The following is a 56,790-nucleotide window of genomic DNA, read 5'->3' as shown; positions in this document are numbered from 1 at the left end:
GCACCTGCACCGTGTAACGCCCGTCGACGAAGATCGCGGCCGAATCCTGCAATACAACAGCGCTGCCGGCGCTGCCGCCAAAGCCGGTCAGCCAATTGAGCCGCTGGGCATAGTCGCCGACATATTCGCTCATGTGTTCGTCGGATATGGGCACTATGAAGCCGTCCAGCTCGCGGCGCTTCAATTCTTTGCGCAAGGCGTTCAGGCGGGCTTCGTGGGTTTGCATGAGCATTTGGCTGATCCTGATTTGTGGCGCTTAGTGCTTGCGGCACACACGCCATCCTCTAAATATACCCGTCATAGTCTTCCGGTGCGCATGTTTCCAGCCGCACCGGGTCGCAAGGAAGGATGCCCGTTCTCATGACGTTTTCTCGCATCGCATCGAGCGCGATCGCAGCCTGCATGGCCATTGTGCCGCTTGCTGCAGCCAGCGCCGCCACAGACAAGGATAATGCACCAGTGACAGCCAAGGCTCCGGCCGCTCCGCCCATTGCCGAGAAGCGCGAGCACAATTACACTCATCACGGCATCACGATCAGCGACCCGTATCACTGGCTGAAAGATCAATCCTATCCCACGGTCGATGACGAGGACGTGCTCGATTACGTCAAGGCCGAGAATGCCTGGTTCGAAACGCGCATGGCGCCGCAACAGGCGCTGACGGACACATTGTTCGAAGAGATGAAGGCGCGGATCAAGGAAGACGACAGCACCGTGCCGCAAAAGGATGGCGACTGGGTCTACTGGTCCGAATTCGAGGAAGGCGCGCAATATCGCAAGCACTATCGCCGTCCAGTCACAAGCGCTGTGGATGGTGCAAGCGAACTGATGCTCGATGAGAACCAGTTGGCGGAAGGGCATGAATATTTTCGCCTCGGAGCAGCCTCGGTCAGCAAGAACGGGCGCTTTCTCGCCTATTCGACCGACACCAATGGTTCGGAACGTTACACCGCGCGGATCAAGGATCTCGAAACCGGCGAATTGCTGCCCGATGAGCTGACCAATTTGCGCGGGGGCCTGACCTGGGTCGCAAATGATACCGCGCTGGTTTACGGCCCGTCGACCGAGGAATGGCGCACGCTTGAGGCAAAGCTGCACGTGATCGGCACACCGGTTGATGCAGACGTCACGCTCTACAAGGAAGATGACGAGAGCTTCGGCGTGGGCACCGGCCTGTCGGCGCAGGAAGACTGGCTGATCATCGCCACCGGCGACAATGAGACGAGCGAAGTGCGGCTGGTGCCAGCCGCCAATCCCACTGCCGAGCCGATTCTGGTCAAACCCCGCAGCAAGGGCGTCGAATACGCGGTCGATGTGCGCGACGGTGTTCTCTATGTCCACACCAATGACGATCACATCAATTTCCGCCTCGCCAAGGCCTCGCTCGACAAGCCGGGCGAATGGCAAACGGCGATCGCCGGGTCCGACGAGTTCTACCTGACCGGATTCGAGCTGTTCAAGGGCTTCTATGTCACCGAAGGGCGCCTGAATGGCCTCGATCAGATCCAGATCCGTTCCTATGCAGATCCATCGAAACTGACGCCGATTGCTTTCCCCGAAGCCAGCTACAGCACCGGCCTGTCGAACAACCCGGAATATGACGTGAGGAAGCTGCGGCTGTCCTACCAGAGTATGGTCACGCCAGCTTCGGTCTATGATTACGATATCGGATCGGGACAGCTTGAACTGCTTAAACAGCAGGAAATTCCCAGCGGCTATGATCCCTCGCTTTACACTACCGCGCGTTTCGAAATCGAAGCGCGCGATGGCACCATGGTTCCGGTCAGTGTGGTAATGCGCAAGGATCGCGCGCCGGATAAGGATGGGGGCGCCGGCCCGCTGCACCTTTATGCTTATGGCGCTTATGGCTATGCCGTGCCGCCGGGCTTTTCGACCAGCCGCCTAAGCCTGATCGACCGCGGTTTCGCCTATGCCATCGCGCATATCCGTGGCGGCGATGATCTCGGCCGTCGCTGGTACCTGCAGGGCAAGATGCTCGAGCGGCGCAACACCTTCAATGACTTTGTCGACGTGGCGAAAGGCCTGGTCGAGAAAGGCTACACCGAAAAGGGCAAGATCACGGCCAGCGGTGGCTCGGCTGGCGGCGAGCTGATGGGGGCGGTGATCAACCAGGCGCCCCAACTGTTCGGGGCGGTGGTGGCGCATGTGCCCTTCGTCGATGTGGTCAATACGATGCTTGATGAAAGCCTGCCGCTAACGCCGGGCGAATGGCAGGAATGGGGCAACCCCATTACCGACAAGGAAGCCTTCGCCTATATGCTCAGCTATTCGCCTTACGATCAGGTGGTGGCGAAGGACTATCCGCCGCTGCTGGTGACCGCCGGGCTCAACGATCCGCGCGTGACCTATTGGGAACCGGCCAAATGGGTCGCCAAGCTGCGTGATGTGAAGACCGACAGCAACGAGCTGCTGCTCAAGACCAATATGGGCGCAGGGCATGGCGGCAAGTCAGGCCGCTGGAATTCGCTTTACGAAGTGGCAGAGGAATACGCCTTCATCCTGTGGCAGATGGGGCTGGCCGGGAAAGCGGACAAGGATTGACCGCGCGCTTCACCCGCACCTTCACCGCTGAGCCCCAGCACATCGACGAGCTGGGGCATGTCAACAATGCGGTGTGGGTCAGCTGGGTGCAGGATATTGCCACCGCGCATTGGGACGCAGTGGCGCGCCCTCAGGATCGCGCCGCCTTCTTCTGGGTCGTGGTGCGGCACGAGATCGACTATCGCGGCAATATCGCGGAAGGCGAAAGCGTGACCGGCGAAACCTGGATTGACGGGGCGGCGCAGGGGGCGACCTCGATCCGGCGGGTCGATTTCTACGGCGCAGCGGGCAAGGTGATCATTTCAGCGCGGACAAACTGGGCAATGCTCGATCGGGAAACACAGCGCCTGGTGCGCGTGCGACCTGAAGTGATCGCGCCGTTCATAGGGCCGAACACGGACTGAATCAGGCCGCCGTTGCCTTTCTCTGCTGCGCCCTGCGGCGATCGCCTGTCCGGCGTTCGAACCCGCGCAACTTCTCGCACGCGATCCGGTTTCGCCCGCGCGATTTCGCGTCATAGAGCAGCCGGTCGGCATGGTTGTATAGCAACGAGAATTCAGCCTTGGGTAAGGCGCGGCGGGGCGCAACGATCATGCCCACACTGGCAGTCACGAGTCCTTCAAGCTGGGGCACGGCATGGGCCACTCTGATGGGGATCTGCTTGCGCAATTGCTCCAGCCGTAGCTCGGCATCGTCTCCACGCATTAGCAGCAGAAACTCCTCGCCTCCCATGCGGATCGCGATACTCGCTTTGTCATCGTTAAGGACTTCGGCAACGATCTGCAGCACCCTGTCACCCGTGCTGTGGCCGGCGGTATCATTGACCCGCTTGAAATGGTCGAGATCGATCAGCGCGAAGGTATCATAACCGGCAGCATGCAGATCGGCGAACCGCGCATCGATGGCGCGCCGGTTGAGCAGGCCGGTGAGCGGATCGCGCTCGGTCAGTTCGCCCAACGCGTCTGCCCGCGACAGGGCAATGTCCCGCTCGCGTTTGATCACAAAGAAACGCTCAGCCACTGCCAGGGAGATGACGATCACCTCGAACCCGATGGCAATGAAAAGCAGCAGTTCGAGCGAGGGCGACCCGACATGGCTGCCCAACCCGCGCATCAGCCTTTCGATTGATGCGACCATGATCGGCAACCAGGCCAGCGTGACGAAACGCGCACCCCTGCTGCCACGCAAGAGCGCTTCGGCGAGCGCGATTGCGATAAAGACGAGCGTGGCTGTGATGCTGTAGAAATACCCCTGATCGTCGAATGCCTGGGTTGAGTGGAGCTGCAAGGCGAAAAACCCGGGCACCAGCAGCGTCCATATTACGAACGCCTTGCTCAAAAAGTGCATAAGCGGCGATTGCGCGCTCTTTTCCAGATAGGTGAGGAGAAATAGGATCGAGCAGCACACGCCCAAAATCCAGGCAAAGATTCCAGCAACCGAAATCACCGCCACTGGCAGTTGCACAAAGGCAGAAATCAGCCCGCCTGCAAACAGCACGTAGTTGATCATGGCAACGACCATGGCCGCGTGCACCAGCACAAATTTCTCGCGCAGGACGATGTAGAAATTGACGTCGAAGAATAACGGCAGGATCAGCATCCCGCACAAGATTGCCAGGATTATGACATCTCGCTGCGACCAATGGCTCTGCCCGGCAGTTGCGGTGAGCCGCGCTTTGGTCAGCAGCGGAAGGCTATGCGGCAGTTCGATCCGCACCAGGATATGTCGAGTATCGGGCCTGATTTCGGGCAGGGCGAGTTCGAACACCGGCCCATTGGCCAGCGCTCGACCATCTGCTTCGTTCCAGTGCTTTTCGCGAATTGTCCCGTCAGTATCTATCGCCGCGATGGCAATGCTTTTATGGCGCGATATCCGTGTGAAAAAGTTCTGCGGCAGTTGGTCTGCCCGCCACCCGGTTGCATCGAAGCGCAGCCATGAAACAGGCTGGTTTGCCTGCCAGTTGCTGTTGCTGCAATTCCACCCCGCATCACGAGCAGCCATGTCCGCAAAATTGCGCGCGAGATCTGAATTGGCATGACAGGCAGGCTTGATGGCCGCGCCTTCCGTTTGGGCGTTGCCCGGCGCAATGAGCAGCAGGGCTGCAAGTGCAGCCAGGGCAGCCAGCAGCGCCGCTGCGATGTAAATCACCCTTCCCATCAACCGGCCTATGGCAGGAAGCGATTGATGGACGGTTAAATCTACCGAAGACTTTCCTAGGTATTAACCCTAAGTATTAACCACTATTCTCAATCAAAGCCAGCTCGGCGCGGCCCACAAGATAGCGGCCTTTTTCTTCCGTCAAGGACTCAGCACAGCTGTGCATGCAGGCATATTTTCATGCTTATATTCAGCATATTATATGGATCTTTCGGCTCCGCCGCTGTGGACGGAAAATGTCATCAAACTGTCGCATCAGCGCCGTAATCACGCCATCAAACCTCAACCAAACGGAAACCAATGAGTAACATTGTGAAGCACACGGCCCCCCTTCTCGCGCTTGGCCTTGGCCTTGGCCTTTCTACACCCGCGCTGGCGCAGCCGGATGACCCGCAACTGCGCGCCGAACTGGCTGAAATGCGCGCGGCCATGGCCGCGATGGCGCAGCGCATCGACACGCTCGAGGCCGAGCTTGCCCAGGCAGAGGCCAAGTCTGACGCGGCCAGCGCTGAAGCGAGCGCTGCGAATGAAGCCGCGGCAACCGCCGTTGCAAAGGCAGAGAAAGCCGATGATGGAGTCAGGATCGCCTTCAAGGGCGCACCAGAGATCAAGGGCGAGGGCGGCTGGAGCTTCAAGCCGCGCGGTCGCCTTCAGTATGATGCAGGCTTTACCTCGGTACCTTCCACGACCGGCCGCAGCGATGGCTTCGGCAGCGAAGCACGCCGCGCGCGGCTGGGCGTTTCGGGCGATATGCCGGGCGGCCTTGGCTACAAGTTCGAAGTCGACTTCGCCGGAAATTCTGTCGCTGTGACCGACGCTCTCATTTCCTATGACGCTGGCGGAGCCGAGATCAGCGTCGGCCAGTTCAACAATTTCCAGTCGCTGGAAGAACTGACCAGCTCGCTGCACACCAGTTTCATCGAACGCGCCGCCTTCACAGATGCCTTTGGCTTTGAGCGCCGTGTCGGTGCGGCGGCTGAATTTGGCGGCAAGGACGTGCTGGTCCAGGGCGGCCTGTTCACCGACAATATGGAAGACCTCTCCAACAAGAAATGGGGCGCAGACGGCCGCGTGGTGTTCATGCCCCGGCTTGGCAATGCGCAGCTCCATTTCGGCGGTTCGCTGCATTACACCGATCTCGAGGCGGGCGAGACGGTCCGCTATCGCCAGCGTCCACTGGTCCACTTCACCTCGGAACGTTTTATAAATACCGGCAACCTCGGTGGAGGCAGTGAATTCGGCCTCGGGCTCGAAGGTGCGGTTATCTCTGGCCCGTTCCACGCGGCGGCAGAAGGCTTCTGGCAGAACGTCAACATGCCCACCGGGATGGCCGATCCGACCTTCTTCGGTGGCTATGCCGAAGTCGGCTACTTCCTGACCAAGGGCGATACGCGCGGTTACAAGGGCGGCAAGTTTGACCGTACCAAGCCCGCCAATCCTGTTGGCGAAGGCGGCATGGGATCAGTGCAGCTCAATTTGCGTTATGATCGCCTTGACCTCAGCGATGCCGGCATCCTTGGCGGTACGCAGGACGGCTTTTTCCTCTCGCTGGTGTGGAAGCCGACCGATTACACCATGCTGCTCGCCAATTATGGCAGGCTCGATTATTCGCGCGCAGTCCATCCGGCGGCGGGCGGTGACACCGCTTATGGTGTCGATGTTGTGGGTGTGCGTGCGCAGGTCGATTTCTGACCGGCACCACCTCAAATTATTGTCACACTCTTGTCACGGTTGACGCCTAGTCGGGCGTCTAATCCAACCGGGAGCAAATCAAGGATAATTCCATGCGTCACTTCAAGACCACCTGCCTGATCGCCCTTTCAACCCTTGCGCTTGCTGCCTGCGGTGAAAGCGGCAATTCGGGCACACGCGATTCAATCCGTGCCGTCGGCTCTTCGACCGTATTCCCCTTCGCCAAGGCGGTGGCGGAGAGCTTCCAGAACACCAATCCGAATTTGAAGTCGCCGCTGATCGAATCGACCGGCACCGGCGGCGGCATGAAACTGTTCTGTTCGGGCATTGGCGCCAGCACGCCTGATGTGACCAATGCATCGCGCCGGATGAAACTTTCCGAATTCGAGACTTGCCAGAAGAACGGCGTAACCGAAATCATCGAAATGCAGATCGGGCTCGACGGGCTGGTGTTTGCCTCGAAAGCGGGCGGGCTCACCATGAACCTGTCACCCAAGATCGTTTATGAAGCGCTCGCGGCCAATCCCTACGGCGAGCCGCAGGCTGCCAAGACATGGGCGGATGTAGATCCTTCGCTGCCGAATGAACCGATCCTTGTTTACGGCCCGCCGTCCACTTCGGGCACACGCGATTCGCTCAAGGAACTGATTCTCGAAAAGGGATGCCAAAGCGATCCCGCGATGAAGACGCTCAAGGAAACCGACGAAGACAAGTATGATCAGGTCTGCACCGAGGTCCGCTCCGATGGCAGTTATGTCGATCAGGGCGAGCAGGACAATCTGATTGTCCAGAAGCTGACCGGCAACTCCAAGGCTGTCGGGGTGTTTGGCTACTCCTTCCTTGAAGAGAACCTGGGCAAGGTGCAGGGATTGCCGATGAACGGCGTTGCGCCAACCTACGAAAATGTCGTGAGCGGGGCCTATCCGGGCGCCCGTGAAATGTTCATCTACACCAAGAAGGCGCATCTTGGAGTAATTCCCGGGCTGAATGAATTCCTGGTGGAATGGACCCAGTCATGGGGGCAGGGCGGTCGGCTGGCGAAGATCGGATTGATCATTTCGCCCGAGGACAAACTCACCAAGTATGAAAAGGTTGCGAAAGAAGCCATCGTTATGACGGCTGACGAGCTGAAGTAAGTTTCTCACTCGCTACTTCATCGAGAAGCGCCGCTCCGTCACGCAGACGGGGCGGCGTTTCGCGTTTTGGCGAGAGTTTTCCGCAGCATCGCTTGCCACGCCACCACAATAGGTTAGTTTGCGCCGCGATGGGTGTGCGCAAGCTCAACGGCTGGATCGAAGCGGGCCTGATCGACGCGGCCACGGCGGAGCGTATCCGTGCGCACGAGGCCCAGCATGCGCGCCCGCTGGCGCTGTGGGCGGCGTTCGGAATCGGCGCACTGGCGATCGGGCTGGGCGTGATCTCGGTCATCGCCGCCAATTGGGAAGACGTGCCGGGGCAGGTGCGCCTCGCAATCCACCTGGCGCTGATCGGAGCGCTTGCGGGTTTCATCCTGCTGCGCGGCGAGCGGATCGGGCGCGACCAGCCCTGGGCGGCGGAGGTGACGCTGTTCCTGCTTGGCGTGCTGGGCCTGGCCTTTTTCGGGCATCTGGGACAGGTCTATCAGACCGGTTCACCTTTGTGGCAACCGCTCGCCGTCTGGCTGGTGCTGTTTGCACCGCTCATGCTCTCGCGCGGGCAAAGCTGGCTGCTGGCCGTGCTGGTCATGGGCGTGCTCGTCTATGCATGCTGGGATTATGCCTTCGCATACGATCGATATTTCGGCGCGGATCAGCAGCTTCCCGACAGTTGGCTGGCGCTGGTCACCGCGGTGCCGGTGCTGGCCGCCCCGCTGGGCGCATGGATGCGGGGACGCAGCCCGCGGGAAGTGTTCTGGAAGCGGATCGAGCAGCTTGCCTTTGTCTATGCAGTAGGCGGCGCATCGCTGGTCGCGATTGCGGCAGGGATCGAGAAATTCGACGAAAACGTGATGGCGCTCGATGCGCAAACGGTGCGTACGGTTCTGGCGCTGGCGGCGGCGGCTCTCGTCTATCTGGTGCGGCGCAATCCTTCGGACGAGGCGAGCGCGGCGGTCATTGCCGGAACGGGCATCGTGTGCCTGATCGCCTATCCCCTGTCGGGCGAGGAGTTGGCGGGTGGATTGCTGCTGATGGCGCTGTGGTTCGGCATCGCGGCAGCGGCGCTGCACGCGGGGTGGCGCGGGGTGTTCCAGGCCTCGGTGGCGGTGGTGGCGCTGCGGCTGATCGTCCTGAGCTTCGAACTGGCGAGCGACCTGCTCACCAGCGGCTTCGGCCTGATCCTCGCCGGGCTGCTGATCCTGGGCATTGCCTGGGCCGCGCTGCGGATTTCCAGGCATTATGCGCCCGCCTCGGGAGAGGCGAAATGACGGGCAAGCCATGGCACATCGCAGCGCTTGCCTTGCCGGTTGCCGGCCTCGCGGCCCTGTGGGGCTGGAGCGATTACAAGAGCCGTCAGGGCACCGATTGGGACGTGCCGGTTGCGGGGTACGATCCGCGCGACCTGCTGCGCGGGCACTATGTCGAATTCGCCTACGAATGGCCGGGCGAAACGCGCGATGACAATTTCTATCTGACACAGTTCTGCATCGAGGGCGAAGCGCCCGTGATCGACCGGATCGTGCCTGTAGACGATCTTGCCGTCTGCGCCCATCCGGCGCGCATCAGCACCGGTTCGATCTATGGAGACACAGGGCTGCGGAACGGCCGACTGTACATCGCGCAGACGCGCTCAGGCGAACTGCAGGAAAAGCTGGCCGATCGCGACCTGCGCGGCATTGTCCGCATCCGCCAGCGCGATGACGGGCTGATCACGCCGCGGGAGATCAGCTTCCGCCCGTTGACGGACGAGGAGCGCGCGGCCCGCGATCCGCAGCGCGTAGACGATGCGCTGCCTCCGCCGCCGGTGGTAGTCACGCCTGAGAATTAGAGTGGGCTGCGGTGACGGGCTGCGGTGACAGTGCATTTAATTGACGGCAGAGCGCGTCCCGCGCCAAACGCGGTCGTACGGATCGATCGTGACGACGCTGGCGGTATGGCCGTTGAGGCGTGCTGCGCGGCGGATCAGAGAGGATTGCCGTCCTGGTCGCGGAAGATCTCGCGCCTTCCGACATGGTTTGCGGGTCCGACCAGCCCCTCGCTTTCCATCCGCTCGATCCACTTGGCTGCGGTGTTGTAGCCCACGCCCATCTGGCGTTGCAGCCATGAGCCCGAAGCCTTCTGGTTCTCGATCACGATCTGGCACGCCTGGCGGTATTTGCGCTCTTCGGGATTGTCGCTGGCGGTGAATTCATCCTCGTAGGAGAAGCCGCCGTCTTCGGGCTCTTCAGTGACCGCATCGACATATTCGGGCTTGCCCTGAGCGCGCCAGAAATCGGCCACGCGCTCCACCTCGTCATCGCCGACAAAGGGCCCATGCACGCGGATCAGTGCACCGGTATTGGGTTTGTAGAGCATGTCGCCCTTGCCCAGCAGCTGTTCTGCCCCCTGTTCGCCCAGAATGGTGCGGCTGTCGATCCGGCTGGTGACCTTGAAGCTGATGCGGGTGGGCAAATTGGCCTTGATCACGCCGGTAATGACATCGACCGAGGGGCGCTGCGTCGCCATGATCAGATGGATGCCGGCGGCGCGCGATTTTTGCGAAAGCCGCTGGATCAGCACTTCGATTTCCTTGCCCACTGTCACCATCAGATCGGCCAGCTCATCGACGATCAGCACGATCTGCGGCAGCGGTTCGTAATCGAGCTGTTCTTCCTCGAACAGTTCCTCGCCGGTCTCAGGGTCGAATCCGGTTTGAACCCGGCGGCCAAGCGGCTTGCCCTTGGCGGCCGCCGCAGTGATCTTCTCGTTGAAGGAATTGATGTTGCGCGAATTGACCGAGCTCATCATGCGATAGCGCCGCTCCATCTCCTCGACCGCCCATTTCAGCGCGCGCACCGATTTGTGAGGTTCGGTAACCACTGGAGAGAGCAGGTGCGGGATGTCATCATAGGTCTTGAGCTCGAGCACCTTGGGATCGATCAGGATCAGCCGGCATTCGGCCGGGGTAAAGCGATAGAGCAGCGACAGCAGGATCGCGTTGAGGCCTACCGACTTGCCCGATCCGGTGGTACCCGCGACCAGCAAATGCGGCATGGCGGCAAGATCCGCCACGATCGGTTCGCCCGCTATATCCTTGCCCAGGATAATCGGCAGATTGCCTTTGGCCTCGGCAAAGGCGGCGCAAGCGGCCAGTTCCTTGAAGCTGACCATCTGCCTTGCGGTATTGGGCAGTTCGATCCCCATTACCGTCCTGCCCGGGATCGGTGACACGCGGGCAGAGATCGCACTCATGTTGCGGGCGATGTCTTCTGCCAGGCCAATCACCCGGCTGGCCTTGATGCCGGGGGCAGGCTCAAGCTCGTACATGGTCACCACCGGGCCGGTGCGCACCGCAGTGATTTCGCCCTTCACATTGAAATCGTCGAGCACATTCTCAAGCAGGCGGGCGTTGCGTTCCAGTGCCATCTTGTCGAGCTTCACACCCTTGTCCTCGGGCGGGTCGGCCAGCAGGTCGAGGCTGGGCAAATCGAAGCTGGCGAACATGTCACGCTGTATGGTCTCGGCCAGAACCGCCTTTTTGGGCGGCGCGGAAGGATCGCTGATTTCCGGTGCGCGCCGCGGGGCGGGCTCTGGCCTCGGATCGGTTACGGGTTTGGTGCGGCGCGCTTTGCCGCGCGCCAGCGCAATTTGCCCGGAATCATCGCTGATTTCACGGGTAGCGTGGTGGGGCCTCAACCGGTGCATGAAATCGGGCAGCGTCAGCAGGCTGCGCCAATCGATCGCGAAGACGCGGGTAGTGAGTGCAATGCCAATCGCCAGGCTTGCCAGTGCCAGGCCCAGTGTAACCCAGCCCGATGCCCCTTCGCCGAAGCGCGCAGCCACCGCTTCAATCGCTGCGGCACCCAGCAGGCCCGACATGCCGCCCATTTGCGCGGGAAGCGTGCTGCCCGGTCCTTCGAATGTCAGGCCCAGCACGCTTGAAAGCAGGATCATGGCCAGCACCAGCATTGCCAAGGGCAGCCACCAGCGGGTGGAATCGGGCTCATCCTCATGCTCGACATCGCGCCACAATTTGCGCGCGCCGATATAGAGAAGCGGCAATAGCAACACCGACGTTATGCCGAAAGTTGACAGCACCTTATCGGCCACCCATGCCCCGCTCGCGCCCATCCAGTTGCGGATGTCCTCTCCTGAGGCGGCGGTTGAGCCAGAGGGATCGGTTTGGGTATAGCTCGCCAGGGCGAGGGCGAGGAACAGCATCAACGCGAATAACCCGCCGGCACCGGCCATCTGCGCAGCGCGGCGCATCGAGCGGCGAAACGCCGCGCGCCAATCTGTCGCGCCCTTCTTGCTCATCGCGCGGGTGGCCATGGCTTTTTCCTCCTGCTGGAACACACCATGAATCTTCGCGGAGTCGCGGTCAAGCGGAGTGCGTTGAATGACAGGAATTGGAAATGGCTGGATAGCAGCCACAAGGCCGACCGGCCGTCCGCAGCGACGTGACCGTTGGGTCACATGAGCGAGGATATCGCGCGCCCGGATGAGCGGCGCGGAACAATTGTTCAGATGAGCCCGTCAATCGCCGCCCAACGCGGCCAATCGAGTTCCTTTGCACGTTCTGCATTCATACCGCCCAAGGCGATAACCGGCATCTCCGCCTGCAAAGCGAGTGCCTTGAAATGTGATATTCCGAGACAAGCGCCACCTTTATGGGAACGGGTGGGAAAAACCGGCGAAAGAAACACGCCATCGACCATTGCGCGATTCGCGAGCAAAATCTCCCCTGCGTCATGCGCTGTGGCGAAGCGAAGCAAACCCGGTCTGTTGCCCAGCTTGCCAGGCGGACCATAGACTCCGTCTGCGCCCCATTCGACAGCCAAATCGGCGTGGCCTGACAATATGGCAAGATGATCGCTCGCACAGGCAATTGAAGCGAGTTGGCGAAACCTCTTGCGGCGCGCCTGATCATTCAGGTGATAGTGGCGAAAGACGAAGCCCGATCCACGCGGCAGTTGGCGCAGTGCCTCCTCCAGCGCTGCGTCATTGCGCGCGTCCGATATCAGCCAAAGCGCAGGAAGGGCCTGTATCTTCGCCATGGGAACGCTATAGCGCAGCGCGATGGAAATGGCAGACAATCCGCTTAACCAGGTGCACGCCAATATCGCCCGCGCCTGCAAGGCCGCGCGCCGCGATCCTGCGGACATCACCCTGATCGCGGTCAGCAAGACGCAACCGGCCGAACGGATCGTGCCGCTGCTCGAACAGGGGCAGCGGGTATTCGGCGAAAACCGGGTGCAGGAAGCGCAGGGCAAATGGCCCGCGCTGCGCGAAGCTTATCCCGATGTAGAGCTGCATCTCATTGGCCAGCTGCAATCGAACAAGGCGGATGAAGCTGTTGCGCTGTTCGACTATATCCACGCGCTTGACCGGGCCAGCCTCGTCAAAGCGTTGGCCAGGGCGATGGACAAGGCTGGCAAACGCGTTCCGTGCTTTATCCAGGTCAATGTCGGCGAGGAAGAGCAGAAGGGCGGCTGCGCCATTGCCGATCTGCCTGCATTGATCGAACAGGTGCGGGCGGCGCATATCCTGGTCGCCGGGCTGATGTGCATCCCGCCCTTCGATATCGAACCCGCACCCTTCTTTGCGCTGCTCGCAAAACTCGCGGCGGACAATGGACTGGACAGAGATTCGGGCGGCCTCAGCATGGGGATGAGCAGCGATTATCCAACCGCAGTGATGCTGGGTGCGACGCATGTGCGCGTGGGCACTGCGCTGTTTGGAAAACGTTTTTAGTTCGCTTCAAGCGCCAGCGGCTGCATCCGCAGCCTTGGCTTTCCTCGCTTTCGGTCGGCATGCCGACCTTCGCTGCGGGCGGGCGGTCGCCCTTGCGGCCCTGCGGGCCGTATGCTTCTGCAAAAAACGGGCGACCCGAAGGCCGCCCGCTTGTTGGTGTCTTGGCCGATGCTTCAGAACTGGCCGCGCAAGGTCACCCCATAGGTGCGCGGCTCTGCCAGGAAGGCCGAGTAGGTCTGCTGCGGAGCAACGAAGGGCGTGTTGAACGCAACCTGCGTATAATCCTTGTTGAGCAGGTTGTTGGCCCAGAATTCGACTGCCCAGGCGCGGTCGGGGCCGACTACCCCGACACGGCCGTTGACGATGACATATCCGTCCTGCTCCTTGCCGAACAGCAGGTCGGAACCGGTATTGAAATCATCGGTCATGCGGGCGTTGACGAAGAACAGGCCGGTAAGGCCGGAATCACCGATCGGCGGGCTCCAGTTGAGCGAAGCCGTGGCCACCAGTTCCGGTGCGTTCGACAAATTGTCACCCGGAAGCAGGCGCAACGCCGGATCAAGCGGCGTGCCGGTGTCATTACCGATCAGATTCTTGCCATAGCTCGTATCCGCGTAGGTGATGCCAAAGCTCGCCGATAGATCCGGGATCGGTGAAACAGTGGCTTCCAGCTCGAAGCCCTGGGCCACCACGCCAAACTTCACGTCGTCAGTGTCGCAGGCGCCCGTGGCGGCGCTGGCATCGCGGTCAGCTCCACCAAGATCGGCGCTGCAGCCATTGATGTTCTGCACCAGGAATACCGAGCCATTGAAGGTATTCAGCTGGAAATTGCTGAACTGCTGGCGGAATGCTGCAATGCTGGCCGAAAAGGCACGGGTTGAATATTTAGCGCCGATTTCAAAGGCATTGACCGTTTCCTCGTCGAACTGAAGATTGGCGGTGTTGAGATTGTTGGCATCAAGGAACAGCGGATTGGCCAGTGCCGAACGATCGAGGTTAAAACCGCCCGCCTTGTAGCCGCGCGAATAGCTGGCATAGAGCAGCAGATCGGGATCCACCTTGTACGAAAGCACCGCTGTGCCGGTGAATTCATTCTCACTCCGCTTGTCGTCGATCGAGACACCGTCAAGCTCGGCGTTCGAATTGCCCTGGCAGGACAGTGCGATCAACCCGCCTGCCAACCCGGCAAGAGGGCCGCCCAGCAACCCGCTCAGCAACGCCCGGTTCTGCGGACAGAACACGTTGTCATTGGCGAAGGTGGCATCCAGCTTCTTCGATTCATCGGTGTAACGCAGGCCGAGCGTGAGATCGAGCTGGTCAGTGATGTGGAAGATGTTGTGCGTGAACACCGCGATGCTTTCGCTCTTCTGGTTGAACACGTCACCCGTGCCGCCAACGTCGCGGACGTTCGATAGATTGGTGATGCCCTGAACGATCAGCGGTGTTGCCGCACCAAATGCGCCCGCGCCGCCATTGGCATTTGTCAGGGCAGCGATATTCGCGCCGAAGCAATCGGTCGCGCCGGGATTGGCCAGCGCCGGATTGATAGCCAGTGCGATGCGGCACGCGGCGAAGGTGCCATATTGCGTGCCGAAACGCAGATTATCGCGCGTTTGCAGCTTCTCATTGGTGTAGAAGCCGCCGACCAGCCAGTCGAGCCGACCGCCGAAGGCGCTGCCGTTGAATCGCAGTTCCTGCGTGAAGGTTTCAAAATCGCGCGCGCCGGCGTTGCGGCCTGGAGCCCGGTACAGGATGTCGACCCCGGTGTAATCGGTGTCGGAAGCCTGGGTATTGAAATATTCGCGATAGGCGGTGATCGATGTCATCGTAACATCGCCAAAGCTCCAGTTGAGCTCGCCCGAAATGCCGTAATCTTCGGTTACCCCGTCATAGCTGCGCCCTGCTGTGGGATAGATAGTGCGCTCGAACGTGCTCTGTGTGAGCGCCCGCGGATCCTGCCCCAGCGCCAGCAGGATCGGGACGATCGGGTTCGATGTGCTGGTCAGCGCCGGACCGCCCACGGGCCGGGTGAAAGAGTCCAGGCCGGGGCTCATCCTGGCCAGCGGAGCGAAGTCGGGCTGCACGAACGTTGCGGCGCAGCAGGCTTCTTCCTTGCGCGAATAATCGCCGATCAGGTGGAAGCTTATATCGCCAGTCGGTTCGAACAGCGCTTGTGCGCGGATCAGATAGCGGTCGCGATCGTTGACCGTCGTATTGTTGACCGCATCCTCGATAAAGCCGTCACGTTCGAAATAGACACCATCGATCCTGGCCGCGATCTTGTCGCTGAGCGGTGCGTTGACGCCAGCCTCGACCCGAATGGCGTCGAAATTGCCATAGGTAAAGGCGCCATGGCCGCTGAAGACGAATTCGGGAGGTGCGGTGTTGACACTGATCACGCCTGCGCTGGAGTTGCGCCCGCCCAGCGTACCTTGCGGACCGCGGCGAATTTCGATCGACTCGATCGGCCCAAGCTCGCTGAGCGCATTGCCCGAACGCGAACGATAGACGTTGTCGACAAACACCACGACCGAGCTTTCGAGGCCCGGGTTGTCACCCACGGTGCCGATCCCGCGAACGCGGGCAGAGCCATTGGCTTCGTTGCCGGTTGAGGAAACGAGCAGCGAAGGAGCGATCTGTGTCAGATCGCGGATATCGTTGACCCCCGACTTCTCGAGCACTTCACCCGATACCGCCGATACTGCGATCGGAACATCTGCCAGAGACTGTGCGCGGCCTTGTGCCGTAACGATGATCTCGCTTGCGTAAGGGATATCGCCAGCTTCATCCTGTGCCGTTCCGGCGTTGTCCTGCGCCATAGCCGCCGGGGCGAGCGCCATTCCAGCGCCCAGCATTGCCAGCGCAGAAAGCGAACTGAATTTATGGATCATTTCCGTCTCCTCTCAAAAACTTGCCGGTATGATAAGTTAACGGTAGCCCGATGCAACCGGCATGCCGCACCCACAGGATGCAATTCACAGGCCGGTATCGTTTTTGCCACACCTGCCTGGCCACATCTGCCCGCACCCCCGTTCAGGCTTGTTCGAGCTGCCTTTGGCGCGTGTCGCTTGCGGCATAGAGCAGGCGTTGCTCGATTTCGGCGAGCCGGTCTGCCGCGGTAATCTTGTCGCCGGTCAGATCGGTCACGTAGAAGGTATCAGCCGCGCGCTCGCCGTATGAGGTGATATGCGCGGACTGGACCACAAGATTGCTTTCAAACAGAGCGCGTGCAAGCCGATTGAGCAATGCCGGGCGGTCCCGCGCATTGACTTCGATGACCGTGAAACGGTTCGAGGCATTGTTGTCATAGGTAACGCGCGGCGCAACATCGAAGGCTCCCGCGCGGCTGCGCGGCAGCGGACGCGCCGCCAGCTTTGGCACCAGCTCGATCCGGTTGGCGAGCGCGTCACCGATCGATTTGCGCAGCCGTTCCAATTGCCCTTCTTCACAGAACGGCATGCCAAGCGGGTCCTGCACCAGGAAATTGTCGACCGCCCAGCCCGACCGCGCGGTATGAATACGCGCGTCGATGATGTTCGCGCCGGCCAGCGCGATGCCCCCGGCAATACGATAGAACAGGCCGGGGTGGTCAGCGGCAATCACACTGACCAAAGTGGCCCCGCGTTCCGGGTCGAATTCGCACTCGATCGAAAGGTGTTCCTCGACCAGTCGCGCCGCATCATATTGCACCAGATTGCGCGCGATCATGGCTTCGGGTTCGGCGATCCAATAGGAATCGTCGAGCAGCGCGCCGACTTCCTCGACCAGATTCGCCTTGTCGCCCAGTAATTCGCGCACAGCCTCGCGCTTTGCCGCCACGCGCTGGCGGCGCCCCTCGCGCATATGGCCCAGCCGCAGGCGTTCTTGTGCGGCATCGTATAGCTCGCCCAGCAATTGCCGCTTCCAGCTGTTCCACGTGCCCGGCCCCACCGCGCGGATATCGACCGCTGTAAGCATCACGAGATTGCGCAGGCGCTCCAGGCTTTGCACTTCGCCCACGAAGTCCTCAATCGTCTTGGGATCGGTCAGATCGCGCTTGAAGGCGGTCGCGCTCATCAGCAGGTGTTGCCGCACCAGCCAGGCGATGAGATCGGTTTCGTTTTCGCTCAGGCCTAAACGTGGGCACAATTCACGCGCGACCTCCGCCCCCAGTACCGAATGATCGCCGCCGCGCCCCTTGGCGATATCGTGCAGCAGCACCGCGACATAAAGCGCACGGCGTGAATTGATGCGGTGGATCAGCCGCGCTGAGCGCGGATGGTCGGCATTGAGTTCACCCTTCTCGATCCGGCTCAATAGCCCGATGGCGCGGATCGTATGCTCATCGACGGTGTAGTGATGATACATGTCGAACTGCATCTGCGCATTGACCCGGCCGAAATCGGGTATGAAGCGGCCAAATACCCCAGCTTCGTTCATCCAGCGCAGCACCGTTTCGGGATCGTTGCGGCCCGCCAGCAACTCAAGGAACAGCGCATTGGCCTGCGGGTCTTCGCGCACATCGGATCTGATCAGCGCGCTGTCGCGATCAGCCAGGCGCATGGTTTCAGGGTGGATCTCCAGACTGTTGGCTTCAGCCAGCTGGAAGATTTCGATCAGCCGCACCGGATCCTGGCGAAACCAGTCATCCGATGGTGCCGCGATCTTGCCGCCAAATACGCGGTAGCCCTTCAGCAGGCGCGATTTCTGCGCCCAGCCGGCAAAGAAGCCCTTGCGCGCCCGCTTGCCTGCAAATTCATTGTCGAGATGAGAGAGGAACACGCCGGTCAGGCTGCCCACCCGCTTGGCCTGGAGGAAATAGAACTGCATGAAGCGTTCGACCGCGCTTTTGCCGGGGCGGTCGGCGAAATTCATTCGCGCGGCAACTTCGCGTTGCAAGTCGAAAGTCAGCCGGTCATCCGGGCGCCCGGTGATGATGTGCATGTGGCACCGCACCGCCAGCAGGAAGCCCTCGGCGCGGCGGAAGCTGCGGTATTCGGGCCGGGTCAGCAGGCCGACATCGACCAGCTCGGCGGCGCTGCGCACCCGGTGAATATATTTGCCGATCCAGTACAGCGTCTGCAGATCGCGCAGGCCGCCTTTGCCTTCCTTGATATTGGGCTCGACCACATAGCGGCTGTCCCCCATCCGTTTATGGCGGGCATTGCGCTCTGCCAGCTTTTCGCTGAGGAATTGCCGCTCGCTGCCCTTGACAACATCGGCCCAGAAACGGGCACTGGCTTCCTCGTCGAGCTTGCGGTCGCCCCAGATGAACCGGCTTTCGAGCAGCGCAGTGCGGATGGTCAGATCCTCGCGCGCCATGCGGATAGTGTCATCTACAGTGCGGCTCGAGTGCCCCACTTTCAGGCCCAGGTCCCACAGGTAATAGAGCATTGCCTCAATCACCTGCTCGCACCACGGCGCACGCTTTGTCGGTGTGATAAAGGCGATATCGACGTCTGAATGAGGCGCCATTTCAGCCCGGCCGTATCCTCCCACCGCCAGGATCGCGAGCCGTTCAGCACGGCTACGATTGGCCACCGGGTAGACGTGCTCGGTTACGTGATCGTGCACCACGCGCACGATCTGATCGATCAGGAACGATTGCGCGCCGGTGCATTCGTGCCCGGCGGATGGTCTTTCCTCAAGACGACGGGCTATCTCGGCGCGACCTGTGTCGAGCGCGTCGCGCAGCAGCTTGACGATCTGCGGGCGCGCCTTTTCACCCTTGTCGGAGGCGAGCGCGTCGATCGCTTCGGCAAGCGCACGGCGATCGATAATCGCCCGCTGGTTTGTGACCTTGGGGGAACTCAAGCCGGTTCTCTGCCTCGCTGCTAGAGCCTGATCGTGTGAGATTGAAGCGCTTCGGTTTCGATCTCACACGTGCATCAGGCTCTTATCAATATGATGAGACCTTGATTCACGTTTCAGTTGATTCCGCCTGAAACGATCAAGGCCTACGCCGCCGCCTGTTCGGCGGTAAACATGTTGCGCACGGTGCGTTTGTCGATCTTCTGGGTGCCGAGCCGCGGCAGCGCTTTTTCCGAAACCCAGATGTGATCTGCCAGCGGCACCTTGAACGGGGCGATATGCGCGAGCAGGAATTCGCGCAGTTCGGGCCCGCTCAGGCTGTGCCCCGGTTTGAGATAGAACACCGCCGCTGGCACTTCGCCCATTCGCTCGTCGGGAATGCCGAACACCGAACATTCGGCGATCGCATCATGCGCATAGATCGCTTCTTCCACCTCGATGCAGGTGATGTTTTCGCCGCCGCGGATGATGATGTCCTTCTTGCGGTCGACAATATAGACATAGCCGTCTTCATCGACCCGCCCGAGATCGCCGGTGCGGAAATACCCGTCGGCGGTAAAGGCCGCTGCGGTTGCTTCCTCATTATTCCAATAGCCGATGAAATTGCACACGGAACGGATCGAGATTTCGCCGATCTGGCCCTGCGCCAGGGGCTTGCCGGCATCGTCGAGTATCGCCAGATCTACCAGCGGGCGGCTTGGCTTCCCGGTCGAGGAAGGCTTGGCGAGATAGTTTTCGTTGAAATTGGCGCAGCCAACGCCGTTGGTCTCTGTCAGGCCATAGCCCAGCAGCGGGAAACCGTCGGGGAAGGCTTCCCTGATCTTGCCGACATGATCAACCGGGCGCGGTGCGCCGCCAGCGGCAAAGCCGGTGCAAGAGCTGATGTCATATTTGTGCCGGTCAGGATGGGTTGCGATTTCATAGCTCATCAGCGGCACGCCGGCGAAATAGCTGACCTTCTCCTTGTCCATCAGCCGCAGCGCCTCGCCCGCGTCCCAGCGCGGCATCAGCACCAGCTTGCGGCCGAGCGCGAAGCTTTGCAGGAACACAGGAACCTCTCCGGTAACGTGGAACAGCGGCACCGCCACCAGCGCGCAGGCCTGAGTGGATGGCGCGTTGCCGATACTATCGAAATAGGTGAACGCCATCAGCGACTGCATGGCATAGCTGAGCGCACCGCTGACCACGCCGAGGTGATCGGACCATGCCCCTTTGGATTTGCCGGTCGAACCCGAAGTGTAGAGGATGGTGGCGTAGTCCAGAGGCCCCATTTCGGGGAAACTGGCAGTGGCGGGATCAGCCCACAATTCGCCAAGCCCGCGCGAAGGTTGCTCGTCATGGTCGAACAGGACGATCCGGGCGCCATGATTGTGCCCGTCGAGCCGCTGGGCGCGCTGCGCATCGGCCAGCAGCAGGCGGCAGCCGACCAGCTCGATCTGGTCCGCCAGCTCTTCGCCACTGGAAAATCCATTGAGCAGCGTGGCGCAACCGCCGGCGGCCAATATGCCCATATAGGCGATGATCCAGTTGGCCGAATTGCGTGCCGCAATGCCCACGCGGTCGCCGCGTGCGACACCGTGATTGGCAATCAGCCCGGCGGCAACGTGCTGCGCCGCATCCCAGGCCTGGGCAAAGCTGATCCGGATGTCGCCGTCGATAAGAAATGGCAGGTCGCCATGCTGGTTGCAGTAATGGGCAAAGTAATGGACCAGGCTGGGCGGGGCGTTCTTTAGCGAGGGCATGTCCACGCCGCCGCGACTGACCGGCACGGTCTCAGCGGGGGCTCCGGCGGCGGTCAGTTTGTCCATGATAGCATCGAGGGCTGTATCAAGATCGGTGGGCATGCGAATCTCTCTCCTTGTCATCCCGGTTGTTCGACATCTTCACAGCGCACGCCAAGCCAATACGCCAGTGTGCGTTTGCCGTTATGCCGTTGATGCCGCGTCCTGCAGCCTGTCAGCGGAGTTTCTCTCCGCGAACGGGCTTTCCCCCAATCCCCGGCTGTGCCAAAAGCCGCTCCGAACGGTGTGCCGGACCGGCATACCCCTATATAGAGGTTCGCTTCGTGCTGTCACTACTTGCCGCCACCGGGGCCGTCGTCGGCGGTACCGCTGACCCGATTTTCTGGAAAGACCTGGGCCTTGTCGAGGGGATCGACCTCGGCTTTTTCACCCTGCGCTTCTATTCGATGGCCTATCTTGGCGGGATCCTGTTCGCCTATTGGCATCTCAGCAAGATGATCAAGGCACCAGGAGCGCCCATGGCGCAGCGCCATGTCGATGACCTGTTCTTCTATTGCACACTGGGTGTGATTTTGGGTGGGCGGCTGGGCTATGCTGCATTCTATCGCCCCGAACTGTTTGTCAGCTTCGAAGGTCAGGGCTTCGTGAGCTGGGAACTGCTGCGTTTGTGGGATGGCGGCATGAGCTTCCACGGCGGGCTGCTGGGCGTGCTGGCGGCGATGGCCTGGGTTTCCTGGCGCGGCAAGCTGCCGCTCCTGCGCGTGACCGATTATGTCGCGGTCAATGTGCCGATGGGCATGTTCCTGGGCCGGCTTGCCAATTTCAACAATGGCGAGCTGTGGGGCCGCGAAACCGATGTGCCGTGGGGCATGGTGTTCTGCGATCTTCCCAGCTTGCCGGGTGAATGCGCCACTACCTTCATCGTGCGCCATCCCAGCCAGCTCTACCAGGCCGGACTGGAAGGGCTGCTGATGCTGGCGATCATGCTGCCGCTGTTCTGGAAGACCGGCGCGCGCTACCGCCCCGGGCTGATGGTGGGCATTTTCACCACCGGCATCGCGACTGCGCGTTTCATTAACGAATTCTTCCGGGAACCTGATGCACATCTGGCCGAATTCGCTGCGACAACCGGGCTTTCGATGGGGCAATGGCTCACAATACCGCTGATTCTGCTTGGATTGATTGTAACGCTCTACGCGCTCAGCCGCGGCCCGGTCGGGACCGGCGGGAGCAAGCCGGCCGGGGTATGAGCGGCGGTGCACGGGCCGATCTGGCGGGCACTTTCCGACGGCTGATCCGCGAAACAGGCCCGATCAGCCTTGCCCAGTATATGGGCGAAAGCAACGCGCACTATTACACCAGCCGCGATCCGTTGGGTGACGCGGGCGATTTCATTACCGCGCCTGAAGTAAGCCAGGTATTCGGCGAGCTGATCGGGCTGTGGCTGGCAGACATCTGGGTGCGGGCGGGGCGGCCCGGGCCGGTGCACTATGTCGAACTGGGCCCCGGACGCGGCACTCTGGCGTCTGACGCGCTGCGCACGGCCGGGCGCTACGGGCTCATCCCGCAGGTGCATTTCGTCGAGGGTTCGGATGCCTTGCGGCAAATCCAGCGCGGCACGATTCGCGGAGTGACGCATCACGCCGATGTCACCACCCTGCCAGAAGATGGCCCGCTGCTGATCATCGCCAATGAATTCTTTGACGCGCTGCCGGTGCGGCAATTGCTGCGCGCCGCAGAGGGCTGGCGCGAGCGGATGGTTGGGCTTGAAGGTGATCGGCTGGTGTTCGTTTATGGCGATCGGCCGATGGATGCCGCTGTGCCGCAAAGCTGGCGCCATGCAAGCCAGGGCACGGTGATCGAAACAAGCCCGGCTGCGGCAGCGGTAATGAGCGAGCTTGCCGACCGCCTGGTGGCGCAGGGCGGGGCGGCGCTGATGATCGACTATGGTTCGCGTGAGAGCCGTGCTGGTTCAACACTGCAGGCGATCAAGGGGCATCAGAAGGTCGATGTCTTTTCGGCCCCCGGCGAGATGGACCTGACCGCGCATGTCGATTTTGAAGTGCTCAGCCATGTCGCGCAGCGCCAGGGCGCGAATTTGCTGGGGGTTCAGATGCAAGGCGAATGGCTAAGCGCGCTGGGGATCGACATGCGGATGGAGGCGCTCAAACGCCGCGCGCCTGACCAGGCCGAGAAACTCGCGCGGCAGCACGCCCGCCTGGTCGCGGAAGACCAGATGGGCCTGCTGTTCAAGGTGATGGGTCTGTCCGGCAAGGGCTGGCCTGCCGAAGCGCCGGGTTTCTAGAGGCCCACCCGCCGCGCAAGCTGGCGCGCGGCTTCATCGGGCGTCAGCTTTTCCTCATCGCGGTCGACCGCAAAATTCGCCGCGCGCATGGCATCGACATCGACCGCGCCCATCAGCGGCTGCAATGCGGCAACAAACGCGGAGTCGTCGGCACGCCCGGGGCTGGCCAGCAGCACGGCATCGTAATTGGGGAAGGCCTGCCGCTTGTCCTCCAGCACGCGCAGCCGGTCTGCGGCGATTCGCCCGTCGGAAGTATAGGCGCCGATCACGTCCGCCTCACCCGATTGCAGCGCGTTGTACATGAAGGTGGGGGCAAAATTGCGCTGGCTGGCGAATTTGAGGCCATAGGCATCGCGCACCGCCGCCCATTCGGGCCGCTCGAAGAATTCGGGATCGCCGCCAACGGTCAGCTGCGGGGCAACGCGCGCGAGATCGGCCAGGTCCTCCACGCCGAGCGCCGCCGCGCGGTCCTCGCGCATGGCGAAGGCATAGGCATTTTCGAACCCCAACCGCCCCAGCACGCGGGTGCCGCTGGTCGCCTGTTCCCATTGCTCGATTTCGGCCAGCATGGTGCCGCGCGGCGGGTTGTCGCGGCGTTTCATCTGGTTGGTCCAGATAGTGCCAGTATAGTCGACCAGCAGATCGATATCTCCGCTCGAGACTGCGCTATGCGCCACTGCGGAGCCCAGCCCGTCGCGATATGCAACCCTGTATCCTGCCGCCTCAAGTTGCTGGCCGATCAGCCGGGCGAGCACATATTGCTCGGAAAAGCCCTTTGCGCCGATCAGCACGCGGTCACGTTCGCCGCTGCCGAATTGCGCGAAGAGCGCTGCAGTAATGCCCAGCACAACCACGGCGAGCCCGCTCAGCGACAGGCTGCGCCTGCGCTCGGCCATCCCGCGTTCGATCAGGCCGAGCAAATTGTCCGCCACCAGTGCGAGCCCGGCAGAGGCGATGCAGCCGGCGAGCACCAGTGCCCAGTTCTGCGTCTGAAGCCCGGCGAAGATCGGATCGCCCAGGCTGGGCTGGCCGATGGTGGTGGCCAGCGTGGCCGCGCCGATGGTCCAGACGCTGGCGGTGCGGATACCCGCCATGATGAAGGGCGCGGTCAGCGGCGCTTCGACCAGCCGCAGCTTCTGCCACCCGGTCATCCCCACGCCGTCAGCCGCTTCAAGCACGCCCGGGTCGAGATTGGCCTGCGCGGTCACGGCGTTGCGCAGGATCGGCAGCAAGGCATAAAGCGCCAGTGCCAGCAATGCGGGCAGGAAGCCCAGCGTGGGCAGGCCTTCGCCGAACACGGCGCGCAGGCTCAGCAGGATCGGGAAGAACAGCGCCAGCAGCGCCAGTGCGGGAACGGTCTGCACCAGGCTGGCAAATCCCAGCGTGACGCGTGCGACCGGTGGGGATCGGCTGGCCCAGACAGCCAGCGGCAGCGCCACCGCGATTCCCAGCGCGATCGCCGAAGCGGCCAGCAGCACATGGGCGGCGAGCTGCGGGCCGAGACCGGCGAGCGCAGCGAGGAAATCGCTCATGCCGGGCCTCCATCGCGCTCCATCGCGGCGAGCCGTTCGGCCTGCGCGCGCGGCACCGCGACGAGGCCTTGCGCTACCTCGCCTCCCTTGCCAGCGACAAGAGCCTGCGGGGTCTCGTCCGCGACGATCCGGCCGGCTTCCATCGCCAGCACCCGGTCAGCCAGCAGCAGCGCCTCGGCCATGTCATGCGTCACCATCACGCTGGTGAGGCCCAGCCGGTCATGGAGCGCCCGCACCCGCTCGCCCAGGGCATCGCGCGTGATCGGATCGAGCGCGCCGAAAGGCTCGTCGAGCAGAAGCACCTGGGGATCGTTTGCCAGCGCGCGCGCCACGCCCACCCGCTGGCGCTGCCCGCCCGATAGCTCGTCGGACATTCGGCCAGCCATTTCAGGCTCAAGCTCGACCAGTTCGAGCAGTTCGGCCACACGCCGATCGGCAAGCTTCTCGCCGCCAAGACGCGGGCCGATCGCGATATTTTCCGCCACGTTCATGTGCGGAAACAGGCCGATGCCCTGGAAGACATAGCCGATCCGGCGCCGCAGCGCGGGCGGCGGCAGCGTGGTGACATCGATGCCTTCCAGGCACACGCGCCCGCTGCTGGGAATGGTGAGCGCATTGACCATCTTGAGCAGCGTCGACTTGCCCGATCCGGAGGCGCCCACCAGCGCCACGAAACTGCCCTGCGCGATGTCGCAGCTCACGCCGTCCACCGCCACCACTTCGCCATAGCGGCGCGTCACCGCATCGAAGGCGATCATCGCGCCATGGCCGGGTTCAGGCTCGGGAAAGATCGTTTCAGCCTTCTTCAGGGCCTGTCGGGGCGAGGTAGGTCACCTGTTGCAGCAGCACTTCGCGACCCTCTTCGCTGGTGACCCGCATGGTGCCGTTCTTCTTGTGCTTGCCCAAGGTCCAGCAGGCGCCCGCGCGGGTCTCATCGGACGGCGTGAAGCAAAGCCGCCCATCGCCCAGCCGTTCCCAGGTGCCGTCAGCCCATGGTTCGCCGTTCTTCATGTCGCGGTACTGGCCTTCGGGATCAAGAAAGGTGGTATAGATTGCACCGTCTTCGCCGGTCGCGCGCCACGCGGTGTTGGCCATGGCCAGCTCTTCGGCGGAGGGTTGGGTGGCCTCATCAACCTGTCCGGCATCGGGGGCCTGTTGCCCCTGATCCTCTCCGCCGCCAGCTTCGCTGCTCGCATCGGCCCCCAGGCTGATTTCATTGGCTGCCCCGTCCTGCGGCGGATTGCAGGCGGCCAGCAGCAAGGTGGACGCAATGAGCGGGGTGATGCGCATGTCTGACCCTCCGGAATTACCTTCACCCCATACCCTAGGCGGCGGATCGCGCGCGGCCAAGGCCGATTGCGCACACCGTGGATTAGCGATTGATTGCAGTCGCAACCGGTTTGCGTGCCGCGCGCGCGCTGGTATGGGCCAATGCGAGGAGATTGTCTGAACATGCGCGCCACCCCTGAGTTCGATTTCCAGCTGGGCGAAAGCGCCGAGATGATCCGTGAGGCGGCGGGCCGTTTCGCCGATGAGCAGATCGCGCCGCTGGCCGCGCAGGCTGACCGTGAGGACTGGTTCCCGCGCGACGAATTGTGGCAGGCCATGGGCGCGTTGGGCCTGCACGGGATTACCGTGGAGGAAGAATGGGGCGGGCTTGGCCTGGGCTATCTCGAACACGTAATCGCGGTGGAAGAAGTGAGCCGCGCAAGCGCCTCAATCGGCCTCAGCTATGGCGCGCATTCGAACCTGTGTGTCAACCAGATCCGCCGCTGGGGCAATGACGAACAGAAGGCAAGATATCTGCCCAAATTGATCAGCGGAGAGCATGTCGGCTCGCTCGCCATGTCGGAAGCTGGCGCCGGGTCGGACGTGGTTTCGATGAAGCTGAAAGCCGAACAGGTACAGGGGGGTTATGTTCTCAACGGCACCAAGTTCTGGATCACCAACGCCACCTGCGCCGACACTCTGGTGGTCTATGCCCGGACCGATGGCCACGCCGGATCGCGCGGGATCACCGCCTTCCTGATCGAGAAGGACATGCCTGGCTTCTCCATCGGGCAGAAGATCGACAAGATGGGGATGCGCGGCAGCCCTACGGCAGAGCTGGTGTTCAGTGATTGCGAGGTGCCCGAAGAGAACGTGATGGGCCCTGTCAACGGCGGGGTCGGCGTGCTGATGAGCGGGCTCGATTACGAGCGCGTGGTGCTGGCCGGATTGCAGCTGGGCATCATGCAGGCGTGCCTCGACACGGTGATACCCTATCTGCGCGAGCGCAAGCAGTTCGGCAAACCCATCGGCAGCTTCCAGCTGATGCAGGCCAAGATGGCGGACATGTATGTCGCGCTGCAATCGGCCCGCGCCTACACCTATGCGGTGGCCAAGGCCTGCGACGCTGGGCAGACCACCCGGTTCGACGCGGCGGGCGCGATCCTGCTGGCGAGCGAGAATGCGTTCCGTGTGGCGGGGGAAAGCGTGCAGGCACTGGGCGGCGCGGGCTATACCAAGGACTGGCCGGTCGAACGCTACCTGCGCGATGCCAAGCTGCTCGACATCGGCGCGGGGACCAACGAAATTCGCCGGATGCTGATCGGGCGCGAACTGATCGGGGCGGCTTCTTGATCCTCCCCGATACTCCCCTCGTCACCCTGAACTTGTTTCAGGGTCCATTGTGCGACGGCGAGCCTTCATTGCTATTGGAGAAATGGATGCTGAAACAAGTTCAGCATGACGGGGAGGATCTGGAATGACTGCACCTGTCCTCACATCGAAGCTCGATCGCGAAAGCCCCGAGGCGAAGGCGCGGTTCGCGCACAACAAGGGCTTGGCTGACGAGCTGCGCGCCGCCGTGGCCGAAGCCGCGCTCGGCGGGCCAGAGAAGCACCGCGAGCGGCATGTTGCACGCGGCAAACTCCTGCCACGGGAGCGCGTCGAGCGCCTGCTCGATCCGGGCTCGCCCTTCCTCGAGATCGGGCAGTTGGCCGCGAACGGCATGTACGAAGGCGACGTCAATGGCGCGTCGATGATCGCGGGGATCGGGCGCGTCTCGGGGCGACAGTGCATGATCGTGTGCAACGACGCGACCGTAAAGGGCGGCACCTACTACCCGATGACGGTGAAGAAGCACCTGCGCGCACAAGAGATCGCGCAGGAGAACCGCCTGCCGTGCATCTATCTGGTGGACTCTGGCGGCGCGAACCTGCCGCATCAGGCCGAGGTCTTCCCTGACCGGGACCATTTCGGGCGGATATTCTTCAATCAGGCCAATATGTCGGCGCTCGGTATCCCGCAGATCGCCTGCGTCATGGGCAGCTGCACCGCAGGCGGCGCTTACGTGCCCGCCATGTCCGACGAGAGCGTGATCGTGCGCGAACAGGGCACGATCTTCCTTGCCGGCCCGCCGCTGGTCAAGGCCGCGACGGGCGAGGAGATTTCAGCAGAGGACCTTGGCGGCGGCGACCTCCATGCGCGCAAATCGGGCGTGGTCGATCACCTTGCCGAGAATGACGAGCACGCGCTCACCATCGTGCGCGATATCGTCAGCCATCTGGGCGCAAACACCGGCGCGGCGGCAGATGTGGCGTTGAAAGACCAGCGCCCGCCCAAGTTCGATGCGGAAGACCTCTATGCCCTGATCCCCGATGACGTGCGCGCGCCCTATGATGTGCATGAGGTGATCGCGCGGCTGGTTGACGGTAGCGAATTCCACGAGTTCAAGGCGCATTTCGGCAGCACGCTGGTTTGCGGTTTCGCCCATATCTGGGGCATTCCCGTGGCAATCCTCGCCAACAATGGCGTGCTGTTTTCCGAAAGCGCGCAAAAGGGCGCGCATTTCATCGAGCTTGCCTGCCAGCGGCGCATTCCGCTGCTGTTCCTGCAGAATATCAGCGGCTTCATGGTCGGCGGGAAATACGAAGCCGAAGGGATCGCCAAGCATGGCGCGAAGCTGGTGACGGCAGTCGCCACCGCCACCGTGCCCAAACTCACCCTGGTGATCGGCGGATCGTTCGGCGCGGGCAATTATGGCATGTGCGGGCGGGCCTATTCCCCGCGCTTCCTGTTCACCTGGCCCAATGCGCGCATCAGCGTGATGGGCGGGGAGCAGGCCGCATCCGTGCTTGCGACCGTCCACCGCGATGCGGAAAGCTGGACGCCCGAGCAAGCCGAGGCGTTCAAGGCGCCGATCCGCCAGAAATACGAGGATGAGGGCAATCCCTATTACGCCACCGCGCGGCTGTGGGACGACGGGGTGGTGGATCCGGTCCAGACCCGCGACGTGCTGGGGCTGGCCCTGGCCGCAACGCTTGAAGCGCCTATTGCTAATAGACCTGCGTTTGGCGTGTTCAGGATGTGATAGCAGGCTCTCTCGCCTGGCAATCCGGCGCCTTGCAGCGGGACAATATGTAGGAAATGTGACGATCCTCGCGATTGCTTGTCTGCGCTCCATCTGCATGCAAGTCAGGCGACAAAGGATTCGGATTTGGAACAGAATCACGCGCCACCGCCCAGCAAGCGGGAAAATGCTGCTTTGCCCAAGATGCATGGCAACATGCATTTGCTGGAGGGTTTACTATGGCGGCAGTTGAGATCGCGGCCGAGCGGGCTGAGGTTCAACAGGCGGCGCGCGACTGGCAAATATGTCCATGACTTCTACTGTCCCGACGCACGGCTTGCGATCGAGCTTGATGCTTCGACGGTTGATCCGGTGCGGGACGACTGGCTGAAGCGCGCAGGAATTGCCACGATGCGGATAACTGCCAAACATATCATTGAAGAGTCCGGCGCTGCGGCCGACGAAATAGTCTCCCGCGCCCGGGCGCTTTTGCCGCAGAGCCATCCCGCGCTTGCTGTGGAGCGCACACCGGAAGCAAGCTGACGAACGCCGTGATAAATGGCGCGAATTGATCCCTCTCGCATTCCCGCGCGCAATTGCTATGCATGTGCGGGGGAGAGGGAACTTTCGTCGTCTGCGCCGCTGGTTCGACCTATGCTGGAAATCCCCAATCAAACCGAATAAATACAAACATATAACAAGGGTCGCAAGCAATGGATGCGGTGGTTTCGATAGGGTTGATCTGTGCAATCCTGGTTGGGTCAGGTTTGATCATTGGACTGATGGATCGCGCGAATTTCGCCCCCCGCTGGCTAATGGCGGGCGCGGCGCTGGTGTTCTTCAACGATGCATTGCTGACGAATTTCTACGGCAATCTTCCTTCCTTCCTCCCGGACAGTGACTGGAACTGGCAGGGCAAGCTCCTTGCTCTGGTCGCTTCGCTGGCGATTGCGCTCCACCCCGCGATCAGCTGGAAGCAGATCGGGCTCACGCTGGCGCAGAAGCGCGAAGGCTTGTTGGGCACTCTGGCCATAGCTTCCGCCTATTGCCTGTTCTTCGTCGCAATTGCCTCGATGTTCCCCAACGATCCGATCCGCGCCGACGCTTTGGCGTTCCAGCTGACCATGCCGGGGCTTGAGGAAGAGATATTCTATCGCGGCCTGCTGCTGTTCATGCTGTACGAGGCGTTTCGTGGCCGCATCCGCATGGCGGGGGTGAACTGGGGATGGTCGGCAGTGCTCACAAGCGTGCTGTTCGGCCTTGCCCACGCATTCAGCTATTCGTCCGCCGATGGAATCAGCTTTGATGCCATGATTATGGCGATGACCTTCATTCCCTCTTTCCTGGGCGTGTGGATGCGTGAGCGTTCGGGCAGCCTGTTGCTCCCCATCGTTGCGCATAATTTCGGGAACTCAATCTTCTTCTTTGTCTGAGGAAGGCGTGATCCTGCCCGCTCCTGCTTTGCAAATCCCCCTCGCAATCCCGCGCGCGGATGCTAGGCATGTACGGGGAGAGAAAAGTGTCGTCCAAGCCCGCTCGCAAGCGTTCCATCATGTCGCGCATTGTGCGGCGCATCATCCTGGCCATATATCGCTGGAAGGGGTGGACGCTCGACGGGCATCTGCCGCCGATCCCGAAATATGTCATCGCCGGCGCGCCGCATACTTCCAACTGGGACTTTGTATTCTTTATCGGTGCAACCGCCGAAGAAGGAGTCGAACCCAATTTCATGGGCAAGCACACGCTGTTCTCCGGATATATGCGCCGCTTCATGCTGGACATGGGCGGCATCCCGATCGACCGGACCAAGCGCAGCAATGTCGTCGAACAGGTAGCTGCCGAATTCGAACGGCGTGACCGGCTAGCGCTGGTAATCGCGGCGGAGGGAACGCGTAGCACAGACGGGAGCTGGAAGTCGGGCTTTTACAACATCGCGCTCGCGGCAAATGTTCCGATCGTGCCTGCGTGGGTATGTAACAAGCGCATGGTGCTGGGTTTCGGGGAACCGATCTGGCCCACCGGGGATTATGGACAGGATCTGTTGAAAATCGCCCGTTTCATGCGTTCCAAACTTCCTGAATATGAGCGCTTCAAGGTGCTGGAAGCGCAAGCGCTAAGCCTGATCGAGGACACAAAGCCATGATCGATGCCCTGCTTTTCAATGCCGCTATCCTGCTTGCACTGATTGTGGTGCTGTGGCTCATTTCCGTGAAGATCAGCGATGTCTCCTTTGTCGATGCCTTCTGGGGCGCGGGCATGGGCATAATGGCGCTTGCCAGTTATTTTCAGCTGGCCCGCCCCGGTGCGCTGGCTACGCTGATCATGGTGATGACCGCCGCATGGGGCTTTCGCCTGGGCGTTTACTTGCTGCGGCGCTGGATGCGCGAGGGTGAGGACAAGCGCTACAGGATGATCCTGAAAAAGGATCGCGAACGCGGCAATTTCGCGTTCGCCGCGCTAACCAAGGTGTGGCTGATGCAGGCAGTGCTGCTGTTTCTGGTGTCGAGCCCGGCGCAGGTCGGCATTCTTGCGTCAGGCGACGCCGCCCCCATCACAGCCCTTGCCTGGGCGGGGCTGGCGATATTCCTGACCGGGATCTTCTTCGAATGGGTTGGCGATTGGCAATTGGCGAGATTCAAGGCTGATCCCGCCAATGAAGGGCAGGTGCTCGATAGCGGTCTGTGGCGCTATACCCGCCACCCCAACTATTTTGGCGATTTTGCCGCCTGGTGGGGGATCTGGCTGGCGTGCGCATCGGCTGGCTGGGAATACGCGCTTTATACATTGGCCGGGCCGATTTTCCTCAGCTTCACGCTCACCAAATGGTCGGGCGTGGCATTGCTTGAAAAGGGGATGGACCGCAGCAAGGGTGACAAATACGCCGATTACAAGCGCAGGACTTCGGCATTTGTCCCGCTCCCGCCAAAAACTCTTTCCTGAAGAAGGCGCAGCCGGCCGGTGCAAATTAAATCGGGCATTGCGGGTTTAAGCCTGGCATCTGAACCCCTAAATTGCCCCTCGAATGCGAGGTCAAGGCGATGATGGCACGGGAAACGCGACAGACGGAGCGCAGGCGCGCAGCACTGCTGGCGAATGAATTGTTCGAGCAGCGCGGCGAGGAAGTTCGCATCGCTGATCTTGCGGCATCGGGCCGTATCCCGCGCCGCATTCTGGACGAGCTTTTCGAGCATGATGACGATCTGTTCGAAGCGACGGTGGAGCTCTGGTTCGAGCCGCATGTGGCTGCGATGGAAGAGGTTGTCGCCAGCGATCTGCCGCCCAATCGCAAGATGTACGAATTCTTCGTCCGGCGTTTCCGTGTCAACCGTGAGCGGTTTCGCAGCGATCCAGCCAGTTTTGCGCTGATGTGTGAAGCCGGAGCAGCCCGCTTCGAACGGGTGCGAAGCTTTGTCGACCTGGCCGACCACTATCTGTGCGAAGTAATCGCGCAGGCTCAGGCCGAGGGGTACTTTCCCGGGCTGGAAATCGACCAGACCTTGTCGCTGATCAACCAGATGGTTGCCAATTATACCATGCCCGAAGCGCTGACCTATCTCGATGACAAGCTGAACGAAGAGAAGCTGGCGCGTATCATCGACACGATCTTTGTCGGTTTGTCGGGGGAAGATGGCGGCTCACGCGGGATCAACACCATCCGGATTGCGACCTGAGCACCGCGAGCTTGCGATCTAGACTCTGTTCGATTTTGGCTGAATCAAAATCTGAGTCTAGATTCTTGGTTTACCGTGATTTCCGAGCCGAGAAATGTTCCATTTCACTCGAAATCACTCTAGCGGCGGCCACTGCGCCCATATTCCTTCAGCGCGTATTTCAGACTGGTACCGATCATCAGTGCAGCGATTGCCACCAGCAGCATCGCCCAGACCCAGTGCGGCAACAGCAGGTTGGCCGCAATCGCGCCGGTATCTGACAGGATCAACTGGCCATTGATCAACGCGCTTTCCATGAACAGATAGTCCCACGACAAAAACATGCTGAGCCCGGCCAGCATGCCGAGAAATTGCAGCGTGAAGCGCCCAATCCCCTCTTGACCGCGCCATGCCAGCAGGGCCAGCGCCGCAGCGATCAGCGGCAGCACGATCCAGCCAGTAGTGGTGCGCACCCAGACCACTGTCGAGATCCCGATAATTGCTGCCAATCCTATCAGTGCCGCGCGCCACAGCTTGTGCCGGGCGCTGGCCAGGATCAGCACCGATCCGATCACGCTGGGCCCCAACGGGCCGCCAGCAGCGATTGCAGCCCGCGCCAGCGGCGATATGCCCGCCGGCGTGCGGCTTTCCGCCAGGCCTGACCCGTCAGGAAAGATCAGCAGCCGGTCGAATTCAAAGCCCAGTGCCAGCGCCGCAAGGCCGTGCCCCATCTCGTGGAACCAGGTGCCCAGAATCATGAAAGGATAGATCAGGTAATTGCCCAGTGGCAGGTGCGGCGCGAACACCACCAGCACGCCTGCAAGAAACAGCCGCCCCAGCTGTTCGGCTTGCGATCCGGGTACAGCCCGCCTCATGCGGCGCGGCTCAACTGTCGCTGCCTGCAATCTTGTGGTGGAGCAAATATTCCTGCGCAATCGACCATGCGGCAAGGAACAACCCGGCCAGCAACGGCCCGAGCACCACCCCGGAAAGCCCCATGGTGGCAATGCCCCCAAGCGTGGTGATCAAGATGATCCAGTCGGGAATTCCCGTGTCGCGGCCAACCAAGATCGGACGCAGCACATTGTCGGCCATACCGATCACCGCGATCCCCGATATTGCCACCAGCACGCCTTCCCATGTCGATCCGGACGCAAGCAGATAGATTGCCATCGGCACCCACACGATGCCGGTGCCGACTGCAGGCAGAAGCGAGAAGATCGCCATCAGCAGGCCCAGCAATAATGCCGCCTCGACGTCAACAATCCAGAAGGTGATCGCCCCCAGCCCGCCCTGTACAAGCCCGACCACGACCGATCCCTTGATCGTCGCCCTCACGATTGACAGGAAGCGTTCGGCCAGGCGCTCGGCGATTTCCAGTTCCAGCGGCAGGCCGCACAGAATCGCGTGGCTGATCTTCTTGCCGTCGCGCAGCAGGAAATAGGTCACATAAAGGCCAAGCAGGAACGAGAGGACAAAACTGAACAATCCGCCACCGATGGCTACCGCTTGCCGGGCGATCATCCCGGCGCTTTCCGTCAGCAATTCCTGGGCCCGCGCTTGCAGTTCACCAAAGTCTGCCAATCCAAGCTGCTCCAGTGGATCGCGCAGCGCGGTGGGAAGCGCGAGCATGATCTGCGAGAACCAGGCCGCTACGTCGAGATCGCCCTGCTGGAAGGCGATCACCACATTGGCCGCCTGCTCGACGATCAGGCCGCCAATGAATAGCGAGGGCAACAGCACCGCAAAGGTAATGAACAACAGTGTGGCGGCCGCCGCCCTGTTCTTGCCGCCATTGAGCCGGGCAAGAAACCATTGGTAGAGCGGCTGGAACATGATCGCTGCCAGCGCTGCCCACAAAACCGGTGTGGCAAAGGGCCAGACCACGAAGGTGACGCCCGCGGTAAGCAAGCCCAGCAGCAAGACGAAACCCAGGTGTTCGTAACCGTCGCCGCGCTGCTGGCTCTCACTCATCAGTGCCTCCATTAACTCTCACAACGCGGCATAAGCTATCGCCGCTGCCGCTGAAAGTGTCGGCAGGGCGAATAGGTCAAATAACTGCCGCGCGAGGCGCTGTGCCAACCAATGGTTGGATCGATGATGGCAATCGATGATGCCAGTCGCGTGGAGCAATCAGAAAAACCAGGCTGACAAAAGCCAGCCACCCGGCTGCGATCAGGAAACAGCTCCGGGCCAGGAGCTGGATCACACGTCGAGATTGGCCACATTGAGCGCGTTTTCCTGGATGAACTCACGGCGTGGCTCCACAACGTCGCCCATCAGACGGGTGAATATTTCGTCGGTCACGTCGGCGTCTTCAACCTTGACCTGAAGCAGCGCGCGGTTGTCCGGGTCGAGCGTGGTTTCCCACAATTGCTCGGCATTCATTTCGCCCAGCCCCTTGTAGCGCTGCACCGAAACTCCCTTGCGACCGGCTGCAAGCACGGCGTCGAGCAGTTCGGTCGGGCGCATGATGGCATCAACTGCGGTGGCGGCGGGCAGATCGTCCGCCTCTACATCATCGTCCGGGACTGCATCGGGCTCGGCGCCTGATTTTACCAGCCGCGCCGGGCGGGCATAGGTTTCGGCATGGCTGCCGGCAAGGCCGTGCAACTTGTGTGCCTCGGCGCTGATCAGGAACTTGGCCTCGATCTCGTGCACGTCGGTTACACCGCGCCAGACCCGCTCGAAGCGAACCACACCATCCTCGCCGATTCTCGCTGACCATTTTGCCTCGGGGTCGGCCATGCCCAGCCGTTCAGCCGTGAATTGCAGCGCCTGCGCCCGCGTAGGGCGATCGAGCGAAGGATCGAGCGCGCCCGACAGGGCCATCTGTTCGATGATCGCCAGATCATACTTGCGCGGGACGAAGCCCAGCAAATTGCGCAGGCGCAGTGCATGTTCGACCAGCGCGCGCAGGTCTGCGCCCGAGCGCGCACCGCCGACCGATTCGAGCACGCGACCCTGCAGCCCGGCATCGACCAGATGGCGGTCGAGCGCGGCCTGGTCTTTCAGATAAACTTCGCTGCGGCCCTTGGCGACCTTGAACAACGGGGGCTGCGCGATGAAAAGATGTCCGGCCTTGATGATCTCCGGCATCTGGCGGTGGAAGAAGGTGAGCAGCAGCGTGCGGATGTGTGCGCCGTCCACGTCAGCGTCGGTCATGATCACGATCTTGTGATAGCGCAGCTTATCAAGGTCGAACTCGTCGCGGATGCCCGTGCCCATGGCCTGGATCAACGTGCCCACTTCCTTCGAGCTGATGATCCGGTCAAACCGGGCGCGCTCGACGTTCAGGATCTTGCCCTTCAGCGGCAGGATCGCCTGGGTCTTGCGATCGCGGCCCTGTTTGGCGGAGCCGCCGGCTGAATCGCCCTCGACCAGGAACAGTTCACTCTTTGCCGGATCGCGCTCCTGGCAATCAGCCAGTTTGCCCGGCAGGCTGGCCACGCTCATCGCACCCTTGCGGCTCATTTCGCGCGCCTTGCGAGCGGCCTCGCGTGCGGCGGCGGCATCGATGATCTTCTGGATGATCGCCTTGGCATCTGCCGGATTTTCCTCCAGCCATTCGGTCATCTTTTCGCTCATCAGGCTTTCGAGCGGCTGGCGCACTTCCGAAGAAACCAGCTTGTCTTTCGTCTGGCTGCCGAATTTGGGATCAGGCAGCTTGACGGAAACGATCGCAGTCAGCCCTTCGCGCATGTCTTCGCCCGACAGACTGACCTTTTCCTTCTTCATCAGCCCGGAGCTGGAAGCGTAATTGTTGATCGTGCGTGTCAGCGCGGCGCGGAACGCGGCCAGGTGGGTGCCGCCATCGCGCTGCGGAATGTTGTTGGTGAAGCACAGCACGTTTTCGTAATAGCTGTCGTTCCATTGCAGCGCGACATCGATCCCGATCCCGTCTTTTTCCGCCGAAACCGAAATCGGGGAGCTGATCAGCGGCTGCTTGTTGCGATCGAGCCAGCTCACAAAGGCTGCGATGCCGCCTTCATAGAACAGGTCGTGCTCGAGCGGTTGCTCGTGCCGGTTGTCGCGCAGCAGGATGCGCACACCCGAATTCAGAAATGCCAGTTCGCGGTATCGATGTTCAAGCTTGTCGAAATCGAATTCCGTCACGTTCTTGAAGGTGTTGTGCGAAGCCTTGAAGGTCACGCGCGTGCCTTTCTTCAAGCCGTTCGCATCGCCATTGCTGGCGGCTGGCGGGGCATCGCCCCGCACTTCAAGCGAGGCAACCGCATCGCCATGCTCGAAGCGCATCCAGTATTCCTTGCCGTCCCGCCAGATGACGAGTTCGAGCCATTCGGAAAGCGCGTTCACCACTGAAACGCCCACGCCGTGGAGGCCGCCCGAGACCTTGTAGGCGTTGTCCTCCGAAGTGTTCTCGAATTTGCCCCCGGCGTGCAGCTGGGTCATGATGACTTCGGCTGCCGAAACGCCTTCTTCCTTGTGCATGCCGACAGGGATGCCGCGGCCATTGTCCTCGACCGATACCGATCCGTCGGGATTGAGTTCGATCAGCACCAGGTCGCAATGGCCCGCCAAAGCTTCGTCGATCGCATTGTCCGAAACCTCGAATACCATGTGGTGCAGGCCGCTGCCGTCATCGGTATCGCCGATATACATGCCGGGGCGCTTGCGCACCGCATCGAGCCCTTTGAGGACCTTGATCGAATCGGCGCCATATTCGCCCATCTGGACGATTTTTTCAGGAATTTTTTCAGGGTTTTCTGACATGCTGATTATATAGGCCGGAGAGGGGTAATTCCCAAGCTTTTCCCCCCTTCAGGCGGCGGTTTTCCACGATGTGTAGCCGCCCGCTAGAAACCCGCGCGCAAATGCACCGATCCTTGCCAGATAGTCTGGTCGAACAGTGCCATCATTCCTGCCCTTGTCGGGGCATCGAATTGAGTCTCGTGGCAGGCGGTGGCCCGCGCCGCCGCGGCCAGGTCGCCGGAATTGTAGCCATAGGCCAGCGTCAGCAACTCAGGATCGGTTTCAGCCCAGTCCTGCATCTCGGGGACGGGGGGCAGGGTTCCCTTGCGGATGCCGGGATAGAGCAGTTCGGGCCGGTCTTCTTCCATTGACTGGACCAGCTGGGTGGTGATCGCGCTGACCATGCGATGGTCCGAATGGCCATATCCGCCATCCGGCCCCCACGTTATCACCCGGTCATAATCACCCTCTTGCAGGATCGCATCCAGCCCTGCCGCAAGTCTGCGCGCGGCACTGCCCGGCTTGCTGGCCCCCACTCCCAGTGTCCCGTCGCCCAGCCGCAGGAACACTGTTTGGTGAACGCCCAATGCATCGGCGGAACATCGCGCTTCGGCTTCGCGCGCGCTAGCCAGTTCAGCGCCGGCCTCGAACTCCGAAACGCCCGGGCCTACATCGCCGCTGGTGGCATAGACCACGCTTACCGCCGCGCCTTCGCGTGCCATTGCGGCCAGCATGGGGGCCACGAACACTTCGTCATCGGGGTGCGCGAAAACCGCCAAGATGCGCGGTGCAGCGGCCGCGCTTTGGGCATGAGCGGCCGGAATTGCCGCAAGCGCCGCAAGCGCCGCAAGCGCCGCAAGCACCAACGCACCCGCTACTATCCGATTGCAGGGTTTGCTCATCCCGATTCTCCTTGGCATTGGATTGCCAGACTGCAAAGTCGCACGCACTAAAGCAATGCGAAACAGGGAGAGAAGCACGCGATGCTGGAAACACTTCAGTCCGAGTTCGGCAATTTTCCGGATATCATCGCAAATTGGGCACAGCGTCAGCCCGGCAAGGTTGCGCTGCGCGATGGCGAACGCGAGCTGACCTGGGGCGAGCTTGGTGATCGGGTTGAGCGGATCGCCGCAAGGCTGGTCGAGACAGGCCTCGAACGCGGGCAATCGGTCGCGATCCTGGGCACGAGCTGCATCAATTATGCGCTGGTGTTCCTCGCCGCAGTGCGTGCGGGCGGGGTGGCTGCGCCGCTTACCACCAGCGCCTCGAAGGAGCAGCTGATCGGCATGGCGGGTGACAGCGGGGCGCGGCACCTGTTCATCGATGCGGCGAAAAGCGCCGAGCTGGGCGCGGATTTCATGCCCGCGCTCGATCATATCGCGCTTGAGCAGATCGAGAGCTGGATGGCGCCCGCTGGAACCCTTGCCCCGGCTTTCACGCCTGGGCCGAAAGATCCGTTCAACATCATCTATTCCAGCGGCACCACCGGCATCCCCAAGGGCATCGTCCATTCGCACCTGATGCGCTGGCGGCAATTTGCCAGCACCGCTTCAAGCTATCTCGAGGCAGGCATTCCGGTGCGCTCGCTCGCCTCGACCCCGCTCTATTCGAACACCACCATGGTTGCCTTCCTGCCCCCGCTGCTGGCGGGCGGCACGGTCAACATCATGGGCAAGTTCAATACTATGGACTGGCTTCAGGTCGCGCAGGAGCACGAAGTGACCATCACCATGCTGGTGCCGGTGCAATACCAGCGGCTGATGGCCGAACCGCGCTTCGACGAATTCGACCTCTCCTCGCTGCTGCTGAAATATTGCACCTCGGCGCCCTTCTCCGCCGAGCTCAAGGCCGAGGTGCTGCGGCGCATGCCGGGCGGGCTGATCGAGATTTACTCGATGACCGAAGGCGGCGTGGTGTGCCTGCTGGCATGCCACGAATTCCCCGACAAGCTGCACACGGTGGGCCGGCCCGCACCGGGCAGCGAATTGAAGGTGCTCGACGATGAAGACAGGCCTGTGCCGCCGGGCACACCGGGCAACCTCATCGGGCGTTCGCAGACGATGATGAGCGGCTACAAGAACCAGCCCGATAAAACCCGCGAGGGTTACTGGACCGATCCTGAAAACGGCGATGTGTGGCAGCGCATGGGCGATATCGGCCGGGTTGACGAGGATGGATTCGTCGAGTTGGTCGGCCGGGCCAAGGACATGATCATTTCCGGCGGTTTCAATATCTACCCGAGCGATCTCGAGGCTGAGCTGGAAAAGGATCCGCGCGTCGCCGAGGCCGCGGTGATCGGGATTCCCTCCGAACGCTGGGGCGAGACGCCTTATGGTTTTGTCAGGCTAACGGTGGGGGTCGCGGAGAGCGAGGTCGATGATATCCTCGGCACGGTCAATGCTCGGCTGGGCAAGACCCAGCGGCTCTCTGCGCTCAAGGCGATCGCGGAAATGCCGCGCAGCCATATCGGCAAATTGCTCAAGACCGAGCTGCGCGAACGCGCCACTGCGAGCGCGGAACGATGAGCTGCCTTGGTATGTTGGGGAAAGCAGCAGTTTCAGGCTGACCTCTGAGTGGTCTTCACATGTTGTCGGCAACAACCGCTGGACGGTCAAGATGTCGAAATAGGCAGTACAATTGGGCCAAGTGGCCCGAGTGCCTGATCGCATTATCAGATGCGGTGAAGTGGTGAGGCGCGGCTCCCGCCCGGACGGGGGGGCTGTGTCACGGGGTGCGGCAGCCGCGCCTCGCTGGCCTGAGGGGAGGGAGATTCTCAGGCATCAGCTATATCTTCGATCATTCCGCACCGGTGCCGATCACTGCGATCTGGCGAGCGTTCAGATCTTTACTTTACTGCCTGAAAGTGGCCCGTTTCGTTTTCACCGGCCACTGCAAGGCATCTGCTAACTGGTTCGCGATCAACCTCATTTTGGTTACAGGTGAATTTGGCTGAAGGCAGATTGCGCGCAGCCGGGTGCGCCGCTGCGGCAAGCTATTGCGAGAGAGGCGCGTCCGCCTGTTGGTTGGGGGGAGGACTGGCGGTGATCGCGCCTCGCTCGCTTCGCTGGTCGCCCGGGTCCGGCCTATGCGGCACGGACCCGTCGGCGTTCCTTGGGAGAGGTTGGAACGCCAGCGACCGGCTGTCAGGACGCGGCTATCCGGGGGGAAGGAGGCCGATTGTCCTGACGCGCTGCAGATAAAGGGGGGAGGATTTCCCTATTTGCAGCGGAGACAGCGAAATAATATTTCGTACGATTGAACACAAATGAGAAAACCACGTAACATGTTGCAAAAAACGCAACTCTGTAACTGTAACATTCGTGGGTGTTGCAGCTGCCGCAGGGCCGCCGCTTCGTGCATAGCGTACGCCGCATGCTGGACAGTCACGCTACGCATCCTTAACGGGCGGCCATGGACCCTACGCATCTCCCCGATTCCATCCTGATCGTCGATTTCGGCAGCCAGGTAACCCAGCTGATCGCGCGCCGCGTGCGCGAGGCGGGAGTCTATTCCGAGATCGCTCCCTTCTCCGCGGCGGAAGAGGCATTCCACCGGATGAAGCCCAAGGGCATCATCCTGTCGGGCAGTCCGGCAAGCGTATGCGACGAAGGCAGCCCGCGTGCGCCGCAGGTGCTGTTTGATTCCGGCTTGCCGATCCTGGGCATCTGCTACGGCCAGCAGGTGATGAGCCAGCAGCTTGGCGGCGAGGTCCGCCCCGGGCACGAGACAGGGGAGGGCGGCGAATTTGGCCGTGCCTTCCTCACCGTGACCAAATCATGCGCGCTGTTCGACGGTTTGTGGAGCGAAGGCGAGCGCCACCAGGTGTGGATGAGCCACGGCGACAAGGTAACCCGATTCGCCCCCGGCTTCGAGATCGTCGCCACCAGCGACGGTGCACCCTTCGCGGTCATCGCGGACGAGGCGCGAAAATATTACGGCACGCAGTTCCACCCCGAGGTGGTCCACACCCCCGATGGGGCCAGGCTGATCGCCAATTTCGTGCATAGGGTGTGCGGGCTGGCGGGCGACTGGACCATGGCCGCCTATCGCGAAACCAAGGTGGCTGAGATCCGCGAACAGGTCGGATCTGGCCGCGTGATTTGCGGCCTGTCAGGCGGGGTCGACAGCTCGGTCGCAGCAATCCTGATTCACGAGGCGGTGGGCGACCAGCTCACCTGCGTATTCGTCGATCATGGCCTGCTGCGCCTCAATGAGCGCGAACAGGTCGAAAGCCTGTTCCGCGATCATTACAACATCCCGCTGGTGGTGGTGGATGCGGAAGAGCGTTTCATGGCGGGGCTTGCCGGCGTCACCGACCCGGAAAAGAAACGCAAGTTCATCGGCGCCGAATTCATCGCCGTGTTCGAGGAAGAGGCGAACAAGCTGGGCGGGGCGGATTTCCTGGCGCAGGGCACGCTTTATCCCGATGTGATCGAAAGCGTCAGCTTCACTGGCGGGCCGTCGGTCACGATCAAGAGCCATCACAATGTCGGTGGCCTGCCCGAGCGGATGAACATGAAGCTGGTCGAGCCCTTGCGCGAATTGTTCAAGGACGAGGTGCGCGAATTGGGCCGCGAACTGGGCCTGAACGAGCAGTTCGTCGGCCGCCATCCCTTCCCCGGGCCAGGCCTTGCCATCCGCATTCCGGGCGAAGTCACGCAAGAGCGCTGCGACATCCTGCGCAAGGCCGATGCGATCTATCTCGACGAAATCCGCAAGGCCGGGCTTTACGATGCGATCTGGCAGGCCTTTGCCGTGCTGCTGCCGGTCAAGACGGTGGGCGTGATGGGCGATTACCGCACCTATGACAGCGTGTGTGCCTTGCGCGCGGTGACCAGCACTGACGGCATGACCGCCGATGTCTATCCTTTCGACGCGGGATTTCTTACGGGCTGCGCCACCCGCATCGTCAACGAGGTGCAGGGCATCAACCGCGTGGTCTATGACTATACCAGCAAGCCGCCGGGCACGATCGAGTGGGAGTGAATGAGGCGGCGCAGATCATGCGCTGCACTCCCGCTACGGACTGCGAGGACAGGACACAGCGCGGCACCTGACGCTACGGTATCATCACCTAACCAAAACGGAGCTTGCGCGGCGGCGCGCGATCCGCAATCCCTGTATGAAACCAGCCAGCGCAGGGGAGATTCCAGCCATGAAAACCGCCATCACCGAAATGTTCGGCATCAAGCACCCGATCATCCAGGGGGGCATGCATTTCGTCGGCTTTGCCGAGCTGGCGGCTGCGGTCAGCAACGCGGGCGGGCTGGGCATCATCACCGGGCTGACCCAGGGCACGCCCGAAAAGCTCGCCAATGAAATCGCGAAGTGCCGCGACATGACCGACAAGCCGTTCGGCGTGAACCTCACCTTCCTGCCCAGCCTCACCCCGCCCGACTATCCCGGCCTGGTCAAGGCGATCATCGACGGGGGCGTGAAAGTGGTCGAGACGGCCGGGCGCAACCCGGTGCAGGTCATGCCCGCGCTGAAGGATGCCGGGATCAAGGTGATCCACAAATGCACCAGCGTGCGCCATTCGCTGAAGGCGCAGGAGATCGGCTGCGACGCAGTTTCTGTCGACGGGTTCGAATGCGGCGGCCATCCGGGCGAGGATGACATTCCCAACTTCATCCTGCTGCCGCGCGCGGCGGACGAACTGGAGATCCCCTTCGTCTCATCGGGCGGCATGGCCGACGGGCGCAGCCTGATCGCCAGCCTGGCGATGGGCGCGGAGGGCATGAACATGGGCACGCGCTTCATCGCCACCAAGGAAGCGCCGGTGCATGAGAATGTGAAGCAGGCGATCGTCGCCGCGAGCGAACTCGACACAAGGCTGGTGATGCGTCCGCTGCGCAATACCGAGCGGGTGATGACGAACGATGCAGTCGAGCAATTGCTGCGGACCGAAAAGGAAAAGGGCGACGACCTGAAGTTCGAGGATATCATCGAACAGGTCGCGGGCGTCTATCCGCGGATCATGATGGAAGGCGACATGGATGCAGGCGCGTGGAGCTGCGGCATGGTGGCGGGCCTGATCCATGACATCCCCACTTGCCAGGAACTGATCGACCGGATCATGAGCGAGGCCGATGCCATCATCGCCCGGTTGAACAGGCTGCAGGCCGGGTGACCTGTCGGCAGCCCTGACCTGCCGTGATCAGGGCCGTCGTTCGGTCAGGTCTGGAGTCTAGCCTTCACCGGCTCCAGCGTCATCGGCCCTGGTGTAGGGGATGAAATCGTCGAAGAACACGGCGCCGCTGAAGAAGCCGCTGGTTCGATCGACGGTGGTCACATTATCAAGCCGGCACAATTGCGAGCCGGTGAATGTCTTGAGGACCAGGATATCGTCATCATCGATATCTTGTGGGTGTTTGGTGCGCTGCACGTAAATCGTGTTGCCCCGGCCATAGACATAGGCGGTATCATCGATCACGCGCAGGCTCTGGTTGGGATAGTTGCTGATACAGCTCACAGGCTCGCCTGCCACGCGGCCTTCGAGCAGCTGGGCAAGCTCCTTTTCGCCCTTGGTCAATTCCTGCTGGTCTGCGGAATCCTGCCCAGGCTCGTCACTTGCGAATACCGGGGCGGCCAGCACACCGGAAAATGCTGCGGCGATCAGGGCGGGGCGAAAGAATCGGGTCATAGCTGGACTCCTCTCAAGGTATCTTCCTTGCAGCCAATATAACGCGCGATGCTGAACCGGTGATGAGCGGGAAGTGACCAATAAGTCAGGCTTATTGCGGGCTTGCGCCTTCGGAAATATCGGGCAATTTCGCATGGTCCGCGCCATCGGCAGGGCCGCCCTTCAATACAAAACGCCGGTCGCAATAGCCGCAATCGACATAGCCATGCTCGTCGATTTCGAGATAGATCCTGGGGTGGCCAAGCGCAGCAGGGCGATAATTCTCGCCCCCGCGAATGGCGCTGGCACCATCGCAACTGACGCGCGCTGTCTCGACTGTGATAACTTCGGGCGGTGCAATGTTCATGGGTTTGCCGATAATCGGATCGCTGCGGATTCGCAACTGGTGACGAAGGGCTTTGCAGTGCACAGGGATTGGCATTAGTGCGGCGTCCATGAGCACACCGCCCGCCATTTCGATCCGCGACCTCAGAAAAACCTACGCCGGGGTGAAAGGCGAACCGGGCAAGGAAGCGCTCAAGGGCGTAAGCTTCGATGTGCCGCAGGGCGAGATTTTCGGCCTGCTTGGCCCCAATGGGGCGGGCAAATCAACCTTGATCAATATCCTTGCCGGGATGGTGATGAAGAGCGGCGGCAGCGCGGAAATCTGGGGCTTCGATATCGACGAGCACCGCCGCAATGCCAGCCGCTCGATCGGGATCGTACCGCAGGAAATCGTGTTCGATCCTTTCTTCACCCCGTTCGAAGTGCTGGAAAACCAGGGCGGGTTTTACGGCATTGCCAAGCATCTGCGGCGCAGCGAGGAACTGCTCGAAGCGGTGCGTTTGACAGACAAGCGCGATGCCTATGCCCGTACGCTGTCAGGCGGGATGAAGCGGCGCCTGCTGGTGGCCAAGGCGATGGTCCATTCGCCGCCGATCCTGGTGCTTGACGAGCCGACGGCCGGGGTCGATGTCGAATTGCGCAAGCAGCTGTGGGAACTGGTCACGCAGCTCAATAATGATGGCGTCACTATCGTGCTGACCACGCATTATCTGGAAGAAGCCGAGCAGTTGTGTGACCAGATCGCGATCATCAACCATGGCGAGCTGATCGCGAAGAAGCCGACTCGCGAACTCATCAACATGGCTCGCGAGAAGATCGTGCGCGTGACCGTTGACCGGGATCTGGCGGGGCCAGTGGTGGAAGAAGGCTTCCACAAGGTCGAATTGATCGAGCCGCGCGTGCTGGAGATTACTTATGACCGCGACCAAGCCAACGCCGGGCAAGTGCTCGCCAAGGTCCAGTCGCATGGCTATACAATCGAGGATGTGACAACGCGCGAGCCCGACCTCGAAGACGTGTTCGTGCAACTGACGGGCGCGCAATGAATGCGTTCTACGACACGATCGGGGTCGGTTACGCCAATCTGCGCCGTCCCGACCCCCGCATTGCCGCCCAAATCCACGCCGCGCTGGGCGATGCGCAAACAGTGCTCAATGTCGGGGCGGGTGACATGGGCTATCGGCTGGTGATAGCGCGCAAGCCATGACGCAAGTGACGCATGATGTCCTGATAATCGGTTCCGGTGCCGCCGGGCTTACTGCCGCGCTCGAACTGGCGCAGGTGAAAAAGGTGCTGGTGCTGGCCAAGGGCTCGCTCACCGGTGGCAGCACCGCCTGGGCACAGGGCGGCATCGCCGCAGTGCTGGATACGGGCGACACATTCGAGAACCATATCCGTGACACCATGGTGGCGGGTGCGGGGCTAAACCGGCGCGAAACTGTGGAGTTCGTGATCGAGAACGCACCGCGATCGATCGCCCGGCTGGCGGATCTGGGCGTGCCCTTCAACACCGAGGGCGAGAATCTGCACCTCACCCGCGAGGGTGGGCATAGCCATCGCCGTATCGTCCATGTTGCCGATGCCACCGGCTGGGCGGTGCAGGACGCCTTGCTCAGGGCGGCCCAGGCCAATCCCAACATCACGCTGCTGCCGGGCCGCAGTTGCATCGACCTGATCACTGGCAGGCACGGCGAGCGTTTTTCGGGCGATGGCAGGGTGTGGGGCGCCTATGCGCTCGACGAAGCGACCGGCAAGGTCGAACGGCATGTGGCGCGCGCTACCGTGCTGGCGGCGGGCGGCGCGGGCCGCGTCTACCAGTTCAGCACCGCCCCGCGCGGCGCGACCGGTGACGGGATCGCCATGGCCTGGCGCGCGGGCTGCCGCGTCTCCAACATGGAAATGATGCAGTTTCACCCCACTTGTCTGTACAATCTCGAGGTCAAGAATTTCCTCATCACCGAGGCGGTGCGCGGCGAAGGCGGGCATTTGCTCCACCCCGAAACCGGGCACCGGTTCATGGCCGATTACGACCCGGAACGGATGGAACTGGCCCCGCGCGATGTGGTGGCGCGCGCGATCGACGACCAGATCAAGCGTTATGGCCTCGATTATGTCCATCTCGACATTTCGCACCAGCCGCCCGAATTCGTTCGCGCGCATTTCCCGACCATTCACGAGAAGCTGATCGGCCTCGGCATCGACATGACCACAGGGCCGATCCCCGTGGTCCCGGCGCAGCATTACACCTGCGGCGGGGTGCTGGTGGGGCTTGACGCGCGCACCGATTTGCCAGGCCTGTGGGCAGCCGGCGAATGCACCGAATCAGGGCTGCATGGGGCCAACCGGCTGGCTTCGAACAGCCTGCTTGAATGCTTCGTGTTCGGCGAGGCGGCGGCGAAAGACATCCTGGCCCGCTGGGACGAACTCGGCGCCCCGCCCCCGATCCGCGAGTGGGATGAAAGCCGCGTGACCGATTCCGACGAGGAAGTGGTGATCAAGCAGACCTGGACCGAGATTCGCCGCTTCATGTGGAACTATGTCGGGATCGTGCGCACCACAAAGCGGCTGGAACGCGCGGCGCACCGTATCGCCCTGCTGCGCAAGGAGGTGCATGATTATTACAGCGCCTTTCGCGTCACCACCGACCTCATCGAACTGCGAAACCTGATCGAAGCGGCCGACCTGATCGTCACTTCAGCGCTCCGCCGCCATGAAAGCCGGGGCTTGCACTATACGCTCGACTATCCCGAAACGGCGGAGGTAGCGCGCGATACCGTGCTTGTGCCTTAAGGGGCATGCACAGGAGAACATTATGAGCCGACTGCACGTTGAAAGCCACAACATCGAGCGCATCGGCTGGCTGCGCGCCGCCGTGCTCGGCGCCAATGACGGGATCGTTTCGACCGCCAGTCTGATCGTTGGCGTGGCCGCTGCAGCGGCCGGGCGGGAGGAAGTGCTGCTGGCTGGCATTGCCGGGCTTGTGGCAGGCGCCCTCTCGATGGCGGCGGGCGAATATGTTTCGGTCAGCTCGCAGGCCGATACCGAGAATGCCGACATCGCCCGCGAGACAGCTGAGCTCGCTACCCAGCCAGAGGCCGAGCTGGCCGAGCTGACCGGTATTTATGTCGGGCGCGGGCTCGAACCCGGTCTGGCGCGGCAGGTTGCCGAACAGCTCACTGCTCATGACGCCATGGCCGCTCATCGGCGAGATGAGCTGGGGCTCTCGGATGCGACCGCTGCCCGTCCGCTGCAGGCGGCATTCGCTTCGGCATTCACTTTCTCGATCGGCGCGGCCTTGCCGCTGCTGGTAGTACTGCTTCTGCCAACAGACGCCCTGACCATCGGAGTCGGGGCCACTTCGCTGGTTGCGCTCGCCGTGCTCGGCATTTTCAGTGGCCGCGCTGGGGGCGCTCCGGTTCTGCGGTCGGTCGCGCGCGTGGTGTTCTGGGGCGCGCTGGCGATGGCGGTGACGGCAGCGGTGGGCAGGTTGTTCGGCGCAGTTGTGGCCTAGGACCTGCCCAGGGCAGTTCACCTTTTTGCGTTGGCACGCGCGATTTGCAGTTCGACCCGCTTCAGTTCGCGCAGAACGCGGTTGGTTTGCAGGCTGGGCCACAGCGCCAGCTTGAGCATGCCCGCCATGATCAGCAGCACCGCGGAAGGCATTCCCCAGCGCAGCGCCTCGAGCGTTTCGTTGGCCTGGAAGAATTGCACCGCGCAATAGACAGCAGCGATGAACATCACGGTCTGCCAGAACATCATCAGCCAGCTTACCCAGCCCAGCCTGCCGCCGAACAGGCCGTGGATCTGGCTGAGATAGCCCGGTTCCTCGCCGATCTGGCGCAGCAATTCGCGCTCCTCGGCATCGAGGGTCTCATCAATCATCGCATCAAGCGAATCATTCATTTTGGTGCTCATTGGTGTTCTCCTTCCAGTATCGCGCGCAATTTGCGGCGGGCATTCATCAGTCGTGTCTTGACCGTGCCGACCGGCACAGCGAGCGCGACCGCAACCTCGGCCACGCGCAATTCCTCGAAATGGTAGAGAGCAATCGCAGCACGCTCCCCTGCAGGTAACTGGCGGATCGCCGCCTGAAGCCTGCCAGGCTGCGATGGCTCCTCCGGCTCGATGCTCGCTTCGCGCGGTTCGCTCGACCACGCCTGTGCCAGCCTGCGGCGGGCCACGGCATGGCCGATCTCGCCTGCGCAAGCCCGCGACGTGATCCGGTAAGCCCAGGCGGGGAATGCGCGCGGATCCTTCAGCCGGGCGATCCCCTTGACGATTGCTGCCCAGGCCAGCTGGACCGCATCCATCGCCAACTCGCGCTCGCCAGTCAGGCGCAGCGCATGCGCGACGAGTTTCGGGTGCCAGCGCCGCGCCAGCTGACCAAACGCCTCGCGGCTGCCCGTCTGCGCGCTCGCAACCAGATATTCGTCAAGGAGGCGGGCGGTAGATTGCATCATGTCCTCGCTTCTGCCGTTCACCAGTATAGTGGGCGTGAAGGCCAATCCGGTTCATCGTGAGGGCAAAAATTCCGCTTCGCCCTTGTCGCAAGCGCGCCAATATGGCCAAAGCAGCGAGTACCACAGGAGGAAAGCTTGCCAGAAATCACCGCCAACGGAATTACCATCCATTACGATACCCATGGCGATCCGTCGCACCCGCCAATATTGCTGGTGATGGGGCTGGGCGCGCAGATGACATTCTGGCCGATCGAATTGGTCGAGGCGCTGGCAGGCCGCGGTTTCCACGTGATCCGCTATGACAATCGCGACATCGGCCTGAGCCACAAGTTTCACGGCGAAAAAGTGCCCGGCATGATCTGGCATATGATCCGCAAGCGCTTCGGTTTTCCGCCCAAGGTTCCTTATTCGCTTAGCGATATGGCGGCAGACGGGATCGGTGTGCTTGATGCGCTTGGAATCGAGCGCGCGCATATTGTCGGCGCTTCGATGGGCGGGATGATCGCGCAATTGATGGCTATCGAGCATCCGCAACGCGTCCTCAGCCTCACCTCCATCTTTTCGACCACGGGCCATCACAAGCTTCCGCAGGCCGACAAGGCGGCGATAGAGGCGCTGACCAAGCGACCGGCATCAGAGGAAGAAGAAGTGCTGGTTGAACACGGCATGATGGTGGCGACTGCAATTGGCAGCCCGGGCTTCAGGCCAGACCCCAAGAACCTGCGTGAGCGGGTGACGGGATATGTTCGCCGTTCCGTTTATCCCGAGGGGCTGTTCCGCCAAATGGCGGCGATCATCGATGATGGGGACCGGACCGAACGTTTGAAGTCCGTAAACGCGCCCGCGCTGGTTCTGCATGGCGAGGATGATCCCCTGGTCAAGGTGGCATGCGGCCATGCAACTGCGGCCGCAATTCCCGGCGCCAGAATCAAGACCATTCCCGGCTGGGGCCACGATCTGCCGGTGGAGCTGGTCGATCCGATTGCCAATGCGATTGCCGAACATGCGCAGGCGGCAGGCTAGGGTGAGGCAGCCAGGGCCCTGACCCTAGTAGTCGCGCATGGCCAGCGCAGAATAGGCACCATAGCTGGCGACCAGGAACGGCACGAGATAAGTCAGCGCAACTTTCCAGATCACCGGCTGCTGGCCGGCCATGATAAGATCGCCCTGGTTGATGGCCGTAAGCAGGGTGCCGATAATCAATGCGACCTTCAACGAACGCCGCAAGACGGGGCCGGTAAGGCATGTTCTCAAGGCAATGCGATTCATCTTGTTCACGCTTTCGAGGGCAGTCGTCGGATTCGAAAATTGCGTGCCCGGATTCGAAAGATTCACAAGTCCTGTAAACCCGTTTTGCCCGCAAAAATTTTTTCCCAGATTCATTTTGGGGCTTGCGCTGCACGCCAGCCAAGGATTTCCCATGCGTCGCGGCGTTGCAGCAAGGCAATACACCTTGCCTCCGGGTCGCTCAAACATGGTGAATCGGTATTTACCCTCTTGCGCCGGACTCGCCTCTGATTCAGTATCTAGTGGTACATGGCGCAGGGGCACCTACTAGACCTAGTCATTTTAGCCGCAGTTCCCATATCTGCGGATTAAGAGAGGATTCGGTCTTCCGCGGGGAAACGCGCAGGTTCTGTGGGCAAAAAGGGGAAAACTATTTCCCCCTTGGGCCCGCGAAATTGCTAGGTGGGAGCGATCCCGCCGATTCGAACACAAGCGGAACATCGCCATTCAAGGGGCGGGTGCCGCGAGAGGATCAAACGGGCGAACGGAAGCGGGGCAAATGATGGATTTCAGGACTGGCGACGAGGCGACATTGGGGCTGGATCACGGCACGGAAGATACGAACGAAACGGAAGCCGGGGCAGCCGCAAAAAAGGGCCAGCCAGCCCGCGAAAAAGGTAAGGCCAAGGCAGTGGCGATGGAAACCGAAGACAAGGGCAGCGAAGAACTGGTTGCACAGAAGGCCGGCGAAGCCCTGGCCGGTGCGATGGCTGCCGCCGCCAAGTCTGCCGCACAGGTGGACAGCAAGAAGGTCAATGACCGCCGCTTCACCGTCATTACGGACGAAACGCGTGACGCCAATCTGACCGAATTCGGCAAGGAAACCCTGATTGACCGCTACCTGTTGCCAGGCGAGAATTTCCAGGACCTGTTCGCGCGTGTGGCCGATGCCTATGCCGATGATCAGGAACATGCCCAGCGGCTTTATGACTATATTTCGCGCCTGTGGTTCATGCCCGCCACCCCCGTCCTTTCCAATGGCGGCACCAATCGCGGCCTGCCAATCAGCTGTTACCTGAACTCGGTCGAGGACAGCCTTGAAGGCATTGTCGGCACATGGAACGAGAATGTCTGGCTTGCTTCCAAGGGCGGCGGCATCGGCACCTATTGGGGCAATGTGCGCGGCATTGGCGAGCCGGTGGGCCTGAACGGCAAGACCAGCGGCATCATCCCCTTCGTGCGGGTGATGGATTCGCTGACGCTGGCAATCTCGCAAGGTTCGCTGCGGCGCGGTTCGGCCGCCTGCTATATCGATATCGCGCACCCGGAGATCGAGGAGTTCCTGGAGATCCGCAAGCCATCGGGGGATTTCAACCGCAAGGCGCTCAATCTGCATCACGGCGTGCTGCTGACCGATGAATTCATGGAAGCGGTGCGTTCGGGCAGCGAGTTCGAGCTGAAATCGCCGCGCGATGGCAGCGTGCGCGGCAAGGTTGACGCGCGCAGCCTGTTCCAGAAACTGGTTGAAACCCGGCTGGCTACCGGTGAGCCCTATATCGTCTTTTCCGACACGGTGAACCGGATGATGCCCAAGCATCACCGCGAGCTGGGCCTCAAGGTCTCGACTTCGAACCTGTGCAGCGAAATCACCCTGCCCACCGGGATTGACCATCTTGGCAATGACCGCACGGCGGTGTGCTGCCTCAGCTCACTCAACCTTGAAAAGTGGGACGAGTGGTCGACCGAGAAGGATTTCATCGAGGACGTGATGCGCTTCCTCGACAATGTCCTGCAGGACTATATCGACCGTGCGCCGGATGAGATGTCGCGCGCCAAATATTCCGCCAGCCGCGAACGCAGCGTGGGCCTGGGCGTGATGGGCTTCCACTCCTTCCTGCAAATGAAGCAGATCGGCTTCGAAAGCCCGATGGCCAAGGTGTGGAACCTGAAAATGTTCAAGCACATCCAGGGCAAGGCATCCGAGGCTTCCATGCTGCTGGCGCATGAACGCGGCGCCTGCCCCGATGCCAAGGAAATGGGCGCGATGGAGCGCTTCAGCTGCAAGATGGCGATCGCGCCAACCGCGTCGATCAGTATCATCTGCGGCGGCACCAGCGCCTGCATCGAACCGATCCCGGCCAATATCTACACCCACAAGACATTGTCGGGCAGCTTCATCGTCAAGAACCCCTATCTGGAGAAAATCCTGCGCGAGAAGAGCAAGGATTCGACCCAGGTGTGGAACTCGATCCTGGAAAAGGGGGGCTCGGTCCAGCATCTCGATTTCCTCTCGGTAGAGGAAAAGGCGGTGTTCAAGACCAGCTTCGAAATCGACCAGCGCTGGCTGCTCGAATTCGCGGCCGATCGCACGCCCTATATCGATCAGGCGCAGTCGCTGAACCTGTTCATCCCGGCCGATGTCGACAAGTGGGACCTGATGATGCTGCACTTCCAGGCGTGGGAGAAGGGCATCAAGTCGCTCTATTACCTGCGCTCGAAATCGGTCCAGCGCGCGGGCTTTGCCGGCGGGGTGGAGGCGGACAACACCGCCGAGGCCGCAGTGTATCAATTGCCGACGACCGATTACGACGAGTGCCTGGCCTGCCAGTGAGGGGGCATTGAACAGCGCGGGGATCATCGGGATCGCTGCTTTGGGACTGATCGCGGTCGGCTGGAGCCTCTACGAATTCTTCGTCAGTGCCCAGCGATTTATTGCCCCGGACAATGCAGATCGCGATGTAATCAATCGGGATCTTGGCGAAGGCACGCCTGAAGCGCAGGCAGAACTGGAAAAACGCTTCGGTCCGGACAGCCATTGGTATGATTTGCGCACCGGACTTGTTGGACTGCTTGGCATGGTTGTATTGATCTGGATATGGCTGGGATGACCATTCGCCGGCTTGCCGTTGTGGCTTATTCCTCGCCCTCGCCGCACCGCTCTTTGCGCTCGCCCACGTAAAACCCCGGTCTCGCGCATATCGGGGGACAGGCGAAACCGGGGCAGCTGCCTGCGGCCTTGCGGCGCGGCAGACTTGGTCAGGTTGAAGCTAGAGGCCGACCGAGGCCTTGTTCCCTAGCCCGATTGGAATCTTCGCGTCTTCCTTCAGGTAAACGCGGTTCTCCTCAATCTTGTCGACATCCGCGAGCGGCAGCACGTGGTGCTTGCCGTCCATGCTGTCAGACTTGGTCAGCCGGATCATCTCATCCTTTACCTCGTCGACCGTGCCGACGTGGCGGCCCTTGGCGTCGCTGACTTCCATATGTTCCTTGATGCGTAGCTTCTCGAACATGTTTTTCCTCCTTTTTTGAGTTGGTTACATGTCATCAACGGGTGAGCGGGCGGATCGGTCCTCGTCTCACCCCGCCTCAGCCACGGCTCGTGGCGAAGGGCGGCAAATGCGCTGTTTTCGCACGACGATCGCAATCTCTTGTGCCGGATGAAGGCAGCGAATAGGATCGGATCACACCGCCCTGGGAGCCGTGCCATGACCAGACCCGTTCGTATCCTGACCCTGTCGGCAGCCTTGCTGCTACTGTCTGCCTGCGCTTCGCAGCTCGACGCGGGCGTGGCCAGTGGGCCCGAAGTGCCCGGCTTCTGGTGGGGGCTGTGGCATGGGTTCGTGTTCCCCTTCGCCTGGATCGGTTCGCTGTTCGATTCAGGCATCGCCGTTTATGCCGTGCCCAACACCGGCGGCTGGTATGATTTCGGCTTCTTTCTCGGCATCACCGTGCTGGGAGGGGGCAGCTGGTTCAGCTCGAAACGGGCGAAACGATAGCGGCCCCAACCATTGCGGCTGGCCATTCAGGCCTTCCGTCCCGAAGCATTCGCATGAGGTAAAGCTGCGGACTGATCGCTCACCTCGACGATCTCGACCCGGTTCCGCCCGGCGCGCTTGGCGCTATAAAGCGCAACATCGGCCGCCTCGATCATGTCCTCAAGCTCGAGCGTTGTATCGGCTGCGACCAGCGCCATCCCGATGCTGGTGGTGATCAGCGGCCTTGACGTGTCGCGAACCGGCACCAGCATCTCTTCGATCGCTGCCCGCATGGTTTCGGCCAGCCTCACAGCCTCCCCGGGCTCGCGCTCGCGCACGGCGGCGATGAACTCTTCCCCGCCGTAGCGGGCCAGCACACCGTATTCGCGCGGGAATACGGCCTGCAACTGGGCCGCCGCCATCGCCAGGCAGCGGTCACCGGCCTGGTGGCCGTGGCGATCGTTGAACGCCTTGAAGTGATCGAGATCGATCATCATCACTGCCAGCTTTCCCGGCCAGGCCCGATCGGGCCGCCGCCCCTCCAGCCGTTCGGACACGACGCGTTCGAACTTGCGCCGGTTGGGCATGCCGGTGAGCGGATCCTGTTCCGACAATTGGCGCAGCATTTCGTTGTTCTGCTCCAGCTCGTGCCGCGTCAGATCGTCGCGCATGTCGAGCAGGATCGAGCGCGCCCTGACATTCCAGTGCTGCCGCGCGATTGCCCAGGCGGGGATGCCGATCAATGCAGTGAAGATGATATGGAGCCCCAGTTCACCCGGCGGCAGCGCATTGGGCCACAGCCCGGCGATCGAGGTTGCCAGCCCGAATATCAGCGCGAACCGCTTGATCTCCTGCGGGGGGCAGGGCAGCGCCAGGCACGCCAGCCCGAGGAGGAAACTGGTCGCCATGGTATAGCGCGACATGATCTCGGGCGAGCTGAAACTGGCCAGATGGATGGCCAGCACGCCCACGCCGACAAGCGAAAGCGCGATCACCAGCTTGATCTTTCTGACATCGCCCGAGCGCAGCACGAACAGGCCGAACAGCGCCAACGGCAAGGAGGTGAGCAAGCGCCAGGCAATGGCGACATCGGCCTTTTGCGGCACCGCGATTATGTCCCACATCAGCGCTATTGCGCTGATCGCCAGCCCCACCAGCAAATGATAGCGCAGCAGCACGAATTCGTTGCCGCTCTGATGGCTTGCCAGCGCCTCTTTGAGTTCGGGCGACCATGCGTCAAAGTCGGTGCGGCGCAGCAGTGCCGCATCAAGCTCTTCGCGCAATGTGAAGCTGTGAGGAGGGGGATTCGCTGACATAACCCCCAAAAGTTAGCCGAAAGGCCGTTAATCATCTCCTAAAGCACGGTTTTTGCAGGATTTCCGCGGCACACGATGGTTAACACCACCCTCCTTCGGCCGGAAAAGGGTTAACGCCGATATAAGGGGGGCGAATCAGTGGCTGATCCGGGCTTTTGGGCTGCCCACGCCGCAGCGCGATTCGCCTGCTCCGCCCGACTCGAAAAAAGCACGGCTTATCCCCGCCCAATCGTGCCTGCTTGCCTTCGAATTGCCACCATGATTCCCTATATTGACGTTTGTACTGATTCACGGAGGCCACAAGATGTCGTTGCTCGAAGCTCGTAAGACCTACAAGCCCTTTGAATACCCCTGGGCTTACGAGTTCTGGAAACGCCAGCAGCAGATCCACTGGATGCCCGAGGAAGTTCCCCTGGGCGAGGATTGCCGTGACTGGGCGCAGAAGATCACCGATCACGAGCGCAATCTGCTCACCCAGATCTTCCGTTTCTTCACCCAGGCCGATGTCGAGGTGCAGGATTGCTATCACGACAAATACGGCCGCGTGTTCAAGCCGACCGAGATCAAGATGATGCTGACCGCGTTCAGCAACATGGAGACGGTGCACATCGCCGCCTATTCGCATCTGCTTGACACCATCGGCATGCCCGAAAGCGAATATTCCGCCTTCCTCGAATATGAGGAAATGAAGGACAAGCACGATTATTTGCAGCTGTTCGGCGTTGATACCGACGAGGATATCGCCCGCACCCTGGCGGTGTTCGGCGGCTTCACCGAAGGGATGCAGCTGTTCGCCAGTTTTGCCATGCTGATGAACTTCCCGCGCTTCAACAAGATGAAGGGCATGGGCCAGATCGTGAGCTGGAGCGTGCGCGACGAAAGCCTGCACTGCGAAGGGATCGTGCGGCTGTTCCACGAATTCGTGCGCGAGCGCGATTGCTACACCAAGGCGGTGAAGGAAGACATCATCGACATCTGCCAGAAATCGGTGCGGCTGGAGGATAATTTCATCGATCTCGCCTTCGAGATGGGGCCGGTTTCCGGCATGACCGCGAAGGAGATCAAGAAATACATCCGCTATATCGCGGACTGGCGGCTGGGCCAGCTGGGCCTGCAGCCGATCTATATGATCGATGATCACCCGCTGCCCTGGCTCGCCCCGCTATTGAACGGGGTCGAGCACGCCAATTTCTTCGAACAGCGCGCTACCGAATATTCCAAGGCTGCGACCAAGGGTGATTGGAACACTGTCTGGGCCAGCTTCGACAAGCGCCAGAAGGCGAAAGCCGCGAATGAGGAAGAGGCTGTTGATGACGGGCCGGACATGTTCGGGGATGCTGGTGGTGAGGGCGCGCAGGCGGCGGAGTAGAGGGCTTTGCATCTTAAGCGCTTTAAGGTTCGCAATTATCGAAGTATTAAGTCAACTCCACTGATAAGTGTAGCGACTAATCTAACGATTATCGGGCCAAACAATGAGGGCAAATCCAATTTGGTGCGCGCTTTAGTCACCGGCCTGGAGTTGCTTGAAGAGCACGCTTCGGGGCCTGGACGCCTAGGCGTCCCACGCCGTTCTATGATCTCTCGCAGCCGTCAGTACGAATGGACGCGGGATTTTCCGATCGACCAACAAGAAAAGTTGGATCTGAAGACGGAATTTAAATTGGAGTTTCATCTCGAGGAAAGTGATCGCGACGAATTCTATTCGGAAATCCAAAGCCAC

50 protein-coding genes (2 of these 50 only partly in view) are annotated in these 56,790 nt (G+C 61.5%); 29 read left to right on the top strand and 21 right to left on the bottom strand.

Annotated features, from left to right (window positions below; genetic code table 11):
* Positions 1-232, bottom strand: the beginning of a protein-coding gene (locus ACX3VQ_RS05860; RefSeq protein ID WP_462579980.1) for an aminopeptidase P family protein. It extends 1,586 nt beyond the left edge of the window; 232 of the gene's 1,818 nt are visible here — the first part of the coding sequence; the start codon lies at positions 230-232; its stop codon lies off the left edge, out of view.
* 128 nt (positions 233-360) lie between these two features.
* On the opposite strand from ACX3VQ_RS05860, the gene ACX3VQ_RS05855 reads away from it, so the two are divergent.
* Positions 361-2,562, top strand: coding sequence for a S9 family peptidase (locus ACX3VQ_RS05855; RefSeq protein ID WP_462579979.1), 2,202 nt, complete (start codon positions 361-363; stop codon positions 2,560-2,562).
* Positions 2,559-2,966, top strand: a complete 408-nt coding sequence (locus ACX3VQ_RS05850) for an acyl-CoA thioesterase (protein ID WP_462579978.1) — start codon at positions 2,559-2,561, stop codon at positions 2,964-2,966. The genes ACX3VQ_RS05855 and ACX3VQ_RS05850 overlap by 4 nt, the downstream gene beginning before the upstream one ends.
* A 1-nt stretch (position 2,967) precedes the next feature.
* On the opposite strand, the gene ACX3VQ_RS05845 is transcribed toward ACX3VQ_RS05850, so the two are convergent.
* A complete protein-coding gene (locus tag ACX3VQ_RS05845; RefSeq protein ID WP_462579977.1) occupies positions 2,968-4,719 on the bottom strand; it encodes a GGDEF domain-containing protein in 1,752 nt (583 codons plus the stop codon).
* Between the two features lie 300 nt (positions 4,720-5,019).
* Here ACX3VQ_RS05845 and ACX3VQ_RS05840 point away from each other — a divergent pair, with 300 nt between their 5' ends.
* The 4 genes from ACX3VQ_RS05840 (at position 5,020) to ACX3VQ_RS05825 (ending at position 9,375) form a co-directional block, all read left to right on the top strand.
* Entirely contained in the window at positions 5,020-6,411 is a 1,392-nt protein-coding gene (locus ACX3VQ_RS05840; protein WP_462579975.1) for an OprO/OprP family phosphate-selective porin, read from the top strand.
* 92 nt (positions 6,412-6,503) lie between these two features.
* Positions 6,504-7,547, top strand: a complete 1,044-nt coding sequence (locus ACX3VQ_RS05835) for a substrate-binding domain-containing protein (RefSeq protein ID WP_462571036.1) — start codon at positions 6,504-6,506, stop codon at positions 7,545-7,547.
* A gap of 128 nt (positions 7,548-7,675) precedes the next feature.
* The gene (locus ACX3VQ_RS05830) at positions 7,676-8,815 is read left to right on the top strand and encodes a DUF2157 domain-containing protein (protein ID WP_462579974.1); all 1,140 of its coding nucleotides are present in this window, start codon (positions 7,676-7,678) and stop codon (positions 8,813-8,815) included.
* Entirely contained in the window at positions 8,812-9,375 is a 564-nt protein-coding gene (locus ACX3VQ_RS05825) for a GDYXXLXY domain-containing protein (RefSeq protein WP_462579973.1), read from the top strand. The genes ACX3VQ_RS05830 and ACX3VQ_RS05825 overlap by 4 nt, the downstream gene beginning before the upstream one ends.
* 134 nt (positions 9,376-9,509) lie before the next feature.
* Here ACX3VQ_RS05825 and ACX3VQ_RS05820 read toward each other — a convergent pair whose 3' ends face one another.
* Positions 9,510-11,858, bottom strand: a complete 2,349-nt coding sequence (locus ACX3VQ_RS05820; RefSeq protein ID WP_462579972.1) for an FtsK/SpoIIIE family DNA translocase — start codon at positions 11,856-11,858, stop codon at positions 9,510-9,512.
* Between the two features lie 191 nt (positions 11,859-12,049).
* Positions 12,050-12,583 carry a thiamine phosphate synthase gene (locus ACX3VQ_RS05815; RefSeq protein WP_462579971.1) on the bottom strand — a complete coding sequence of 178 codons (534 nt, stop codon included), beginning with the start codon at positions 12,581-12,583 and terminating at the stop codon, positions 12,050-12,052.
* 22 nt (positions 12,584-12,605) lie between these two features.
* Here ACX3VQ_RS05815 and ACX3VQ_RS05810 point away from each other — a divergent pair, with 22 nt between their 5' ends.
* The gene (locus tag ACX3VQ_RS05810; protein ID WP_462579970.1) at positions 12,606-13,280 is read left to right on the top strand and encodes a YggS family pyridoxal phosphate-dependent enzyme; all 675 of its coding nucleotides are present in this window, start codon (positions 12,606-12,608) and stop codon (positions 13,278-13,280) included.
* Between the two features lie 173 nt (positions 13,281-13,453).
* Here ACX3VQ_RS05810 and ACX3VQ_RS05805 read toward each other — a convergent pair whose 3' ends face one another.
* The 3 genes from ACX3VQ_RS05805 to ACX3VQ_RS05795 all read right to left on the bottom strand — a co-directional run bounded on the left by ACX3VQ_RS05805 (position 13,454) and on the right by ACX3VQ_RS05795 (position 20,914).
* Complete coding sequence (locus ACX3VQ_RS05805; RefSeq protein WP_462579969.1) at positions 13,454-16,171, bottom strand: TonB-dependent receptor; 2,718 nt, start codon at positions 16,169-16,171, stop codon at positions 13,454-13,456.
* 142 nt (positions 16,172-16,313) lie between these two features.
* Positions 16,314-19,073 (bottom strand): [protein-PII] uridylyltransferase, encoded by a 2,760-nt coding sequence (locus tag ACX3VQ_RS05800; protein ID WP_462579968.1) that lies wholly within the window; start codon positions 19,071-19,073, stop codon positions 16,314-16,316.
* A gap of 143 nt (positions 19,074-19,216) precedes the next feature.
* On the bottom strand, positions 19,217-20,914 hold the full coding sequence (locus ACX3VQ_RS05795; RefSeq protein WP_462571044.1) for a class I adenylate-forming enzyme family protein: 1,698 nt from the start codon (positions 20,912-20,914) through the stop codon (positions 19,217-19,219).
* 221 nt (positions 20,915-21,135) lie between these two features.
* On the opposite strand from ACX3VQ_RS05795, the gene lgt reads away from it, so the two are divergent.
* Complete coding sequence (gene lgt, locus ACX3VQ_RS05790) at positions 21,136-22,062, top strand: prolipoprotein diacylglyceryl transferase (protein ID WP_462579967.1); 927 nt, start codon at positions 21,136-21,138, stop codon at positions 22,060-22,062.
* Positions 22,059-23,117, top strand: coding sequence for a class I SAM-dependent methyltransferase (locus ACX3VQ_RS05785; RefSeq protein WP_462579966.1), 1,059 nt, complete (start codon positions 22,059-22,061; stop codon positions 23,115-23,117). The genes lgt and ACX3VQ_RS05785 overlap by 4 nt, the downstream gene beginning before the upstream one ends.
* On the opposite strand, the gene ACX3VQ_RS05780 is transcribed toward ACX3VQ_RS05785, so the two are convergent.
* Genes ACX3VQ_RS05780 through ACX3VQ_RS05770 form a run of 3 tightly spaced genes read right to left on the bottom strand, consistent with a single transcriptional unit; the run spans position 23,114 to position 25,939 of the window.
* On the bottom strand, positions 23,114-24,649 hold the full coding sequence (locus ACX3VQ_RS05780; protein ID WP_462579965.1) for an ABC transporter permease/substrate-binding protein: 1,536 nt from the start codon (positions 24,647-24,649) through the stop codon (positions 23,114-23,116). The genes ACX3VQ_RS05785 and ACX3VQ_RS05780 overlap by 4 nt on opposite strands.
* Positions 24,646-25,407: an ATP-binding cassette domain-containing protein gene (locus ACX3VQ_RS05775; protein WP_462579964.1), complete on the bottom strand. Its 762-nt coding sequence runs from the start codon at positions 25,405-25,407 to the stop codon at positions 24,646-24,648. Before ACX3VQ_RS05775 ends, ACX3VQ_RS05780 begins: the two co-directional genes overlap by 4 nt.
* Positions 25,408-25,444: 37 nt before the next feature.
* The gene (locus ACX3VQ_RS05770) at positions 25,445-25,939 is read right to left on the bottom strand and encodes a hypothetical protein (RefSeq protein ID WP_462579963.1); all 495 of its coding nucleotides are present in this window, start codon (positions 25,937-25,939) and stop codon (positions 25,445-25,447) included.
* A 162-nt stretch (positions 25,940-26,101) separates the two neighbouring features.
* Between ACX3VQ_RS05770 and ACX3VQ_RS05765 the strand changes: the two genes are divergently transcribed.
* From ACX3VQ_RS05765 to ACX3VQ_RS05735, 7 genes are all read left to right on the top strand, one after another.
* Positions 26,102-27,271, top strand: a complete 1,170-nt coding sequence (locus ACX3VQ_RS05765) for an isovaleryl-CoA dehydrogenase (RefSeq protein WP_462579962.1) — start codon at positions 26,102-26,104, stop codon at positions 27,269-27,271.
* Between the two features lie 124 nt (positions 27,272-27,395).
* Positions 27,396-29,003, top strand: a complete 1,608-nt coding sequence (locus tag ACX3VQ_RS05760) for a carboxyl transferase domain-containing protein (RefSeq protein WP_462579961.1) — start codon at positions 27,396-27,398, stop codon at positions 29,001-29,003.
* 126 nt (positions 29,004-29,129) lie between these two features.
* Positions 29,130-29,525 carry an endonuclease domain-containing protein gene (locus tag ACX3VQ_RS05755; protein WP_462579960.1) on the top strand — a complete coding sequence of 132 codons (396 nt, stop codon included), beginning with the start codon at positions 29,130-29,132 and terminating at the stop codon, positions 29,523-29,525.
* Positions 29,526-29,695: 170 nt separating this feature from the next.
* Positions 29,696-30,415 (top strand): CPBP family intramembrane glutamic endopeptidase, BDIM_20840 family, encoded by a 720-nt coding sequence (locus tag ACX3VQ_RS05750; RefSeq protein ID WP_462579959.1) that lies wholly within the window; start codon positions 29,696-29,698, stop codon positions 30,413-30,415.
* Positions 30,416-30,534: 119 nt separating this feature from the next.
* Positions 30,535-31,125 carry a 1-acyl-sn-glycerol-3-phosphate acyltransferase gene (locus ACX3VQ_RS05745; RefSeq protein WP_462579958.1) on the top strand — a complete coding sequence of 197 codons (591 nt, stop codon included), beginning with the start codon at positions 30,535-30,537 and terminating at the stop codon, positions 31,123-31,125.
* A complete protein-coding gene (locus tag ACX3VQ_RS05740; protein WP_462571054.1) occupies positions 31,122-31,922 on the top strand; it encodes a DUF1295 domain-containing protein in 801 nt (266 codons plus the stop codon). The genes ACX3VQ_RS05745 and ACX3VQ_RS05740 overlap by 4 nt, the downstream gene beginning before the upstream one ends.
* A gap of 98 nt (positions 31,923-32,020) precedes the next feature.
* Positions 32,021-32,653, top strand: a complete 633-nt coding sequence (locus tag ACX3VQ_RS05735) for a hypothetical protein (RefSeq protein WP_462571055.1) — start codon at positions 32,021-32,023, stop codon at positions 32,651-32,653.
* A gap of 119 nt (positions 32,654-32,772) precedes the next feature.
* Here ACX3VQ_RS05735 and ACX3VQ_RS05730 read toward each other — a convergent pair whose 3' ends face one another.
* From ACX3VQ_RS05730 to ACX3VQ_RS05715, 4 genes are all read right to left on the bottom strand, one after another.
* Complete coding sequence (locus ACX3VQ_RS05730) at positions 32,773-33,507, bottom strand: M50 family metallopeptidase (RefSeq protein WP_462579957.1); 735 nt, start codon at positions 33,505-33,507, stop codon at positions 32,773-32,775.
* A 10-nt stretch (positions 33,508-33,517) separates the two neighbouring features.
* Entirely contained in the window at positions 33,518-34,606 is a 1,089-nt protein-coding gene (locus ACX3VQ_RS05725; RefSeq protein ID WP_462579956.1) for an AI-2E family transporter, read from the bottom strand.
* Positions 34,607-34,837: 231 nt separating this feature from the next.
* Positions 34,838-37,366: a DNA topoisomerase (ATP-hydrolyzing) subunit B gene (gene gyrB, locus ACX3VQ_RS05720; RefSeq protein WP_462579955.1), complete on the bottom strand. Its 2,529-nt coding sequence runs from the start codon at positions 37,364-37,366 to the stop codon at positions 34,838-34,840.
* Between the two features lie 83 nt (positions 37,367-37,449).
* Positions 37,450-38,247, bottom strand: coding sequence for a PIG-L family deacetylase (locus tag ACX3VQ_RS05715; protein WP_462579954.1), 798 nt, complete (start codon positions 38,245-38,247; stop codon positions 37,450-37,452).
* Between the two features lie 81 nt (positions 38,248-38,328).
* Between ACX3VQ_RS05715 and ACX3VQ_RS05710 the strand changes: the two genes are divergently transcribed.
* From ACX3VQ_RS05710 to ACX3VQ_RS05700, 3 genes are all read left to right on the top strand, one after another.
* Complete coding sequence (locus ACX3VQ_RS05710) at positions 38,329-39,870, top strand: class I adenylate-forming enzyme family protein (RefSeq protein ID WP_462579953.1); 1,542 nt, start codon at positions 38,329-38,331, stop codon at positions 39,868-39,870.
* Positions 39,871-40,756: 886 nt separating this feature from the next.
* Positions 40,757-42,331, top strand: coding sequence for a glutamine-hydrolyzing GMP synthase (gene guaA / locus ACX3VQ_RS05705; protein ID WP_462579951.1), 1,575 nt, complete (start codon positions 40,757-40,759; stop codon positions 42,329-42,331).
* A 169-nt stretch (positions 42,332-42,500) separates the two neighbouring features.
* Positions 42,501-43,475, top strand: coding sequence for an NAD(P)H-dependent flavin oxidoreductase (locus ACX3VQ_RS05700; protein WP_462571063.1), 975 nt, complete (start codon positions 42,501-42,503; stop codon positions 43,473-43,475).
* Positions 43,476-43,532: 57 nt separating this feature from the next.
* Here the strand turns inward: ACX3VQ_RS05700 and ACX3VQ_RS05695 are convergent, their stop codons facing one another.
* Entirely contained in the window at positions 43,533-43,988 is a 456-nt protein-coding gene (locus ACX3VQ_RS05695; RefSeq protein ID WP_462579950.1) for a hypothetical protein, read from the bottom strand.
* A gap of 91 nt (positions 43,989-44,079) precedes the next feature.
* Positions 44,080-44,334: a zinc-finger domain-containing protein gene (locus tag ACX3VQ_RS05690; RefSeq protein ID WP_462579949.1), complete on the bottom strand. Its 255-nt coding sequence runs from the start codon at positions 44,332-44,334 to the stop codon at positions 44,080-44,082.
* Positions 44,335-44,422: 88 nt separating this feature from the next.
* Here ACX3VQ_RS05690 and ACX3VQ_RS05685 point away from each other — a divergent pair, with 88 nt between their 5' ends.
* The 4 genes from ACX3VQ_RS05685 to ACX3VQ_RS05670 are packed head-to-tail and all read left to right on the top strand — an operon-like array spanning position 44,423 to position 47,823.
* Positions 44,423-45,358 carry an ABC transporter ATP-binding protein gene (locus ACX3VQ_RS05685; protein WP_462579948.1) on the top strand — a complete coding sequence of 312 codons (936 nt, stop codon included), beginning with the start codon at positions 44,423-44,425 and terminating at the stop codon, positions 45,356-45,358.
* Entirely contained in the window at positions 45,355-45,519 is a 165-nt protein-coding gene (locus ACX3VQ_RS05680) for a hypothetical protein (RefSeq protein ID WP_462579947.1), read from the top strand. The genes ACX3VQ_RS05685 and ACX3VQ_RS05680 overlap by 4 nt, the downstream gene beginning before the upstream one ends.
* Complete coding sequence (nadB, locus tag ACX3VQ_RS05675; protein ID WP_462579946.1) at positions 45,516-47,102, top strand: L-aspartate oxidase; 1,587 nt, start codon at positions 45,516-45,518, stop codon at positions 47,100-47,102. Before ACX3VQ_RS05680 ends, nadB begins: the two co-directional genes overlap by 4 nt.
* 22 nt (positions 47,103-47,124) lie before the next feature.
* Positions 47,125-47,823: a VIT1/CCC1 transporter family protein gene (locus tag ACX3VQ_RS05670; RefSeq protein WP_462579945.1), complete on the top strand. Its 699-nt coding sequence runs from the start codon at positions 47,125-47,127 to the stop codon at positions 47,821-47,823.
* A 17-nt stretch (positions 47,824-47,840) separates the two neighbouring features.
* Here the strand turns inward: ACX3VQ_RS05670 and ACX3VQ_RS05665 are convergent, their stop codons facing one another.
* Both ACX3VQ_RS05665 and ACX3VQ_RS05660 read right to left on the bottom strand, forming a co-directional pair.
* Positions 47,841-48,227: a DUF6768 family protein gene (locus ACX3VQ_RS05665; protein ID WP_462579944.1), complete on the bottom strand. Its 387-nt coding sequence runs from the start codon at positions 48,225-48,227 to the stop codon at positions 47,841-47,843.
* Positions 48,224-48,772 (bottom strand): RNA polymerase sigma factor, encoded by a 549-nt coding sequence (locus tag ACX3VQ_RS05660; protein ID WP_462579943.1) that lies wholly within the window; start codon positions 48,770-48,772, stop codon positions 48,224-48,226. The genes ACX3VQ_RS05665 and ACX3VQ_RS05660 overlap by 4 nt, the downstream gene beginning before the upstream one ends.
* Positions 48,773-48,907: 135 nt before the next feature.
* Here ACX3VQ_RS05660 and ACX3VQ_RS05655 point away from each other — a divergent pair, with 135 nt between their 5' ends.
* Positions 48,908-49,795 carry an alpha/beta fold hydrolase gene (locus tag ACX3VQ_RS05655; RefSeq protein ID WP_462579942.1) on the top strand — a complete coding sequence of 296 codons (888 nt, stop codon included), beginning with the start codon at positions 48,908-48,910 and terminating at the stop codon, positions 49,793-49,795.
* A gap of 24 nt (positions 49,796-49,819) precedes the next feature.
* Here ACX3VQ_RS05655 and nrtS read toward each other — a convergent pair whose 3' ends face one another.
* Complete coding sequence (gene nrtS, locus ACX3VQ_RS05650) at positions 49,820-50,041, bottom strand: nitrate/nitrite transporter NrtS (RefSeq protein ID WP_462580694.1); 222 nt, start codon at positions 50,039-50,041, stop codon at positions 49,820-49,822.
* A gap of 520 nt (positions 50,042-50,561) precedes the next feature.
* Between nrtS and ACX3VQ_RS05645 the strand changes: the two genes are divergently transcribed.
* Both ACX3VQ_RS05645 and ACX3VQ_RS05640 read left to right on the top strand, forming a co-directional pair.
* Positions 50,562-52,610, top strand: a complete 2,049-nt coding sequence (locus ACX3VQ_RS05645) for a ribonucleoside-diphosphate reductase subunit alpha (RefSeq protein ID WP_462580692.1) — start codon at positions 50,562-50,564, stop codon at positions 52,608-52,610.
* A gap of 7 nt (positions 52,611-52,617) precedes the next feature.
* The gene (locus ACX3VQ_RS05640) at positions 52,618-52,887 is read left to right on the top strand and encodes a hypothetical protein (RefSeq protein ID WP_462571073.1); all 270 of its coding nucleotides are present in this window, start codon (positions 52,618-52,620) and stop codon (positions 52,885-52,887) included.
* Positions 52,888-53,046: 159 nt separating this feature from the next.
* On the opposite strand, the gene ACX3VQ_RS05635 is transcribed toward ACX3VQ_RS05640, so the two are convergent.
* Positions 53,047-53,289 carry a DUF2171 domain-containing protein gene (locus ACX3VQ_RS05635; protein WP_462571074.1) on the bottom strand — a complete coding sequence of 81 codons (243 nt, stop codon included), beginning with the start codon at positions 53,287-53,289 and terminating at the stop codon, positions 53,047-53,049.
* 195 nt (positions 53,290-53,484) lie between these two features.
* Between ACX3VQ_RS05635 and ACX3VQ_RS05630 the strand changes: the two genes are divergently transcribed.
* The gene (locus tag ACX3VQ_RS05630) at positions 53,485-53,775 is read left to right on the top strand and encodes a hypothetical protein (RefSeq protein WP_462571075.1); all 291 of its coding nucleotides are present in this window, start codon (positions 53,485-53,487) and stop codon (positions 53,773-53,775) included.
* A 26-nt stretch (positions 53,776-53,801) separates the two neighbouring features.
* Here the strand turns inward: ACX3VQ_RS05630 and ACX3VQ_RS05625 are convergent, their stop codons facing one another.
* The gene (locus ACX3VQ_RS05625) at positions 53,802-55,070 is read right to left on the bottom strand and encodes a GGDEF domain-containing protein (RefSeq protein ID WP_462579941.1); all 1,269 of its coding nucleotides are present in this window, start codon (positions 55,068-55,070) and stop codon (positions 53,802-53,804) included.
* A gap of 304 nt (positions 55,071-55,374) precedes the next feature.
* Between ACX3VQ_RS05625 and ACX3VQ_RS05620 the strand changes: the two genes are divergently transcribed.
* Both ACX3VQ_RS05620 and ACX3VQ_RS05615 read left to right on the top strand, forming a co-directional pair.
* Positions 55,375-56,439, top strand: a complete 1,065-nt coding sequence (locus tag ACX3VQ_RS05620; RefSeq protein ID WP_462571077.1) for a ribonucleotide-diphosphate reductase subunit beta — start codon at positions 55,375-55,377, stop codon at positions 56,437-56,439.
* A gap of 6 nt (positions 56,440-56,445) precedes the next feature.
* Positions 56,446-56,790, top strand: partial view of an ATP-dependent nuclease gene (locus ACX3VQ_RS05615; RefSeq protein WP_462579940.1) — the beginning only. 1,350 nt of this gene lie beyond the right edge of the window; the window shows 345 of its 1,695 coding nt (coding positions 1-345); its start codon is at positions 56,446-56,448; its stop codon lies beyond the right edge, outside the window.

This window comes from Altererythrobacter chaiwopuensis (assembly GCF_054957735.1).
Note: the sequence above shows the minus strand (reverse complement) of the source record. Positions and strands in the feature narration are given on the sequence as shown.

What these genes read in the sequence shown, in the direction of transcription:
- ACX3VQ_RS05680 (WP_462579947.1), top strand. Translation starts at nt 45,355, where the DNA reads ATGAATGCGTTCTACGACACGATCGGGGTCGGTTACGCCAATCTGCGC.
- ACX3VQ_RS05810 (WP_462579970.1), top strand. Translation starts at nt 12,606, where the DNA reads ATGGAAATGGCAGACAATCCGCTTAACCAGGTGCACGCCAATATCGCC.
- ACX3VQ_RS05750 (WP_462579959.1), top strand. Translation starts at nt 29,696, where the DNA reads ATGGATGCGGTGGTTTCGATAGGGTTGATCTGTGCAATCCTGGTTGGG.
- ACX3VQ_RS05795 (WP_462571044.1), bottom strand. Translation starts at nt 20,914, where the DNA reads ATGCCCACCGATCTTGATACAGCCCTCGATGCTATCATGGACAAACTG.
- ACX3VQ_RS05735 (WP_462571055.1), top strand. Translation starts at nt 32,021, where the DNA reads ATGATGGCACGGGAAACGCGACAGACGGAGCGCAGGCGCGCAGCACTG.
- ACX3VQ_RS05805 (WP_462579969.1), bottom strand. Translation starts at nt 16,171, where the DNA reads ATGATCCATAAATTCAGTTCGCTTTCTGCGCTGGCAATGCTGGGCGCT.
- ACX3VQ_RS05820 (WP_462579972.1), bottom strand. Translation starts at nt 11,858, where the DNA reads ATGGCCACCCGCGCGATGAGCAAGAAGGGCGCGACAGATTGGCGCGCG.
- ACX3VQ_RS05620 (WP_462571077.1), top strand. Translation starts at nt 55,375, where the DNA reads ATGTCGTTGCTCGAAGCTCGTAAGACCTACAAGCCCTTTGAATACCCC.
- ACX3VQ_RS05760 (WP_462579961.1), top strand. Translation starts at nt 27,396, where the DNA reads ATGACTGCACCTGTCCTCACATCGAAGCTCGATCGCGAAAGCCCCGAG.
- gyrB (WP_462579955.1), bottom strand. Translation starts at nt 37,366, where the DNA reads ATGTCAGAAAACCCTGAAAAAATTCCTGAAAAAATCGTCCAGATGGGC.
- ACX3VQ_RS05840 (WP_462579975.1), top strand. Translation starts at nt 5,020, where the DNA reads ATGAGTAACATTGTGAAGCACACGGCCCCCCTTCTCGCGCTTGGCCTT.
- ACX3VQ_RS05745 (WP_462579958.1), top strand. Translation starts at nt 30,535, where the DNA reads ATGTCGCGCATTGTGCGGCGCATCATCCTGGCCATATATCGCTGGAAG.
- ACX3VQ_RS05725 (WP_462579956.1), bottom strand. Translation starts at nt 34,606, where the DNA reads ATGAGTGAGAGCCAGCAGCGCGGCGACGGTTACGAACACCTGGGTTTC.
- ACX3VQ_RS05785 (WP_462579966.1), top strand. Translation starts at nt 22,059, where the DNA reads ATGAGCGGCGGTGCACGGGCCGATCTGGCGGGCACTTTCCGACGGCTG.
- ACX3VQ_RS05830 (WP_462579974.1), top strand. Translation starts at nt 7,676, where the DNA reads ATGGGTGTGCGCAAGCTCAACGGCTGGATCGAAGCGGGCCTGATCGAC.
- ACX3VQ_RS05855 (WP_462579979.1), top strand. Translation starts at nt 361, where the DNA reads ATGACGTTTTCTCGCATCGCATCGAGCGCGATCGCAGCCTGCATGGCC.
- ACX3VQ_RS05730 (WP_462579957.1), bottom strand. Translation starts at nt 33,507, where the DNA reads ATGAGGCGGGCTGTACCCGGATCGCAAGCCGAACAGCTGGGGCGGCTG.
- nrtS (WP_462580694.1), bottom strand. Translation starts at nt 50,041, where the DNA reads ATGAATCGCATTGCCTTGAGAACATGCCTTACCGGCCCCGTCTTGCGG.
- ACX3VQ_RS05645 (WP_462580692.1), top strand. Translation starts at nt 50,562, where the DNA reads ATGGATTTCAGGACTGGCGACGAGGCGACATTGGGGCTGGATCACGGC.
- ACX3VQ_RS05670 (WP_462579945.1), top strand. Translation starts at nt 47,125, where the DNA reads ATGAGCCGACTGCACGTTGAAAGCCACAACATCGAGCGCATCGGCTGG.
- ACX3VQ_RS05635 (WP_462571074.1), bottom strand. Translation starts at nt 53,289, where the DNA reads ATGTTCGAGAAGCTACGCATCAAGGAACATATGGAAGTCAGCGACGCC.
- ACX3VQ_RS05685 (WP_462579948.1), top strand. Translation starts at nt 44,423, where the DNA reads ATGAGCACACCGCCCGCCATTTCGATCCGCGACCTCAGAAAAACCTAC.
- ACX3VQ_RS05740 (WP_462571054.1), top strand. Translation starts at nt 31,122, where the DNA reads ATGATCGATGCCCTGCTTTTCAATGCCGCTATCCTGCTTGCACTGATT.
- ACX3VQ_RS05625 (WP_462579941.1), bottom strand. Translation starts at nt 55,070, where the DNA reads ATGTCAGCGAATCCCCCTCCTCACAGCTTCACATTGCGCGAAGAGCTT.
- ACX3VQ_RS05765 (WP_462579962.1), top strand. Translation starts at nt 26,102, where the DNA reads ATGCGCGCCACCCCTGAGTTCGATTTCCAGCTGGGCGAAAGCGCCGAG.
- ACX3VQ_RS05835 (WP_462571036.1), top strand. Translation starts at nt 6,504, where the DNA reads ATGCGTCACTTCAAGACCACCTGCCTGATCGCCCTTTCAACCCTTGCG.
- ACX3VQ_RS05690 (WP_462579949.1), bottom strand. Translation starts at nt 44,334, where the DNA reads ATGAACATTGCACCGCCCGAAGTTATCACAGTCGAGACAGCGCGCGTC.
- ACX3VQ_RS05715 (WP_462579954.1), bottom strand. Translation starts at nt 38,247, where the DNA reads ATGAGCAAACCCTGCAATCGGATAGTAGCGGGTGCGTTGGTGCTTGCG.
- ACX3VQ_RS05815 (WP_462579971.1), bottom strand. Translation starts at nt 12,583, where the DNA reads ATGGCGAAGATACAGGCCCTTCCTGCGCTTTGGCTGATATCGGACGCG.
- ACX3VQ_RS05845 (WP_462579977.1), bottom strand. Translation starts at nt 4,719, where the DNA reads ATGGGAAGGGTGATTTACATCGCAGCGGCGCTGCTGGCTGCCCTGGCT.
- ACX3VQ_RS05770 (WP_462579963.1), bottom strand. Translation starts at nt 25,939, where the DNA reads ATGCGCATCACCCCGCTCATTGCGTCCACCTTGCTGCTGGCCGCCTGC.
- ACX3VQ_RS05775 (WP_462579964.1), bottom strand. Translation starts at nt 25,407, where the DNA reads ATGATCGCCTTCGATGCGGTGACGCGCCGCTATGGCGAAGTGGTGGCG.
- ACX3VQ_RS05825 (WP_462579973.1), top strand. Translation starts at nt 8,812, where the DNA reads ATGACGGGCAAGCCATGGCACATCGCAGCGCTTGCCTTGCCGGTTGCC.
- ACX3VQ_RS05695 (WP_462579950.1), bottom strand. Translation starts at nt 43,988, where the DNA reads ATGACCCGATTCTTTCGCCCCGCCCTGATCGCCGCAGCATTTTCCGGT.
- ACX3VQ_RS05665 (WP_462579944.1), bottom strand. Translation starts at nt 48,227, where the DNA reads ATGAGCACCAAAATGAATGATTCGCTTGATGCGATGATTGATGAGACC.
- ACX3VQ_RS05660 (WP_462579943.1), bottom strand. Translation starts at nt 48,772, where the DNA reads ATGATGCAATCTACCGCCCGCCTCCTTGACGAATATCTGGTTGCGAGC.
- ACX3VQ_RS05780 (WP_462579965.1), bottom strand. Translation starts at nt 24,649, where the DNA reads ATGAGCGATTTCCTCGCTGCGCTCGCCGGTCTCGGCCCGCAGCTCGCC.
- ACX3VQ_RS05710 (WP_462579953.1), top strand. Translation starts at nt 38,329, where the DNA reads ATGCTGGAAACACTTCAGTCCGAGTTCGGCAATTTTCCGGATATCATC.
- nadB (WP_462579946.1), top strand. Translation starts at nt 45,516, where the DNA reads ATGACGCAAGTGACGCATGATGTCCTGATAATCGGTTCCGGTGCCGCC.
- ACX3VQ_RS05630 (WP_462571075.1), top strand. Translation starts at nt 53,485, where the DNA reads ATGACCAGACCCGTTCGTATCCTGACCCTGTCGGCAGCCTTGCTGCTA.
- ACX3VQ_RS05700 (WP_462571063.1), top strand. Translation starts at nt 42,501, where the DNA reads ATGAAAACCGCCATCACCGAAATGTTCGGCATCAAGCACCCGATCATC.
- guaA (WP_462579951.1), top strand. Translation starts at nt 40,757, where the DNA reads ATGGACCCTACGCATCTCCCCGATTCCATCCTGATCGTCGATTTCGGC.